Annotated in this window: 59 protein-coding genes and 1 pseudogene (2 of these 60 only partly in view); 29 read left to right on the top strand and 31 right to left on the bottom strand. The window is 66.6% G+C overall.

Annotated elements, in window-relative coordinates; genetic code table 11:
* The 3 genes from IU448_RS23450 to IU448_RS23440 form a co-directional block, all read left to right on the top strand.
* On the top strand, positions 1-438 hold the final stretch of the coding sequence (locus IU448_RS23450) for a helix-turn-helix transcriptional regulator (protein ID WP_195057806.1). Its footprint begins 507 nt before the window's first position; only the last 438 of its 945 coding nucleotides appear in the window; its start codon lies off the left edge, out of view; it ends in the stop codon at positions 436-438.
* A gap of 100 nt (positions 439-538) precedes the next feature.
* Entirely contained in the window at positions 539-754 is a 216-nt protein-coding gene (locus IU448_RS23445; protein WP_195057805.1) for a DUF4287 domain-containing protein, read from the top strand.
* A gap of 227 nt (positions 755-981) precedes the next feature.
* Complete coding sequence (locus tag IU448_RS23440) at positions 982-1,284, top strand: hypothetical protein (protein WP_195057804.1); 303 nt, start codon at positions 982-984, stop codon at positions 1,282-1,284.
* A 25-nt stretch (positions 1,285-1,309) separates the two neighbouring features.
* Here IU448_RS23440 and IU448_RS23435 read toward each other — a convergent pair whose 3' ends face one another.
* Both IU448_RS23435 and IU448_RS23430 read right to left on the bottom strand, forming a co-directional pair.
* Complete coding sequence (locus IU448_RS23435) at positions 1,310-1,507, bottom strand: helix-hairpin-helix domain-containing protein (protein ID WP_195057803.1); 198 nt, start codon at positions 1,505-1,507, stop codon at positions 1,310-1,312.
* A gap of 41 nt (positions 1,508-1,548) precedes the next feature.
* The gene (locus tag IU448_RS23430) at positions 1,549-2,103 is read right to left on the bottom strand and encodes a TetR/AcrR family transcriptional regulator (protein ID WP_195057802.1); all 555 of its coding nucleotides are present in this window, start codon (positions 2,101-2,103) and stop codon (positions 1,549-1,551) included.
* 100 nt (positions 2,104-2,203) lie between these two features.
* Between IU448_RS23430 and IU448_RS23425 the strand changes: the two genes are divergently transcribed.
* From IU448_RS23425 to IU448_RS23405, 5 genes are all read left to right on the top strand, one after another.
* Complete coding sequence (locus IU448_RS23425; protein WP_228813946.1) at positions 2,204-2,890, top strand: class I SAM-dependent methyltransferase; 687 nt, start codon at positions 2,204-2,206, stop codon at positions 2,888-2,890.
* 79 nt (positions 2,891-2,969) lie between these two features.
* Positions 2,970-3,554, top strand: coding sequence for a DUF4178 domain-containing protein (locus IU448_RS23420; RefSeq protein ID WP_324188688.1), 585 nt, complete (start codon positions 2,970-2,972; stop codon positions 3,552-3,554).
* A gap of 49 nt (positions 3,555-3,603) precedes the next feature.
* Complete coding sequence (locus IU448_RS23415) at positions 3,604-4,029, top strand: DUF4247 domain-containing protein (protein ID WP_280459103.1); 426 nt, start codon at positions 3,604-3,606, stop codon at positions 4,027-4,029.
* Positions 4,030-4,070: 41 nt separating this feature from the next.
* Entirely contained in the window at positions 4,071-4,496 is a 426-nt protein-coding gene (locus tag IU448_RS23410; RefSeq protein ID WP_195057801.1) for a DUF350 domain-containing protein, read from the top strand.
* 38 nt (positions 4,497-4,534) lie between these two features.
* Positions 4,535-6,112 carry a polyamine aminopropyltransferase gene (locus IU448_RS23405; RefSeq protein ID WP_195057960.1) on the top strand — a complete coding sequence of 526 codons (1,578 nt, stop codon included), beginning with the start codon at positions 4,535-4,537 and terminating at the stop codon, positions 6,110-6,112.
* Positions 6,113-6,264: 152 nt separating this feature from the next.
* Here the strand turns inward: IU448_RS23405 and IU448_RS23400 are convergent, their stop codons facing one another.
* The 8 genes from IU448_RS23400 to IU448_RS23365 form a co-directional block, all read right to left on the bottom strand.
* Positions 6,265-7,425, bottom strand: coding sequence for an FAD-dependent monooxygenase (locus IU448_RS23400; RefSeq protein WP_195057800.1), 1,161 nt, complete (start codon positions 7,423-7,425; stop codon positions 6,265-6,267).
* Between the two features lie 42 nt (positions 7,426-7,467).
* Entirely contained in the window at positions 7,468-9,369 is a 1,902-nt protein-coding gene (locus IU448_RS23395) for a serine/threonine-protein kinase (protein WP_195057799.1), read from the bottom strand.
* Positions 9,370-9,452: 83 nt separating this feature from the next.
* Complete coding sequence (locus IU448_RS23390; protein ID WP_195057798.1) at positions 9,453-9,713, bottom strand: hypothetical protein; 261 nt, start codon at positions 9,711-9,713, stop codon at positions 9,453-9,455.
* 9 nt (positions 9,714-9,722) lie between these two features.
* Positions 9,723-11,039 carry a S8 family peptidase gene (locus tag IU448_RS23385; protein WP_195057797.1) on the bottom strand — a complete coding sequence of 439 codons (1,317 nt, stop codon included), beginning with the start codon at positions 11,037-11,039 and terminating at the stop codon, positions 9,723-9,725.
* Between the two features lie 46 nt (positions 11,040-11,085).
* A complete protein-coding gene (locus IU448_RS23380; RefSeq protein ID WP_280459107.1) occupies positions 11,086-12,384 on the bottom strand; it encodes an AAA domain-containing protein in 1,299 nt (432 codons plus the stop codon).
* A gap of 76 nt (positions 12,385-12,460) precedes the next feature.
* Complete coding sequence (locus tag IU448_RS23375; protein WP_195057795.1) at positions 12,461-13,939, bottom strand: hypothetical protein; 1,479 nt, start codon at positions 13,937-13,939, stop codon at positions 12,461-12,463.
* Between the two features lie 310 nt (positions 13,940-14,249).
* The gene (locus IU448_RS23370) at positions 14,250-15,347 is read right to left on the bottom strand and encodes a hypothetical protein (RefSeq protein ID WP_195057794.1); all 1,098 of its coding nucleotides are present in this window, start codon (positions 15,345-15,347) and stop codon (positions 14,250-14,252) included.
* Between the two features lies 1 nt (position 15,348).
* Positions 15,349-16,131, bottom strand: coding sequence for a hypothetical protein (locus IU448_RS23365; protein WP_195057793.1), 783 nt, complete (start codon positions 16,129-16,131; stop codon positions 15,349-15,351).
* Between the two features lie 129 nt (positions 16,132-16,260).
* Here IU448_RS23365 and IU448_RS23360 point away from each other — a divergent pair, with 129 nt between their 5' ends.
* A complete protein-coding gene (locus tag IU448_RS23360; RefSeq protein WP_195057792.1) occupies positions 16,261-17,430 on the top strand; it encodes an acyl-CoA dehydrogenase family protein in 1,170 nt (389 codons plus the stop codon).
* A 10-nt stretch (positions 17,431-17,440) separates the two neighbouring features.
* On the opposite strand, the gene IU448_RS23355 is transcribed toward IU448_RS23360, so the two are convergent.
* Positions 17,441-17,797 (bottom strand): nuclear transport factor 2 family protein, encoded by a 357-nt coding sequence (locus IU448_RS23355; RefSeq protein ID WP_195057791.1) that lies wholly within the window; start codon positions 17,795-17,797, stop codon positions 17,441-17,443.
* Between the two features lie 47 nt (positions 17,798-17,844).
* On the opposite strand from IU448_RS23355, the gene IU448_RS23350 reads away from it, so the two are divergent.
* On the top strand, positions 17,845-18,252 hold the full coding sequence (locus IU448_RS23350; RefSeq protein ID WP_195057790.1) for a MerR family transcriptional regulator: 408 nt from the start codon (positions 17,845-17,847) through the stop codon (positions 18,250-18,252).
* Between the two features lie 294 nt (positions 18,253-18,546).
* Here the strand turns inward: IU448_RS23350 and IU448_RS23345 are convergent, their stop codons facing one another.
* The 3 genes from IU448_RS23345 to IU448_RS23335 form a co-directional block, all read right to left on the bottom strand.
* On the bottom strand, positions 18,547-19,761 hold the full coding sequence (locus tag IU448_RS23345) for a CaiB/BaiF CoA transferase family protein (RefSeq protein WP_195057789.1): 1,215 nt from the start codon (positions 19,759-19,761) through the stop codon (positions 18,547-18,549).
* A gap of 136 nt (positions 19,762-19,897) precedes the next feature.
* Entirely contained in the window at positions 19,898-21,073 is a 1,176-nt protein-coding gene (locus tag IU448_RS23340) for a serine aminopeptidase domain-containing protein (protein ID WP_195057788.1), read from the bottom strand.
* Between the two features lie 130 nt (positions 21,074-21,203).
* Complete coding sequence (locus tag IU448_RS23335) at positions 21,204-22,295, bottom strand: homogentisate 1,2-dioxygenase (protein WP_195057787.1); 1,092 nt, start codon at positions 22,293-22,295, stop codon at positions 21,204-21,206.
* Positions 22,296-22,432: 137 nt separating this feature from the next.
* Between IU448_RS23335 and IU448_RS23330 the strand changes: the two genes are divergently transcribed.
* The gene (locus tag IU448_RS23330) at positions 22,433-23,119 is read left to right on the top strand and encodes a TetR/AcrR family transcriptional regulator (protein ID WP_195057786.1); all 687 of its coding nucleotides are present in this window, start codon (positions 22,433-22,435) and stop codon (positions 23,117-23,119) included.
* A gap of 462 nt (positions 23,120-23,581) precedes the next feature.
* On the opposite strand, the gene IU448_RS23325 is transcribed toward IU448_RS23330, so the two are convergent.
* The 3 genes from IU448_RS23325 to IU448_RS23315 form a co-directional block, all read right to left on the bottom strand.
* The gene (locus tag IU448_RS23325; protein ID WP_195057785.1) at positions 23,582-24,010 is read right to left on the bottom strand and encodes a MerR family transcriptional regulator; all 429 of its coding nucleotides are present in this window, start codon (positions 24,008-24,010) and stop codon (positions 23,582-23,584) included.
* Between the two features lies 1 nt (position 24,011).
* Positions 24,012-25,517, bottom strand: coding sequence for a SulP family inorganic anion transporter (locus IU448_RS23320; protein WP_324188687.1), 1,506 nt, complete (start codon positions 25,515-25,517; stop codon positions 24,012-24,014).
* 479 nt (positions 25,518-25,996) lie between these two features.
* Positions 25,997-26,689, bottom strand: a complete 693-nt coding sequence (locus IU448_RS23315; RefSeq protein WP_324188686.1) for an NAD(P)H oxidoreductase — start codon at positions 26,687-26,689, stop codon at positions 25,997-25,999.
* Positions 26,690-26,810: 121 nt separating this feature from the next.
* On the opposite strand from IU448_RS23315, the gene IU448_RS23310 reads away from it, so the two are divergent.
* Both IU448_RS23310 and IU448_RS23305 read left to right on the top strand, forming a co-directional pair.
* Entirely contained in the window at positions 26,811-27,743 is a 933-nt protein-coding gene (locus IU448_RS23310; protein WP_195057784.1) for an AraC family transcriptional regulator, read from the top strand.
* A 55-nt stretch (positions 27,744-27,798) separates the two neighbouring features.
* A complete protein-coding gene (locus IU448_RS23305; protein WP_195057783.1) occupies positions 27,799-28,194 on the top strand; it encodes a VOC family protein in 396 nt (131 codons plus the stop codon).
* A 404-nt stretch (positions 28,195-28,598) separates the two neighbouring features.
* Here the strand turns inward: IU448_RS23305 and IU448_RS23300 are convergent, their stop codons facing one another.
* Together IU448_RS23300 and IU448_RS29445 are read right to left on the bottom strand one after the other, a co-directional pair.
* A complete protein-coding gene (locus IU448_RS23300) occupies positions 28,599-28,907 on the bottom strand; it encodes a hypothetical protein (RefSeq protein WP_195057782.1) in 309 nt (102 codons plus the stop codon).
* Positions 28,908-29,754: 847 nt separating this feature from the next.
* Positions 29,755-30,285, bottom strand: a complete 531-nt coding sequence (locus IU448_RS29445) for an OsmC family protein (protein ID WP_195057781.1) — start codon at positions 30,283-30,285, stop codon at positions 29,755-29,757.
* Positions 30,286-30,409: 124 nt separating this feature from the next.
* On the opposite strand from IU448_RS29445, the gene IU448_RS23290 reads away from it, so the two are divergent.
* The 3 genes from IU448_RS23290 (at position 30,410) to IU448_RS23280 (ending at position 33,069) form a co-directional block, all read left to right on the top strand.
* A complete protein-coding gene (locus tag IU448_RS23290; RefSeq protein ID WP_280459132.1) occupies positions 30,410-31,090 on the top strand; it encodes a GntR family transcriptional regulator in 681 nt (226 codons plus the stop codon).
* An 8-nt stretch (positions 31,091-31,098) separates the two neighbouring features.
* Positions 31,099-31,989 carry an SAM-dependent methyltransferase gene (locus IU448_RS23285; protein ID WP_228813944.1) on the top strand — a complete coding sequence of 297 codons (891 nt, stop codon included), beginning with the start codon at positions 31,099-31,101 and terminating at the stop codon, positions 31,987-31,989.
* A 132-nt stretch (positions 31,990-32,121) separates the two neighbouring features.
* On the top strand, positions 32,122-33,069 hold the full coding sequence (locus IU448_RS23280; RefSeq protein WP_195057779.1) for a DUF3048 domain-containing protein: 948 nt from the start codon (positions 32,122-32,124) through the stop codon (positions 33,067-33,069).
* A 186-nt stretch (positions 33,070-33,255) separates the two neighbouring features.
* Here IU448_RS23280 and IU448_RS23275 read toward each other — a convergent pair whose 3' ends face one another.
* From IU448_RS23275 to IU448_RS29610, 5 genes are all read right to left on the bottom strand, one after another.
* Positions 33,256-34,680 carry an MFS transporter gene (locus tag IU448_RS23275; RefSeq protein WP_195057778.1) on the bottom strand — a complete coding sequence of 475 codons (1,425 nt, stop codon included), beginning with the start codon at positions 34,678-34,680 and terminating at the stop codon, positions 33,256-33,258.
* Between the two features lie 546 nt (positions 34,681-35,226).
* Complete coding sequence (locus IU448_RS23270) at positions 35,227-35,652, bottom strand: DUF4352 domain-containing protein (RefSeq protein WP_280459150.1); 426 nt, start codon at positions 35,650-35,652, stop codon at positions 35,227-35,229.
* A 347-nt stretch (positions 35,653-35,999) separates the two neighbouring features.
* The gene (locus IU448_RS29620) at positions 36,000-36,584 is read right to left on the bottom strand and encodes a hypothetical protein (RefSeq protein ID WP_324188685.1); all 585 of its coding nucleotides are present in this window, start codon (positions 36,582-36,584) and stop codon (positions 36,000-36,002) included.
* Positions 36,581-36,778, bottom strand: coding sequence for a hypothetical protein (locus IU448_RS29615; protein WP_324188684.1), 198 nt, complete (start codon positions 36,776-36,778; stop codon positions 36,581-36,583). Before IU448_RS29615 ends, IU448_RS29620 begins: the two co-directional genes overlap by 4 nt.
* Before the next feature lie 178 nt (positions 36,779-36,956).
* The gene (locus IU448_RS29610) at positions 36,957-37,361 is read right to left on the bottom strand and encodes a hypothetical protein (protein ID WP_324188683.1); all 405 of its coding nucleotides are present in this window, start codon (positions 37,359-37,361) and stop codon (positions 36,957-36,959) included.
* Between the two features lie 488 nt (positions 37,362-37,849).
* On the opposite strand from IU448_RS29610, the gene IU448_RS23260 reads away from it, so the two are divergent.
* From IU448_RS23260 to IU448_RS23235, 6 genes are all read left to right on the top strand, one after another.
* Positions 37,850-38,389 (top strand): hypothetical protein, encoded by a 540-nt coding sequence (locus tag IU448_RS23260; protein ID WP_195057777.1) that lies wholly within the window; start codon positions 37,850-37,852, stop codon positions 38,387-38,389.
* A 514-nt stretch (positions 38,390-38,903) separates the two neighbouring features.
* The gene (locus tag IU448_RS29800; RefSeq protein WP_195057776.1) at positions 38,904-39,287 is read left to right on the top strand and encodes a DUF3048 domain-containing protein; all 384 of its coding nucleotides are present in this window, start codon (positions 38,904-38,906) and stop codon (positions 39,285-39,287) included.
* Positions 39,288-39,308: 21 nt separating this feature from the next.
* A complete protein-coding gene (locus tag IU448_RS23250; RefSeq protein ID WP_324188698.1) occupies positions 39,309-40,103 on the top strand; it encodes a Crp/Fnr family transcriptional regulator in 795 nt (264 codons plus the stop codon).
* Between the two features lie 49 nt (positions 40,104-40,152).
* Positions 40,153-40,893, top strand: coding sequence for a hypothetical protein (locus IU448_RS23245; RefSeq protein ID WP_195057774.1), 741 nt, complete (start codon positions 40,153-40,155; stop codon positions 40,891-40,893).
* 212 nt (positions 40,894-41,105) lie between these two features.
* Entirely contained in the window at positions 41,106-43,133 is a 2,028-nt protein-coding gene (locus tag IU448_RS23240; protein ID WP_195057773.1) for a hypothetical protein, read from the top strand.
* 47 nt (positions 43,134-43,180) lie between these two features.
* On the top strand, positions 43,181-44,230 hold the full coding sequence (locus IU448_RS23235) for a hypothetical protein (protein WP_195057772.1): 1,050 nt from the start codon (positions 43,181-43,183) through the stop codon (positions 44,228-44,230).
* A gap of 44 nt (positions 44,231-44,274) precedes the next feature.
* Here the strand turns inward: IU448_RS23235 and IU448_RS23230 are convergent, their stop codons facing one another.
* Positions 44,275-44,757 (bottom strand): hypothetical protein, encoded by a 483-nt coding sequence (locus IU448_RS23230; RefSeq protein WP_195057771.1) that lies wholly within the window; start codon positions 44,755-44,757, stop codon positions 44,275-44,277.
* A 336-nt stretch (positions 44,758-45,093) separates the two neighbouring features.
* Here IU448_RS23230 and IU448_RS23225 point away from each other — a divergent pair, with 336 nt between their 5' ends.
* The 6 genes from IU448_RS23225 (at position 45,094) to IU448_RS23200 (ending at position 54,111) form a co-directional block, all read left to right on the top strand.
* Positions 45,094-45,600, top strand: coding sequence for a YbaB/EbfC family nucleoid-associated protein (locus IU448_RS23225; protein ID WP_280459136.1), 507 nt, complete (start codon positions 45,094-45,096; stop codon positions 45,598-45,600).
* 28 nt (positions 45,601-45,628) lie between these two features.
* Positions 45,629-45,937, top strand: coding sequence for a WXG100 family type VII secretion target (locus tag IU448_RS23220; protein WP_195057770.1), 309 nt, complete (start codon positions 45,629-45,631; stop codon positions 45,935-45,937).
* Positions 45,937-51,747 carry a toxin glutamine deamidase domain-containing protein gene (locus IU448_RS23215; RefSeq protein ID WP_195057769.1) on the top strand — a complete coding sequence of 1,937 codons (5,811 nt, stop codon included), beginning with the start codon at positions 45,937-45,939 and terminating at the stop codon, positions 51,745-51,747. The genes IU448_RS23220 and IU448_RS23215 overlap by 1 nt, the downstream gene beginning before the upstream one ends.
* A 330-nt stretch (positions 51,748-52,077) precedes the next feature.
* Positions 52,078-52,671 (top strand): hypothetical protein, encoded by a 594-nt coding sequence (locus IU448_RS23210; RefSeq protein ID WP_195057768.1) that lies wholly within the window; start codon positions 52,078-52,080, stop codon positions 52,669-52,671.
* Between the two features lie 258 nt (positions 52,672-52,929).
* On the top strand, positions 52,930-53,316 hold the full coding sequence (locus IU448_RS23205) for a hypothetical protein (protein ID WP_195057767.1): 387 nt from the start codon (positions 52,930-52,932) through the stop codon (positions 53,314-53,316).
* A gap of 213 nt (positions 53,317-53,529) precedes the next feature.
* Positions 53,530-54,111, top strand: coding sequence for a hypothetical protein (locus IU448_RS23200; RefSeq protein WP_195057766.1), 582 nt, complete (start codon positions 53,530-53,532; stop codon positions 54,109-54,111).
* A 411-nt stretch (positions 54,112-54,522) separates the two neighbouring features.
* Here the strand turns inward: IU448_RS23200 and IU448_RS23195 are convergent, their stop codons facing one another.
* The 3 genes from IU448_RS23195 to IU448_RS23185 all read right to left on the bottom strand — a co-directional run bounded on the left by IU448_RS23195 (position 54,523) and on the right by IU448_RS23185 (position 56,346).
* Positions 54,523-55,110 (bottom strand): hypothetical protein, encoded by a 588-nt coding sequence (locus IU448_RS23195; protein ID WP_195057765.1) that lies wholly within the window; start codon positions 55,108-55,110, stop codon positions 54,523-54,525.
* Between the two features lie 597 nt (positions 55,111-55,707).
* Complete coding sequence (locus tag IU448_RS23190; RefSeq protein ID WP_195057764.1) at positions 55,708-56,103, bottom strand: hypothetical protein; 396 nt, start codon at positions 56,101-56,103, stop codon at positions 55,708-55,710.
* Positions 56,104-56,346 (bottom strand): amidase domain-containing protein, encoded by a 243-nt coding sequence (locus IU448_RS23185; protein ID WP_195057763.1) that lies wholly within the window; start codon positions 56,344-56,346, stop codon positions 56,104-56,106.
* 370 nt (positions 56,347-56,716) lie between these two features.
* On the opposite strand from IU448_RS23185, the gene IU448_RS23180 reads away from it, so the two are divergent.
* Entirely contained in the window at positions 56,717-56,932 is a 216-nt protein-coding gene (locus IU448_RS23180; protein WP_228813942.1) for an NIPSNAP family containing protein, read from the top strand.
* A 100-nt stretch (positions 56,933-57,032) separates the two neighbouring features.
* Here IU448_RS23180 and IU448_RS29795 read toward each other — a convergent pair.
* From IU448_RS29795 to IU448_RS23170, 3 genes and pseudogenes are all read right to left on the bottom strand, one after another.
* A pseudogene (locus IU448_RS29795) lies at positions 57,033-57,293 on the bottom strand (hypothetical protein); the annotation flags it as partial.
* Positions 57,238-57,534: a hypothetical protein gene (locus IU448_RS23175; RefSeq protein ID WP_195057762.1), complete on the bottom strand. Its 297-nt coding sequence runs from the start codon at positions 57,532-57,534 to the stop codon at positions 57,238-57,240. The gene IU448_RS23175 and the pseudogene IU448_RS29795, both read right to left, overlap by 56 nt.
* Positions 57,535-57,541: 7 nt before the next feature.
* Positions 57,542-57,671, bottom strand: partial view of a hypothetical protein gene (locus tag IU448_RS23170; RefSeq protein ID WP_195057761.1) — the 3' end only. 1,223 nt of this gene lie beyond the right edge of the window; the window shows 130 of its 1,353 coding nt (coding positions 1,224-1,353); the start codon falls outside the window, past its right edge — the gene reads right to left on this strand; it ends in the stop codon at positions 57,542-57,544.

The raw sequence follows: 57,671 nt of genomic DNA, 5'->3' as shown, positions 1-57,671 counted from the left end.
GTCGACCCCTACGGGCTACTGGCCAAGGGCGGCCGGTGGTATCTCGTGGCCGACCGATCGGCTCGGCCGCGCCTGTACTCGCTGGAACGGATCGCCGGCTGGCGCGCGCTGCGTACACCCAGGCGGCTGCGGGCCGGCGCGACCTTGCCGGCGGTGGCCGCGGAGCTTTCGGCGGGCTGGGAGAACGCGGGAGCCGTCCGGATCGAGGGCGAACTGACGGCCGTCCAGCTGGAACGCGCGAAACGGATCCTCGGCACTCGATTGACGGTCCTGTCGCCGGAAGCGGATGGCCGGGTGCGTATCGGTGTGGCCTGCCGGGTGGTCGAGGATGTCCGCCAGCTTCTGCAGTTCGCCGACGATTTCATCGTGACCGGACCGCCGGAGGCACGCGAACGGATCCGCGAGCTGACGGAGGCGATGCTGCGGCAGTACCGGTGAATATCCGTGTGTGTCGCAGGTCACAGGTTGTCGCCGACGAGTTTCCGGCCGGCACCCCGTCCAATGGCTGGAACGTTGTTGTGGAGCAAGGAGACCGAATATGGCGGCACAGGCGAAAGGCCCCGCGTCCTACTTCCCGTCCATCGAGGCGAAGTACGGCCGCACCATCGAGGAGTGGAAAGCCGCCTTGCGCGATTCCGGGTTGACGTCGCACAAAGAGCTCGTCGAATACCTGAAAACCGAGCACGGTTTCGGCCACGGGCACGCCAACGCGCTCACCCAGCATCACCTGCATCCTGAGAAATGGGCCGCCTGACGGATTGTCGACGGCCGGCCGGGCGAGTCGGCCGAAGCGCACGAGGGGTGCTGCGGAGCAACCGCATCCGCTCTCGGTCATCCGCCCGGCCGTGGTATCCGATTGCCGTATCGGGCCGTATCGGTGAATATCTACGCTGCGGAAATGCTGTGGTGTCCCCGAGTCCCGTCGTAGGCTTCGCCGCACACGATGGCGGTACACGGTCACGAGGGATTGGGGCGCACTCCATGGCGATTCGAGAACGACTGGGACTCGGCATGGCCGAGCCCACACCGGTCTACGGTGAACCGTTCGAGACGGCCGACGGCGCGATAGTCATCACGGTAGCCCGCCGCGGTGTGCTCGGCCCGGTACTGCGGCCCGCCGGGGTATTCGTCGTCCGCGACGGTGCGGCGACATGGGTTCCCGCCGTGGATTTCAACCGGATCGCATTCATGGGCGAGCTGATCGGCCTGCTCGCGGCCGTGATCACCGGCCTCGCGATCCTGCGCCGCCCACCCTGGCCCGACCTCGGCCGCCGCTGCGACTGACCCGGCCGCGCTGCAGGAAGCGATCTCAGCCGGGTTCGCCGCGCCGCGCCGCATCCAGCAACCGCACCGCCCGCGGTCCCACACCGTGCAGCGTGAGCAGTTCGTCCAGAAGTTTCGGCAGGTCGGCGAGCGTCCGATAGCCGGCGTCGAGCAGCGCACCGGTCGCCGGGCGGCCGATTTTCACCCCGTCGAAGACCGGGCCACGGTCCTGCGCGCTGCTCATCACGCGAAACTACACCGTGAGCATCGAATCCCGAAGCTTTGTCAGCGTTCCGGTATCAGAGGAGGTCGTGACCGCGCGCCGCGGCAGACCGCCTCGAAGAGGCGCCAGGCGAGTTCCGGCGCGACCGGGTTCGCGCGGTCGGTGACCGCGGTGAGCAGGCCGACAACTGCCCAGGACAGTGTGGTCACGGTGAGGTCGTCGGTGCGGGGGCCATCCTGTGCGTCGAGATGTTCGCGCAGGATGGCGGCCACACTGCTGCGATATCCGCGCAGCGCCGTCGCTGAGGCCCTGGGCCCGATCAACGGTTCATACACCTGTGGATAACGGGCGGCCAGGCCGATCATCACCCGAACCGGCGCCCAGCGGCCGCGGCCGGGGGAGCGGGCGATCTCCTGGCGCAGGTGTTCGCCGCAGCTCACCACGAGGAGATCGTCCTTGTCACGGTAGTGGGCGTAGAAGGTGGAGCGCCCGACGTCCGCTCGCCTGATCACATCGCTCACACCGATGCGGTCGTAGGCGCGTTCCATCATCAGTTCGATAAGGGCGCGGTGCAGGGCTTCGCGCGTTCGCCGGACGCGGCGGTCGGGGATGCTCATGGGTTTCCTCGTGGACAGTTCCGCCGGACCTGTCCGCAAACGTACAGATCGGGCATATCTGATTCTGGTCGACAACGGCAGCGGTGGCGACGATCGAACCATGACATCAGATCCGCGCACGCACAGCCCGATGTTCGTCGACGCGCCCGACACCGGCCTGGTCATCGAGGGTTTGCGGCGATACAACCTCTTCACCGCCGTATGGTTCCTGGGCCGGCATCGCCGGTTGCTCGCCGAGCTCGTGCAGGCCAGTGGCGCCGCGCCCGGAAACGCTGCCGTCGATATCGGCTGCGGACCCGGGAAACTCGTTCGCGCACTGGGCGCGGCGGTCGGGCCGCAGGGCACTGTGGCCGGTATCGACCCGTCGGCGGCCGCGGTCGACTACAACCGCCGCCGTGACGTGCATCCGAACCACCGATATATCCAGGCCCCCGCGCAGGCGCTGCCGCTGCCCGATGCCTCCGTCGACGTGGTGACATGCACATTTGTCATGCACCACATTCCCGGAGAACACCGCGAAGCCGCGGTCGCCGAGATGTGGCGAGTCCTGCGTCCGGGCGGCAGGCTGCTGCTCGTCGACGCCCGCCCCACCAGGTGGATGCGGTTTCTGTTCAGCCGCTCGGCTCGGCACCATGGCGCGGACCCCTTCGCGGAGATCGATATCCGGCGCTACACGCCGTCGCTACGCGCGGCCGGGTTCACCGATCTCCGATATATCGCGGGTCGTCATATGGCGGGGATCTCGACGGCGTCGAAACCGCATTCTCCGGACCGTCCACCGCGGTGAGCGGCGGGCCGGGGGTGTGAATGCTAGTCTCCGCTGAGACCGCCGGAGGGAGGCAGCCATCACCGCACTGTGGATCGTCGTGTTGATCGTGGTACTCGTCGTGGCGGGCATCGTCGCATATCTGCTCATCCGGCGCCGGAGTGCGCCGGCCGCGCCGTCCGGGCCGGTCGACCCGTTCGCCGACAAGGATTCCGATGCGCTACGCGGTGACCCGCGGGCGTTGAAAGCCGGCGATATCGTCGATATCTTCGGCGAAACCTTCACCGTGCGCGGTTCGCTGCGGTTGAAAGAGGGCGGCTACCAGTGGAGCGAGCATCTGCTGGACAACGCCGGGGGTGTCCGCAAATGGTTGTCGGTGGAGGAGGATCCCGAGCTCGAGCTGGTGTTGTGGACGGAGACGCCGGGTATTCCGGCACCCGGCGGTGACGAGCTCGAACACGACGGGAAGCGGTTCCGGCTGGAGGAGTCGGGTACCGCCCGCTACATCGGGGAGGCGACCACCGGGCTGACCCCGTCCGGGACGGTCGCCTATCACGACTATCTCGCCGCGGACGGAACCCGCCTGTCGTTCGAGGATTTCGGGGATTCGGGGAAGAAGGAAGCGGCAATCGGCCAGGTCGTCTACCGCAGCGCGATTATGATCTATCCGCAATCGCCGTCTTGAGTAGCTGCATTACCGGACGGGCCGGGTACCAGACGGGGGAAGGTTTTCTGTGAGTCGTAAATCCTGGGTGATCGCTGCTGTCTGCGCGGTCCTCGTCTGCGTGCTGTCCGGATGCGGGTCCGATGACGACGACAGCAGGGGAGCACGCTCCTACATCAGCTCCCACTACACCCGGGCCCCGAAACTCGACGAGAAGAACGACGGCCGGGCGTATACCGCGAACAAACAGCCGGGTGCGGTCGCCGACGAGATCACCCGGGCGGCGCGGCCACTGGACCGGCGTTCGAGTGGGCCGATGACCTTCCTGCAATACCGTGACGACATCATCGCGGTATCCCCGAATGGTTCCGGAACGAAGATCCTGGTCGACGACTACCGCAACGGTTACCGGCGCCACCACTCCTATGTCAGCGTCTTCGGCTGGCCCAGCACCAACAGCGGCTTCCGCGGCGGCGGTCCCGGCGACGGAAAATAGCCACCACCGCGCGTCCTACCGACCCCTTCCAGGAGGAAAGAATGCTCCAAGACCTGCCCGCGAACGCCGGGGCCGCGGCCGCCTACTCCGGCCTCGGTATCGTCCTGATGGTGCTCGGGTTCGTCCTGGTGGATGTCCTCACACCCGGTAACCTGCGCCATCAGATCTGGGTGGACCGCAACCGCAACGCCGCCCTGCTGGTCGCCGCGAATATGCTCGGCGTCGGCATCATCGTCGCCACCGCCATCTGGACCTCCGCCGGGGCGATCGGGCAGGCGCTGATCTCGAGTGCCGTCTACGGGGTCATCGGGCTGGTCGCGATGGGGCTGGCGTTCCTGCTACTGGACTTCGCCACGCCCGGCGAATTCCGGGGCGTGGTGAACGAACACGAACTGCATCCCGGGGTGTGGGTGAGCGCCGCGGTGCATCTCGCGGTCGCCGGCGTGGTCGCCGCCGCCCTTACGTAAAGGTGTCGGCGAGCACCCTGACAGCTGAACAGCCGCCGGTGGAGCCCGGCGGCACCCCGGCGACCGGATCCGCGGCGCAACAGCCGGGTGTTCCGGGGCGGTTCGCCCGGATAGCCCTGCTCCTCACTGTTTTCGTCTGCGCGGCCTGCGGTCTGGTATATGAACTGTCCCTGGTGACGCTGGGCAGTTATCTGATCGGCGATACCGCCACCCAGGCCTCGATCACGCTCAGCGTGATGGTGTGCGCGATGGGCGTGGGTGCGCTGGCCGCGAAACCGCTGCGGCATCTGGCCGCGCCGGCGTTCCTGGCGGTGGAGATCGCGCTGGCACTGGTCGGCGGATTGTCGGTGCTGGCCCTGTACGCCGCCTATGCCTGGCTCAACCTCTACACCGCGGCGCTGGTGCTGGCATCGTGCGTGATCGGCGCCCTGGTGGGCGCCGAAATCCCGTTGCTGATGGAACTGTTGCAGCGCATCCGGAAACAGGAGGCGGGCAGCGCGGTCGCCGATCTGTTCGCGGCCGACTATGTGGGCGCGCTGCTGGGTGGTCTGGCGTTCCCGTTCCTGCTGCTGCCGGTTTTCGGGCAGATCCGCGGCAGTCTCATCGTGGGTGTGGTGAACGCGCTGGCCGGGTTGGCGCTGGTGTTCATCTGGTTCCGCGCCGATCTGTCGCATCTGGTGAAGGCGACTTTCGGCATGGTCACGCTGCTCGTCGCGGGCGTTCTGATCGGCAGCTATATCTACGCCGACCGGTTCGAAGCCACCGCTCAGCAGGCACTGTTCGCGGCGCCGATCGTCTGGCAGCAGCAGACCGAGTACCAGAAGATCGTGCTCACCGAATCGATATCGCCGTTCGGTACCCGCGATACCCGGTTGTTCCTCAACGGCGATCTGCAGTTCTCGTCGGTGGACGAGTACCGCTACCACGAGGCGATGGTGCATCCCGCGCTCGCCGGGAACCGGGCGGACGTGCTGGTCGTCGGTGGCGGTGACGGGCTCGCCCTGCGCGAGATCCTGAAGTATCCGGATGTCCGCACGGTGACCCTGGTCGAACTGGATCCGGCCATGATCGACCTCGCCCGCACCGACCGCCGGCTCACCGAACTCAACCGGAACGCCTTCGCCGACCCGCGCGTCCGGACGGTCACCGCCGACGCGTTCACCTGGCTACGCACCGCCCGTTCCGACTACGACGCGGTGATCGTCGACCTGCCCGACCCCGATCAGACCTCCATCGCCAAGCTCTACTCCACCGAGTTCTACGCGATGGCCGCCCGGGTGCTGGCCCCGGAGGCCACCATGGTGGTGCAGGCGGGTTCACCGTTCTTCGCCCCGCACTCCTACTGGTGTATCGCGGCGACCGTTCGCACGTCGGGGTTGACCGTGCTGCCCTACCACGTGGACGTGCCGAGCTTCGGCGATTGGGGTTTCCTGCTCGCCACCCGCGACCCGGCACCGCAACTGCGCCTCGACCCACCGGCCCCGCTGCGGTCGATCGACGAAACCAGCCTGCAGGCGGCAACGGTTTTCGCGCCGGACCGCCGCGATACCGGCGAACAACCCTCCACGTTGATGCACCCGGTGATCCTGGACCTGGCGCGCAAGGAATGGGTGTAGCGCCCGGCCACCATCGGATCGGGCCCGCGATACCGCGGCCCCGTCGATCGAAGGGATCGAGCCGCGGCGTGCTCGGCGAACCGCCGTGACCGGGCAACTGCGGTCTGCCTCCGGGCTGCTGCGTTACCCGCTGTGAAGGCGAACGCGCGGATTCAGCTGGGCGGTCGCCAATCCAACACGGGCGCCAAGCCTCGCAGCGCCGTTCGCATCGGAGTCAACCGCACGACCACATCCCGTATCACCACCGCCGGTGGCCAGGACATCTGCAGCGCGGTACCCATCCGGCGCGACAACCGCTGCAACGGTTCGACCCGGGCCCGCCGGACCCGGTCGTATTCGGTGAGGGCGGACGGGATATCCCGGTTCCGGTCGAGCAGAGCCGCCACGGTGACCGCGTCCTCGATCGCCAGATTCGCGCCCTGGCCCAGGTTGGGCGTCATGGCGTGGGCGGCGTCCCCGAGGAGTGCGATACGCCCCCGGACGTAGGTGCCCAGCCGCGGAAGTTCGTAGATATCGTGCCGCAGTAGCGTCGCCGGATCGGCGGCGGCGAGCAGATCCGGGATGGGTTCGTGCCATCCGGCGAACCGGCGGCGGAGCTCGGCGAGTTCGCCGCCCGGACTGCCGGCGTCCGCGGGCAGGGTGGCGGAGCCGTAGAAGTACACCCGGCCGTCCCGCAGCGGGGCGATACCGAAACGCTCGCCCCGCCCGATGGTTTCGCCGCCGGAACAGACGGGTGTGCCGGGCCGGACGATCGAACGCCAGGCGGTGTAACCCGCGTAGGCCGGTGGTGCGGCATCGGGCCAGTGCAACCCCCGGACCGTACTGTTGATGCCGTCGGCCCCGAGCAGAACGTCGGCCTCGGAGCTGCCGCGACTGTGCCGGACCAGGACACCGCCGCTGGTGGCTTGCACCGACTCCACCGCCGCGCCCAGCCGGAGCGGTTCGTCCCCGAGCGCACCGCGCAGGATCTCGAAGAGATCGGTCCGGTGGATCATCACCAGATCGCCGTAGCGTTCCCGGACGCCGGAAACGTCGGTCCGGGCCAGCCATCGGCCGGACGGGTCGCGCATCCCCGCTTCGGTGGCCGACAGCGCCTGCTCCCGGACGGCCGGTCCGGCGCCGATCATATCCAGCCCGCGTAAACCGTTGGGCCACAGACTCAGCCCGGACCCGGCCGGCCCGACCGTACCGGCCCGTTCGAGGACCTCGACCTGCCAGCCGCGCTGCCGCAACGCGACGGCCGCGGTGAGCCCCGCGATTCCGGCGCCGACCACGACGGCCCGCCGCCGCTCTCCGCCCGATCCGCCGTTCATAGCCACCTCCCGTATCGGGCTCCATTGCCCGTCCGGGCTCGATTATGTCCCGGGCGTGGCGGTCCGGGGCTGGGCTGTGGTTTCCGTCGAGGGTGCGGTCGCGTCGTCGACGGGGTCGACGGCGGACGAAGTCGCGATGGTGTTGCCGGTGGCGTCGGCACCCCCGGTGGGGGCAGTGCTGCCGTCTTCCGACACTTCCTCACCTTCTTCTTCGGTCGTGGTCACCGTGGTTTCCGGCGTCGTCGTCTCCGCCGTGGTTGTTTCCGGCGTTGTCGTCACCGGCGTCGTCGTTTCGGTTTCCGTGGTTTTCGTGGGTTCGGTCGTCGTGGTGGTGGCCGGTGGTGGCGTCGTCGTCTCCGGCGGAGACGAGGTAGTGCTGGGTTGCGCATCCGGTTCGGGCCGCACCGGAGCCGGAACCGGTTCCACCGCCGGCGCGCCCGGCATCACCGAGGTGACCGGCACCGATTCCGTAACCGAAACCGGTGGCGCGGGACGGTGTGCTGGTTCCGGGATTTCCGAGTGGAGGGTGGTCGAGTCCGGGACTCGGATGACCGGGCTCGTCACCGGGAGCGTTGTTCCGGGTGTCTCGGTGACCAGCGTGCTGTCGTCACGGGTGAGGGCGAGCGCCGAGGTTCCGGCGACGGCGAGACCGAGCACGGACATCACGACAATCGCCCGCCACGGCGGACGGGGCGTCGGAGCCGGGTCCCCGGCCATAGCCGGAGGCCGGTCCCCGGACGCGGCCGAAAACGGAGACTGGTCAACTGGCACAGTAAAAGCCGGTTGCGAATCCTGGGCTGCGGCCGTAGCCGGAAGCGGGTCCCCGGGTGCGGCCGGATCCGGATGCTGGTCGGCGGGCACGGTCGAGACTGGTTGCGGATACCCGGTTGCGGCCGAGACCGGAAGCGGGTCCCCGGGTGCGACCGGAACTGGATGCTGGTCGGCGGGCACGGTCGAGACTGGTTGCGGGATCCCGGTTGCGGGGGTAACCGGAAGCGGGTCCACCGGCGCAGCCGAAGCAGTAAATGGGTCCCCGGCCGCCGGGCCACCCGGGTCCGGTGTGGCGGGGAGTGGAGTCGGAGCCGGCACCGCCGGCGTGAGCGGTTTGTGCCCGGCCGGCGACGGTGCGGTCGGTGGCTCCCACAGGGCGGCCCGGGCAGCGGCCGCCAGTTCACCCGCGGTTTCGTAGCGGTCGGCGGGATTCTTGGCCATACCTTTGGCGATGACGGCATCGAACGGTCGCGGCAGTCCCGCGGTCGACGGCAGCGGCGGTTGGTCGTTGAGGTGCGCGGCGATCTGGCGTTGCATGCTCTCGCCGCGGTAGGGCTTGGCGCCCACCAGGCATTCGTAGAGGACACAGGCCAGCGAGTACACATCCGAGCGGGCGCCCGACGCGTCGTCCGCGAGCCGTTCCGGGGCCATATAGGCGAAGGTGCCGATCACCGCGCCCGTGGTGGTGACGGTGGTGTCCTCCTCGCTACGCGCGATCCCGAAATCGATCAGATAGGCGAAACTTTGCGGCGTGACCAGGATATTGGACGGTTTCACATCCCGGTGCACGAGTCCTTCGGCGTGCGCCGCATCCAGTGCCGCAGCGACCTGGGCGATCACCTCGACCGATTCGCCGGCGTCCAATCGGCCCCGTTCCGCGAGCAGTTCGGCCAGATTGGGCGCCTGCACCAGCCGCATATCGAGGAACAGGCGGCCGTCGATCTCGCCGAAATCGTGGATCGGCACGATATGTGGTTCGGCCAGCCGGGCCGCCACCTGGGCTTCCCGCTGGAAACGTTTACGGTACAGGGCGTCGTGGGCGAACTCGCGCGCGAGGACTTTCACCGCCACCAGCCGGTCGGTTCCGGTGTCGTAGGCGCGGTGCACTTCCCCCATGGCCCCGGCGCCGAGCAGATCGAGCAGCCGGTAACGGCCGAACGGTGTTCCTTCCACGAGCAACGGATACCACATCCTGTGACCGTTCACAGCACCCCGTACGTGCCGGGAACGTCCGTGAAATCCGATGAAATAGCTGGTTATTCAATGTTTCCGGGTTCGTCCGGAGGGGCGTCGGCGGTGCCGGATCCGATCGGTGGATCGGCGAACACACGAGCCACGCCCGAGACTGTCAGCCGGGCCGCCGCCGCGTCGGCGACCCGCAGCGCGAAACGGCCGGCGTCGGGGTCGAGCGCGATGAGCCCGTATTCGCAGTCGACCTCGTCCTCGGCGAGGTCCAGGGCGCGCAGTGCGTCGGCCAGCACCCAATCCCGGGGCAGATCGATGGTCAGCAGCAGCACCAGACCAGATTACGCCCGGGTGGCCGCCTTCTGGAGTTCGGCCAGCAATGCCCGGGGTTCGGCGACGCCGTACCCGTGATCGTGATCGAATCCCGCGCCACCCCGGTCGGCCGCGGTGCGGTGCAGCAGCTCGCGTAGGCGGGCCGGTGGGATCCGCGTGGCCGGCCATTTCGTCCGGAACGCGGCGACCACACCGGCCAGCACCGGGCAGGACGCCGAGGTACCGGTGTCGGGCACCTCCGCGCCGAAGGCGGTGGAGCCGAGGAAATGGGTGTAGGAACAGATATCGGGTTTGCGGTCGGCCAGCCGGCCCGGGCCCTGCGACGAATACCCCACCCGCTGCCCGCCGGTATCGACACCCGCCACCGATAAGACGTTCGGATGCGAATTCGCCCCGGTGATGGGCCGCTCGGGGTAGGCGCAGCGTCCGTCCGGGCAGTCGCGTCCGCAGTTACCGGCGGCGAAGAGGATATCGGCGCCCGCCGCATCCAGTGATCCGACGATGACATTGAACGGGTGGCCGGGATTGTCGGAATAGTTGCCCGGGTCGCCGACCGGGAAATCCCACTGCGGTGAGAACGCACCCCAGCTGTTGCTGACCACCAGCGCCCGGCGCTCCGCGGGCTGCTGGGTGAGCACGGTGCGCAGATACGCGAAGGCGGCCAGGGCATCGGAGAGCAGACCGTCCATCTCACTGCCGCCGGTCCGGGAACTCTGCAGCAGCGGGATATCGAGGAAGGTCGCGCGCGGGGCCGCGATGAGCGCGTCGAAGGCGCACATGGTGCCGTGGCCCACCGCGAACTCGCCGGCCGTACCGGTTACTCCGGCCGGATTCCAGCTGCGGGCCGGATCGATCGTGATCTCGGCGCCGCTCGCCGCCCGCACTTTCGCCGCGTTGATCCCGGAATCGAGCACGGCCACCGCCACACCCTCGCCGGTGAGCCCGGCCGCGGTGAGTTCCACGCGACCCAGCAGTTCGGCGACCGTGTTCCAATCGCCCACCGCACCGTCGTCACCACAGGTGCGGACCGGTTCGATCACCGGGTCCGCGAAAACCCCGGTCACCCCGGCGGAACCGGCCAGCGCCTCGCGGGCGGCCCGGTCTCCGTCCGGGATTTCCCCGCGTACCAGGTACGAGCCGGTGCCCGGCTGCGCGGTATCGGCCACCGCCTGTGCCGCCGGTGGCAGGGTGACCGGGGAGAAACCGGAGTCGAGAACGAATCCGGGCAGTTCGCCGGTGAGCTCGGTGGCGGATATACCGGCGGCGGATCCGCTTGCCGTGGAGAGGATTTCAGGAGAGGGGCGAAGCTCGATCACGACTCGCATGCCCGCAATGGTGCCTCGCGACCGCGGACATGGCAATCGGGCCCGTTCAGCGTGCCGGGATGCGGTGGGCGGCCAACCGGTCGAGCACGGCCTGGTTGGCCTCCCAGCCGTCCGGGAATTTCACCGGTACTCCCAGGTAGACGGGTTCGGCGGACGGGTGCGCGTCCAGCAGTTCGTCGATCCCGCGGCGGCCGACGACGATACAGGCGTGCCGATGCCGTGACGCCAGCACACACAGCCGCCCGGCCTCCAGATGGAACGCACCCGCGTCGCGGCGGCCCGACAGCGGATGCAGAATGACCGTGACATCGTATTCGCGGCCCTGCAACCGGTTGGCTGTATCGACGGTGACCTCGGCGGCGATCGTCGGAGCCAGCGCATCCCGCACCGCCTGGGCCTGATCGCGGTGCGCGGTGCCGACGGCGATCCGGGTCGCATCGACTTCCCTGGTGCCCTGTTCGGAATGGGCGATACCGCCGCGTTCCAGCAACCGGCAGGTGAGGTCGGCGATGGCGGCGACCGCTTCGCCGTCCGTGCGCAGGGTGTGCCGGGCGGGCAGTTCGTAGTAGGCCCAGCCGTGGGCGGCGGCCTCGTCCAGTACCTCGTCCACCGGCCCACGCAGCCCGCGGGTGCCGAATTCCAGCCGCCGCTGCTCCGGCCGGGTCCCGGCCTCGAACGGGGCGAACGGATAGAACGCGGCGGATACCACCGACGCCGCCGAGGGCGGGAGCCGCCACGACACGGGCAGCGTATGCACCGGGATACCGTCGTTGTGGTTGAGCATCACCGCGACCGCGCTCATGGTCGGATCCCAGGACAGGCCCGCCCACCGGTCGGAATCGACGGTGGCGAAGGGGTCGAGCTGGCCGGGGTCACCCACGAACAGCCCGCGTTCGAAGCGGTTGGCTATGCGCAGCAACATATCCGAGCGCATTTGATACGCCTCGTCGACGATCGCATACGACCAGCGGCCTTCGTCCAGCGTGGCCCATTTCGCGGCCGTGCCGATCACGATGGCGCAGCGTTCCAGGTCGGCGGGGCGGGTGGCGACATCCACATTCTCGCGGTCGATCCGGGCGCTGGGCCGGTAGTCGCCGGCCGACAGGCGCCCGATCCGCAGTTCGGGGTCGGCGGTGGCGAGCCGGTCGATGAGGTCGTCGACCTGTTCGTTGGTCTGTGCGACGATCATCCGCTGCTCGTCGTCGGCGGCGGCCAGCTGCCGGGCGGCGCGTACCACCAGCGTGGACTTTCCGGCACCGGGCGGGGAATCCACCACCAGCGCCCGGTGCGCGGTGTTGTCGAGATCGGTGAGGATCGCGCCGATCACCGCGTCGGCTGTGCTCACGACCGCGCCTCGGCTGTGCTCGGTTTCGTCGTGCGTACTTGTGCGCCGCGCTGATGGTTCACTCGCTGTCGCTCGCTCACGACCACTCCTCCACATGTTCGGCCGACGGGTCGGGCGGGGGTCCGCCGTGCGTCCACGGTGTCTCCTCGCGCGGCGGGAGCTTGGCGGGCGGCCCGCCGAATCCGCTGGGGGAGAAGCGGGCGAAACCGATCGGGTCGCCCTCTTCGGGCACGCTGCCCACAGCCGGGTTCTTGCCCTGACCCATACCGCTCACCAGCTCCAGCTGGACCACATCGTCGGCGACCGCGACCACTTCGGCTTTCTGAGCGGGCCGGTCGATCCGGAACAACGTTTCGCCGACGCGGCCGCGGAACGGATCGGTGGTGTGCACCCAGACATAGGGCCGCGGGACCTCCCGCGATTTCGGTTTCGCCCGCCGCTCGGGTTCGGACTCGACGACAGTGCCCTGGAACGCCTCGCCGACGAGCCGGTATTCGATCAGTACCCGCGGATCGTCGAACGCCCGCTGGGCCTGGAAGGTGTCGAGGGCCTGTTCCTGTTTGAGCAGCCGCCGGGTCGCCGAGACGGCGGAGTCGCGCCGGGCCTGCGGGTAGCCCTCCGGAATATCGGAGACGAACCAGGAGAAAGCCGACCGGTCGTCGGTCCAGCGCCGGTCCACGCTGGCGCCTTCGGGCAGTTCGCGCAGCAGCTCCACCGCCCGCCACATCAGCCGCCAGGTCGGTTCCACCTGGCCCCGCAACGCCTGCTCGAGCCGTTCGGCGGCAATGACTTTCGCCCATTCGTGTTCGGCACTGTCGTAGGCGGCGATCAGCGGTGCCAGTTCCTCGTTGTCGAATCCGGGGTCGGTGGCGGGACCGGCGGGCGGCGCGGCGAGCGGATCCTCGGCGAGGGCGGCGGCCTGGGCGCCGGTGAGCCCGGCGGGCGGGTCGATCCAGCCGAGCAGGGCGGCCAGATTCGCATCCTCCAGCGCGGACTGCCCCGACGCCCAATGCGCGGTGAGCACCGAGGTCATCGCCAGGCAGACACTGGATCCCGGGAAATCCGAGCGATCACCGAACCAGGTGAGCCAGCGCCCCAGCAGCGGTAGCGATTCCGGGACGGCGTTCTCGCCCTCGGTGCGATGGAATCGCACCGAGCGGCCCAGCAACCGCAGGAACTGCACACCACCGAGATTGGGCACCAGCAGTTGCGGGGCATCGAGGTAGCGCAGATAGGTCTCGCCGGTCGATTTGACCGTCAGTTCCTCGGCGTTCTCGCAGAACGCCGAAATATACGGCAGGACGCGGTCGGCCAGCTGTTCGATGAAACGCAGGCGCAGGATCCGGTCGCGCGGCTGCGCCACGATCAGCACCGTCGAATCCTCCGGCGCCGTACCGAGCATCACCGCCAGCGGTGCGGCGGCCTCACCGGCCAGCCGCAGTGGCACGAGCACCAGCGGACGGTCCGCGAGGTGGTAGTGCCGCCGGGCCGCAATGGGTTCGGCGCGACCGGTCCGCGCCGCGGTCGCCTTGGCGAGCGCGCTCAGCACACTCATACCGCCGCCTCCGGGCCCGACCCACGCATGCTCGATTCGGTGGCGATGAACGGGACCGCTCTGTAGTGATGCCGCGCTACCACCTCCGGGCCCGACTCGGTCATACCATGCCCGGGGACGGTGAGCGGGGGGCCGGCGTGGTTACGCGACGCTGCCGGCGTCTCGCTCATGGGACGGGTGACGATGAGCCGGGGTGTCGCGTGGTGAGGTATCGCCGCCCTCGGTTGCTGCCCATTCAGGCCGGGGCCTATGGGGGTGAGCTGGGGGGCTGTGTGGTTATGCGGCACTGCCGCCGCTGGGCGTGCCCCCCTCATCCTGCGACCTCGAGTCGCAGGGCATGTGCCTGGCGCAGCATCTCGGCGATATCGGCATGCTCCGGGGCCGGCTCGAGGGTGCCCTCGGCGAGCGCCAGTACGGTGTCGAGATTGTCGATCCCGCCGAGGTCGTCGCAGACTCCGCGGCCCAGCGTATCCACCGACCCCTGCGCCCGGGCCTCGGCGCGGCAGGCGAACGCCAATTCGCAGCTGGACATGCATTCCGGTGCGTACCGGGACGGAATCGCCGAGACGGTGTCCGCCAGCCCCTCACCCGGTGTGAACGACGCACCGTCGGGCACCAGGTCCAGCAGGGAATCGATGGAGGTGAGCCGGGAGAGCTGCCGCCCGATCACCGCGAGCTGTTTACGGAGATCGAGTTTCGCCGCCACCGGACGGTTGGTGAAATCCCGCGCGGCCACCAGGATCGATTCGTGCGCCACGGCGTCCGGTGAATACCCCAGGTCGCGCAGGAGTTCCCGCATCGCCAGGACATATACCGCCGACTGCCGCGCCGCCGAGGCGACCTGCGTGGGATCGGCCTGGCCGTCGACGATGGCGAACGATTTGATCTCCACGACATAGAACTTCCCGCCGATCTGCAGCGCCACCACATCGGGTTCCAGGTATGCGGTGGCGCCCGCGATCTCGAGTCGCAGCATCGGGTGGTCGAACAGTGTGCCCTGGCCCGAACTCAACGCCTGCCCGAGTAGCTGTTTCGTGCGCTGATAGCGGATCGAGTTGGTGGCGTTGTCGCCCACGGTCGCGAGATCGTGGTAGCCCACCTCGGGAATGCTCAGCCCGAGTTCCTCCCGCAGCAACCGGAGCAGTTCGGCGCAGCCGTGTGCCTTCACCATGGCCTCGAACGAGTTACCGCGGGTGATCGCGAACGGCGATTGGCCGAACTGCGGCGGAAACCCGAGTTCGCGGGCGATCACGGTTTTGTCCACCGCCGCGGCATCCAGTAACGCCCGGCGCGCGCACCCCGGATTGGCGGTGAGTGCCGCGATGGTGCGGGCATTGTGGCGGCCGGCCGGGGCCGCGCCGCGCAGCTCGTCCAGGCGGGTGGTCAGGGATTTCTGCGCAAGAGTCATCTCAGGCCTCGTTCCTTCGCCGTCCGGCCACGGCCAGCCGTGTGCCGAACAATTGCGCCGCGGGATCCGCCAGTTGCCGCTGTGCCCGCTCCGCGGCGTCGGCCCGCTGCTGTATGTCGTCTTCTCTGTGCACCTCGAGTTCGCGTTCCGCGGCCGCCAGCACCACGTCCGGGTCGATCGCGGTCCCGTCGGTGGCGCCCGGGATGGATACCGCCAGCTGCCACAGCACCCGCTGTCGCGCGGCGGTATCGCCGTGCTCGGCCAGATGCCGGGCCAGGCGGGTCGCGGCGGTGAGCAGGTCCACCCGCGGACTCAGCGGCCCGACCATACGCTGCGCCGCCGGCCAGGTGCTCACCGCCAGCAGGCCGCGGGCCGGGGCCAGCAGATCGGTGGTGAGGGCCGCGCAGACGTAGTACGGGCGGGCGTACGGGGCCGCGCGGAACGACCGCTCCTCGTCCCGGCGCAGGCTGGTGAGCCGGGCCGCCACCAGTTCCCCCGAGAAGAAGGCTTCGTGTACGGCCAGTACGAGCTTCGGAGCGGCCGGTACCGAGAGCAGGGTGAGCGCGCGGTGCACGTGTTCGCGCACCGGCACCGCGCCCGATTGCTGCCGGGGTGGGCCGGCGGGGGCGGGGGTACCGAGAACTGCCGCGTCCCATTCCGCTTCGGCGGTACGTAATTCGGCGCGCAACCGACGCGCTGCCGTCCGATCCCCGGATCCGGCGGCGCGGCGCACCTGTGTGCGCAGCTCGGCTATGCGCTGTTCGAGCGCCTCGGCGGTGGGCATGGGGGAGAATCTAGGGCGCGATTCCAGGGAAGTCCAGTAAATGCCAGTATTTGCCGCGGTATGTCGCTCGCATTACCGGATTCCGGAAGCCGCCTCCTCCATACTTTTGGGTATGTTACCGTCGCGGCCATGGTTGCGGCCGCGCCGGAGAACACCCCCGGAATCACTCAGAACTTCGTCGATGCTCTGGCCGAAAGAGCGCGGGCCGCAGAACAATTGCGACGCCTGCCCGACCAGACTCTCGCCGATGCGGTCGCGTCCGGTTTCCTCGAATATCTCGTCCCGCACCGATTCGGCGGCCGCCAGGAGAAATTCCCCGCCATCCTCGATCCGATCCGCCGAATGGCGCACGGCTGCGTCTCCAGCGCGTGGACCCTGGGCTTCTACACCCTGCACAACTGGCTGCTCGCCCTGTTCCCGGAACAGGCGCAGGCGCAGGCATACGGCACCGGTCCGTTCCTGTGCCCGGCTCCGCTCGCCCCGACCGGCCGCGGTGTCCCCGCCGACGGCGGTATCACGCTGTCCGGCCGCTGGTCCTGGGCCACCGGCGTCATGGGTGCGAACTGGATCATGGTCGGCGCACTGTGCGGCCCCGACGACGGCCTCTATCCCGCGCTGGCCCTGCTGCCCGCCACCGATATCACGATCGACGACGTCTGGCACACCGAAGGTATGCGCGCCACCGGCTCCAACGATGTCGTGATCCGGAATGCGCACGTCGGCGACCATCGCCTGGTCCGCTCGTTCGATATCAACAGCGGATCGGCCCCCGGCGCGGCCCTGCACGACGCCACGACCTACCGCTGGCCGCTGGTCCCCGCGCTGGCGCTGGCCGCCTCGATGCCCGCCCTCGGCGCCGCCGAACGAGCCACCGATATCTACACCGACCGCCTCGAAGGCCGCATCCTCTACGAGGGCGGCGCCCGCCAACTGGACAAACCCCTGGCCCAGGCGCACCTCGGCCACGCGCGCGTGCGGCTACGTGCCCTTCGCGGCCTGCTCGACGATACGGTCGCCGAGATCGAATCCCTCCTCGATGCCGGTACGCCCGTCCAGGTTCCGGTCCGCGCCCAGGCCCGCCTCGCCGCCGCCTACATCGTCCGCGAATCCCGCACGATCATCGCCGATCTCGTGCACGCTTCCGGCGGCAGTGTCCACTTCACCGACCATCCGCTGCAGCGCCTGAAACGCGATGTGGATGTGCTGAGCGGCCACGTGATCTTCGACTACGACACCACCCGTGAACTCGCCGGCGCCACCGCCCTCGGCCTGAAAACTCCCCGCACCGCCCTGCTCTGAGCTGCAGGGGCTAGCAGAAGAAGCCGTAGATCTTGCTGATCCGGCCCTGCTCGAACACCACGACGTCGCGGCCCGTTCCCGCCGGTGGGCCGTCGGCGGGACCGAAACTCCAGGTGAAGTGCGCGATATCGTGGTGGCCGGACGATTCGCCGAGGACGAAAGAACAGTCGGTGAATTGCTGCTGCCAGCTCGCGATGTAGGTATCTATCGCCGACCTGCCCTGTGCCGAGGTGTTGGGGTCCACGTAGTGAGCGCCGGCGGTGAAGATCTCCGCACCGATCGCCTGTCTGATGCTCGGGTCCCGCTCGTTCCACACCGAGATGTAGGCCGCCAGTAAATCCATGCCGGAATGACTTCGAGAGTTCATGACAACATGGTGAACGTTCATACCGGTATGAAGGTCAAGGAGAAACGGTGCATATCGGTGAGCTGAGCCGCCGGACCGAGGTCAACACCCACCAGTTGCGGTACTACGAAGCACAGGGCTTGCTGGAGCCGGTCCGGAACGCGGCCGGATACCGGGTGTACGACGAGGCGGATATCGTCAGGGTGAAGCAGATCCGCCACCTTCTCGACGCCGGCCTGTCGACCGACGACATCGCCTACCTGCTGCCGTGCGCAACCGGAGAAGCCCCCGAACTCCTCGGCTGTCCCGAACTGCTGACGGCCATGCGCACCCGCCTGCATCGCCTGGACGACCGGATAGCCACACTGAACCGCTCCCGCGCGGCCCTGACGCACTACATCGACGAAGCCGCACGAATCGGCGGCGAGATCTACGGCCCGTTCGGTACCGCCGCCCGGGAGCCGGCCCCTGCCTGAGCAGGCCGACGGACCCACCACCGCCGGCCCCCGCTGTCCTTGCCCTATCGACTGCTCGGCCCGCCTCGTCCAGGTATCGCGTCCAGAGCCGGAAGGGGAGGGTGGCCGCGACGAACCTCGGGGAACCGGGGCGGTATCCACCCAGGACCGGCTCGCCGCACTCGACACGCTCGCGCCCGTCGCCCAGCGCGTCGGCCGCCTGGTGACCACCGTCCGGCGTGTAGACCCGGCGCCGCCGTGACCGCGGGACCCGGGCAGAGCGGTACCTCCGCCGACCTGTGCCGAGGTTGCGCGTCAGATGATCCCTCGAGTGCGCAGGACTTCCAGTTCTTCGGTGTTCTTGCCGAGCAGACCGGTGTACACGTCCTGGTTGTGCTGACCAGGCCGCGCGGACCCCGCGTTGCGGATGGTGCCCGGTGTCGCCGACAGAACGGGAATCACACCGGGACCCTTGATGTTCCGGTCGATCCGTTCGTCGTAGTGGTCGGCGATCATGCCGCGGGCGTTGAGTTGCGGGTCGGTGACCACTTCGGCGACCGTGTTGATCGGGCCGCTGATCACGCCGGCCTTGTTCAGCAGATCGATGATGTCCCGGGGCTGCCGCTGCGCCGCCCACTCGCCGATGATCTTGTCGAGTTCGTCCTGGTTGCGGCCCCGTGCGGTGTGTTCGACGAAACGTTGGTCGGTGGCGAGTTCCGGACGCCCCATGGCCGCGCACAGGCGGCGGAACACGGTGTCCTGGTTCGCCGCGATCACCACCCAGCTGCCGTCGGCGGTGCGGTAGATATTCGACGGGGCGATCCCTTCCAGCCGGGTGCCCGAGGGGCCGCGGACGACCCCGCCGACGTCGTAGTCGGGGATCGTGGATTCCTGGACGGCCAGGCAGGCTTCGGTGAGGGCGGCGTCGACGACCTGACCCTCGCCGGTGACCGTCCGCCGGTACAGCGCCGCCAGGGCGCCCTGCGCGGCGAACATGCCGGCGAGGCTGTCGCCGAGGGAGAGCGCCAGCCGCGGCGGCGGGCCGCCGGGGAAACCGTTCATATGGCGCAGCCCGCTGGTGGCCTCGGCGACCGAGGCGTATCCGGCCTTCTGTGCGTCCGGGCCGGTCTGCCCGTAACCGGACACCCGGACCAGGATGATGCCGCGATTACGTTCTCGCAGCACGTCGTAACCGAGACCCCACCGTTCCAGCGTGCCCGGCCGCAGGTTCTCCACGATGATGTCGGATTTCTCCGCCAGCTCGAGAAACAGATCGCGGCCGGCGTCTTCCCGCAGGTTCAGGGTGACGGCTTTCTTGTTCCGGGCGTGCACGGTCCAGAAGAAATGGTGACCGTCGAGTTCGGCCTGGCCCCAGGTGCGCAGCGGGTCGGGGGCGTCCGGTGGTTCGAGTTTGATCACCTCGGCGCCCATATCGCCGAGTAGCCGCCCGGCGAAGGGCCCGGAGATCAGGGTGCCGATCTCGAGTACGCGGATACCGTCGAGAGCGCCGGTTGTCGTCGCGGAGTCCATCACTGCATTATCTCCCGTTTCGGTGCGGCGTGTTCCGGCCGGGCGGAGGTGCGCGTAGTCCCAGCAGCGGACGGCCCGGGACGCGGGCGGCGGCGGGGGCCACTTCGCCCCCGCCCCGGTAGTCTGTGCTGAACGCTCATTCCGCCGGGCCGAGGCCCCGTGTCCGCAGCCAGCCGTCCACCAGCCCGATAGCTTTGGCCAGCGGTTCGCGTTGGCCCGGGCCCAGGTAATAGTGGTTCGCGCCGGGGATCTCGTGCAGTTCCTTGTCCGCGCAACCCAGGGCCTCGTAGATGCGGTGGGCGTGCGAGGGCGTGCAGACATTGTCGGCCGCGTTGTAGAGCACCAGCGTCGGCACGGCGATATCCGGGCCGCAGGCCACCGCGTCGCCGCGGGCGTCGTCGATACTCCACTGCGACAGCCAGCTGCGCAGGGTGGTGAACCGGGCGAGACCGAACGCGCCCATGTTCACCTCCTGTGGTTCGCCGAGGTAGGACTCGCCCGGCGTGCGGTCGTTGGGGTCCAGGGCCGGGTCGAGAACCGTGGGATCGGCCATCGTGCCGTGGACGACGAAACAGTGTTCGTCCTGCGGGCGGCCGGAAGCCTGGATGGCGGCCAGTTTCTCCTTGACCCAGGCCGTGATCCGGCGGTTGCGGTCGTGCTGGGCCTGCCGGAAACGGGCCACGAAATCCTGGCTGTAGGGCGGCTGGTTGGGGTTGCCGGGGTTGTAGAGGTCGAGTTCGGGGTCGCGCCGGGTGGGATCGGATTCGTCGAGAATCGACGGGTCGATGCATTCGGTGAGCGTGTGATGGCGGCTGATATGGGCGGCCATCAGCAGTATCGCGTCGGCGGGCGGCAGGTCCAATTCGGTGAGGTCCGGGCCGTCGCCGGACGGGCTCGCCGTCACCGTCGGGTGCTGGGCCTGCTGCTGGTAGTACACCGATAGCGATCCGCCGCCGCTCCAGCCCGCCAGCACCACCTTCCGGTAGCCGAGCCGCTGTTTCGCGTCCCGGATACATTCGCCGAGATCCTGCACCACCTTCTCCATGAGCAGCGCGGCATCGGCGCCCCGGTAGCGGCTGTTGCAGACGATGATATGGTGGCCGGCCTTGGCCAGCGCCGTGACGATCGGCAGATAGGTGCCGCTGGACACCGGGTGCATGAGCACCAGCACCGTTTCCGAAGCCAGATCGGCCGGTTTCACCAGAATCGAATCGAGGGTGACCATTTCGGTGAGACCGCCGTAGGCGTCCCGGGTGCCGGAGGTGTTCGCGTAGGCGATCACGTACGGGGTGCGTTCGACATGATGCGACATGAATTGCCTGCCTTCGTCTTTCGAAGCGAGATATCCCGCCCACCGTCGTGCCCGGTGGCGCGCCGGGACTCGGTGTGGTTCGGGCTCGGCCGGTTCCCGGCCACCGGCCGGCCGGGGCGAGTGGACCGGTTCAGTGCGCGCCGAGGTTGTTCGCCAAGATTTCGGGGGAGGGGATCAGGCGCCGGCGGGTATCGACGGCGATGGTGGTCCAGCCGATATGGCTGATCTCCGCCCGCTTACGCCGCGCGCGCTCCCGCATCTTCTCCGGGGCCCCGTGGTGTACCCCCTGCGGTGCATGCGAGATCAATCCCGGCGGCATCGGGACGCCGTACATGTCGCCGCCGTGGAAGAACGCGATCTCGTCGTAGTCGGCATTGCGGTGATACCAGGGGATCGTTTCCGTGCCCGGCGCCGATTCGGCCCGTTTCGGCAGGAAGTTCATCACGTACACGCCGGTGGCCTGCATGAACAGATGCACCGTGGCGGGCAGGTGCACCGTATCGGAGAGGACCACGTTGTAGTCGGCGATATTGAAGGTGAACGGAAAATTGTCGCCCTGCCAGCCCACCACGTCCAGCGGATGATGCGGATAGAACAGGGAGGTCGGGCCGCCCTCGTGGACCAGCCGAACCTCGTATTCGTCGCGGCCGTCGTCGTCCATGGGCGCGGGTTCCGGGATCGTCATCCGATTCGGATCGAACGGGAAATGCCGGCCCAGTGGCCCCGCCGGCGGGATCCGGAACTCCTCGGTCGCCTCGATCATGAGCAGCGTGGTTTCGCTTTCGGGAACCTGACGGAACGTGCACGCCTTCGGCACGTACACCCAGTCGCCTTCGCGGTAGCGCATCGGCCCGAATTCGGTTTCCAGCAGCCCGGAACCCTTGTGTACGAACGAGAGTAGATCGCCGTCGATGTACCGGGCGAAGAATGGCATCTCCTGGGAGCGCCGGCTCAGTGAGATCCGGCAGTCGGCATTGGAGAACAGCAGCAGCGGCGAACCCGCCGGATCCGTCGAGTCGGTGGGTTTCAGCGCGTCGGCGAGCACATCCACCGGAGCCAGCGGGCCGGTGGCGCGGTAGCTCACCGGGTCGTTGCGCCGATACAACTGTGCGGTGCGCCCGGTGAAACCACCGCGCCCCAGTTCATCGTCCTTGAGTCCGTCGAGATCGGCGTGCAGCCGGTCGGGAGTCGTGCCTTTCCGCAGGTGCACAAAGGATTCCATAGCAGTATCCAGTCCTCGTCGGGCGCTGCGGTGCAGGCGGGTGCGGGCCGGGCCGCGGCGATCCCTCGTCCCCGGAGCGCGAAGTGGCTGGGCTCACAGTCGCAGAAAAATTGATTGCAGTCAATATAATCGCGGCCATGGATATCGCACCGGTGTCGCGAGGGCCGCGCAAAGGGCGGGGCAGACCCCCGGCCGGGGAAACACCCGCCCCGGTGGACGAGATCCTGGCCGCCGCGCTGCGCGTTTTCGCCCGCGACGGGTTCGCCGGTGCTTCGGTCGCCGCGATCAACCGGGAACTCGGCGTGAGCCACAACCTGATCCACCAGCGCTTCGGGTCGAAGGAGGCGCTCTGGTACGCGGTCGCGGACTGGATCTTCGCGAACGCGGTCACACTGCTGAAGATCCGGCCCGAACGCACCGGCCCGACCCCGCTGGCGGAGTTCCACGCCGGGATCGTCCGCTTCCTCGAACTACAGGCCGACTACCCCGACGTAGTACGTCTGATCAGCACGGAAGCGGCAATCGAAAGCCCCCGCCTCACCTACCTGTACGACCGGCACATCCAGCCGATATCGGTACTGCTCGCCGAACCCCTGAAACCGCTGCTCCAGCGCAAGATTCTGCACCGCGACGATCTCCGCTCGCTGCATTTCCTCATCGCCCACGGCGCGACCGCCCCGTACGCCGCGCTCCCGCTGGCGACCCGCATGTCCCCGTCGGACCCGCTCGGGAAAACCGCGGTGCGCCGGCACGCGCGGCTGGTCGCCGACACCATCGTCGCGGGAATCGAAGCCCGGATAGCGGGTGCGGAGCAGTCGCCGTAATACTCCGCGGCGTCGCAGTAGCCGTACTGTCCGCGCGACCCGGCCGGCGCGGAATCTCGGGCCCGCATTCCGGTCGCCGACACCATCGCCGCCGGGGGATCGAAGCCCGGATTGCGCGTTCGGACAGTTCCCCGTGAACTACGCGCCGACGCTGTGGGACACGGCCCGGACGGTGCCCGATCGCGTACCGGTCGCGGGACTCCAGCGGTCCGGCGGATGCGGAGGCCGAGTCCGCGCGAGGCGCTGCGGGTCACGTCGCTGCGGGCGCGGGTGCACATGCTCGCCGACCACATTTGTACCGGCCGTTTCCACGACGTCCGCCCGAGCAACGACGGTGGCGCATTCCGGCCGGGGGCCGGCGTTCGTGTGGGTGGTGCGGTCCGTCCGCCTACCGGTCGGCGGTCCGTCCGCCTACCGGTCGCCACGGTGCCGTCGCGCCGCGCACCGTTCCGGCGGCGGATGTCAGTTGGGGAGGCGGTCGGGTGTTGCCGAATCGCCTGTCGGCCGCACCCGGTCGGTGAGCAGTTCGGTGAACTCCTCCGCGTAGGCCAGCTGTTTGCGCAACCGTTCGGCGCTCTCGCGCGCTTTCTCCCGGAAGCTCAGCAGCTCGTTCACAGCCCCGGCACGCCGGTCGTCGGTGGCCGCGGGATCGCCGAGGGTATCGAGACTTTCCAGCAGTTGTTTCATCTCCGCGAGTGTGAAGCCGAGCGGTTTCATCCGCCGGATCACCAGCAGCCGGTCCACATCGGCCTCGGTGTAGAGCCGGAACCCACCGCCGGACCGCGCCGACGGCCGTACCAACCCGACCTCGTCGTAGTGGCGGATGGTTTTGAGCGAGAGCTCGGTTCGTTCCGCGACCTGCCCGATCTGCAGGTAGTCCCCGCCGTTCATCTCAGTGGGCGCCGGCCAGATGGCCGGACAGCTGCTGGTGCCGGGCCACCGACGCCGCGTTCAAACCGAGAATCTCCACGCGTTTCCCCTTGGCCGCGTATTTGGTGGTGATGGCATCGAGGGCGGCGACGGTGGAGGCGTCCCAGATATGTGTATCGGACATATCGATCACGATATTGGGTGGGTCGCCGGCGTAGTCGAACTGATAGACGAGGTCGTTGCTGGAGGCGAAGAACAGTTCCCCGCGGACCTTGTAGACGCGGGTGTCGCCGTCGGTTCCGGCCGTGGTGTCCGGCGCGACCTCGGTGAAATGCGCGACCCGGTGCGCGAACGCCACCATCGCGGTGAGCACCCCGACGATCACTCCGTAGGCGAGGTTGTGGGTGGCAACGGTGACGCCGACGGTCACCAGCATGACGGTGGTTTCCGCGATCGGCATCCGGCGCAGCGTGGCCGGTGCGATCGAATGCCAGTCCATGGTGCCGACCGACACCATGATCATGACCGCGACCAGCGCCGCCATCGGAATCTGCGCGACCAGCCCGCCGAGTCCGACGACCAGGATCAGCAGGAACGCACCGGCGAGGAAGGTGGAGATGCGGGTGCGGGCGCCGGATGCCTTCACATTGATCATGGTCTGGCCGATCATGGCGCAACCGCCCATACCGCCGAAGAATCCGGTCACGATATTCGCGACGCCCTGTCCCCAGCCTTCGCGGGTCTTGTCCGAATGGGTGTCGGTGATGTCGTCGACGAGTTTGGCCGTGAGCAGTGATTCCAGCAGGCCCACCAGCGCCATCGCCAGCGCGTACGGGGCGATGATGCGCAGTGTTTCCAGCGTGAGCGGCACATCCGGCAGCAGCGGAATCGGCAGGCTCGACGGCAGTTCGCCTTCGTCGCCGACATTCGGCACGTGCAGCGCGAACACCAGCGTGACCGTGGTGAGCACGATGATCGCCACCAGCGGCGCCGGGACGGCGGTGGTGAGTTTCGGCAGTCCCACGATGATCGCCAGCCCCACCGCGATCATCGGATAGACCAGCCACGGCACCCCGATCAGATGCGGCAACTGGGCGAGCAAGATCAGGATCGCCAGCGCGTTCACGAACCCGACCATGACGCTGCGCGGTATGAACCGCATCAGCTTCGCCACTCCCGCGACGCTGAGCGCCACCTGGAACAGTCCCGCGAGGAGCACGGTCGCGATCAGGTAGTCGAGTCCGTGGTCCCGCACCACCGGCGCGACGACCAGCGCGACCGCACCCGTCGCCGCCGAGATCATGGCGGGCCGGCCGCCGGTGATCGCGATGGTGACCGCCATGGTGAACGAGGCGAACAATCCCACTCGGGGATCGACGCCCGCGATGATCGAGAACGAGATCGCCTCGGGAATCAGCGCCAGCGCTACGACGAGGCCGGCCAGTACCTCTGTCCGGATTCGTTTCGGGTTGCGCAGCGCCGCCGCCACCGAGATGGCGGGGGTGTCGGACCGCTGTGTCGTCGGCACTGTCGGTGACTCCGTTCATAGGACACGCGAGTGCGCGGGCGAATACGGTCGCCGCGCGGAATTCTGTAGGCGAAGCCGAGTGGGTGGACTGGTGCGGGCCGACTACCGGCCGCATGGCCGGGCATCGATGATCGGCAACCACTGCGGCGACCACGAATCTACCCTTACGGGAGGGTAGGTTTGCAAGCCCGGTGTCGGAAAAGTGGCCCACCCCTCATGTGCCGGAGGCGCGGGCGGCCGGGCAGCGGAATGCGAAACGCCGCCGAGCGCTGGGCTCGGCGGCGTTCGGCAAAAGGTCGGCGTCCCACAAGCGCCTCTCGGCGAGTGGTCGCTCGTAGCGACGAAGGGGTGCGGCCCGGGGCTGTTCGGACGCCGGCACCGGGGTTCAACCACGCCGATGCGTCCGCTATTTCCGCGGCGGATGTGACGCCGGCTACCAGCAGCGTACGATCCGGACGGCACCTCGGACGCCCGGGCCGTCAGACCGCTATCCGGGCAGTCGCCAGCAATTCGTCGACGAACCCGATGGCTCGGCGTTCCAGTGCCTCGTAATGGGCGGCGCGCGTGGCTCCGGTCAGGGCTTCGTCGAGTAGGAGATTGCCCTCGGCGTCGAGTCGCTGCGGCTTCTCCTCCGCGCCGGCCAGCAGTCCCACCGACGAATGCGTCAGGCCGCAGTAGTAGGCGATACCGTCGTCGAGTTGCGCGCTCAGCGCCTGCTGCATCAGGCCGACCACATCATCGTCGTCCGCCGCGCCGGCGAGCCCGAGCCACAGCATCCGCTTACCTGCCAGCCGGGGCTTGCTGCGACCATAGGCGAACCCGTAGTTCCACACGCGGTCGATCCAGCCTTTGAGGATCGCCGGAACCTGCATCCAGTACACCGGGAACACCGCGACGATCACATCGGCGGCGAGAATGCGGCGCATATGGCTTTCGACCTCGGGGGAGTAGGTCTTGTCCCGGTTGTTCCAGTCGGGGAGGTCGGCATCGGTCATTCGGGGATCGAAATTCTCGGCGTTCAGGTCGAGCAGATCGATCCGGTAACCCGCGGCGGTGAGCCGGCGGGTGGTGAGCCGGGAGATATGGGCGGTCAGCGAGTCGGGTCGGGGGTGGGCGACGACGACCAGTGCGGTGCGGGTGGTCGCGGTGTCCGCAAGCGCGGTAGATGACACGGAATCCTCCAGGGTGATCCGATTTCTCGGCTGTTCGGTCGGTTCTATTTCACCCGGAATCGGATGGACGATCTATGGACGAAGATCCACATTCGATAGGAGTTCGTCTACGCTCGGCGATGTGGACCCCTTGAGCACACTGCTGGGCGGAATCCGGGCCGAAGGCGCCGTACTCACCCACGCGGTGCTGGAAGCGCCGTGGACCATCCGGTTCGCCGACCGCGCACCGTTGACGATGATGACCGTACTGCGCGGCGGCGGCACGCTGCTACTGCCCGACGGCACCGAGCGCGGGATCTCCGCCGGGGACACCGCGGTGGTGCGTGGTAACGAACCCTTCCTGCTCGCCGACCGCGCCGGTTCGGTCACGCTCCCGCACACCGAATACGAGATCGCCTGCTTCCTCGAAGAACCGAAATGCGAAGCCGCCTTGGGCGAAGGGCGCTGGGGGAACGATGCGGCCGGCGAAACCGCGTTGATCGTCGGCGCCTACCGTGCCTCGGGCCGCCGCCACGAACGCCTCCTGCGAGCGTTACCCGCCGTCCTGGTGGTGACCGACGATGCCGAGACCTGCGCCTGGATGTCCTCCGTCGCCGCCGACGCCGCCGCCCGCCCCGCCGGCGCCCAGGCCATGATGGACCGCCTGCTCGACTGGGCACTGGTTTGCACGCTGCGCGACTGGTTCGACGGTCAGGACGCCGCCGCCCCGGGCTGGTATCGCGGCCCCGCCGACCCGGTGGTCGGCCCTGCCTTGGAGGCCATGCACAGCCGCCCCGCTGCGAGTTGGACGGTCGCGTCTCTGGCCGCGAAAGCCGGTGTGTCCCGGGCATTGTTCGCCAAACGTTTCACCGACGTCATGGGCCAGTCACCACTGGCCTACCTGACCGAATGCCGGATGGACGAAGCCGAAGAACTCCTGGCCGATCGCGATCTCACGGTCGCACAGGTGGCGAAGGCCGTCGGCTACGCGGACGCGTTCGGTTTCAGCGCCGCCTTCAAACGGCACCGCGGGTTGCGACCCAGCGATTTCCGCGGCAAGGTCGCGAGTTTCTGAGCACCGGCGACAAATCTCCAAGCCGCCGGTCATCGCGGCTGCCCATACTCGCTTCATGGTTATCGAGCAGATCACCCCGAAACTGGTCGTCGAGGGAGCCGATAAGGCCATCCGCTACTACAGCGAAGTTTTCGACGCCGTACTCCGCCGGCGCGACGAGGCCGGCGGGCGAGTCGTCTTCGCCGAACTCGGGCTGCCCTGCGGGGCACGGTTCGAACTGAAGGATGCCGACGAAGTCGACAAGGACCCCCTGCGGCTCGGCGGCCGCGGCCTGCTGCTCACGGTGGTGGCCGACGACCCCGACCGGCTCGCCGAACGGATGGCCGCGGCCGGCGGAGAGATCGTCTACGAGGTCGCGGACCGTCCGTACGGGGCGCGACAGGGCCGAGTGCGGGACCCGTTCGGTCACGAATGGATCGTCGGCACGCTGATCCCGGTCGACGCCGGATAGGTCTGATTCCGCGACGGGCATCCCCACCCGCGAACGTCATTCCGAATCTGTGGGCCGCTCTCCGGTTGTCATGGTGCCCGATGGATCGGTGGCTGTGATCGTCGGACCGGGGCGCGGCACCGGTTCCCGGGGGCCGAGCATGATCTCGTTGTCGACCATCAGAGGTCGACCACCGGTCGAACCACGCGCGTATTGCGCGGGCCGTGCCCGGCGGAGTGCGGGTATAACCGGCCGGAACAGACCGAACCCCGGAAGCCGACTGGCGTTCCGGGGTTCGGCAGCTCGGAAACAATGGTCCTGAGCCTACGCAGATTTGGGGTGGAGCAGTACGTCCCTCACTGAAGTGGCCGCGCCGGCGACCCGGGGCCGAAATCGTCCATCGAGGGGTTGTACGTCGGTGTTGTTTACTCGGTGGTGCCCGGGGTGCTGGAGGATCCGGTGGCCAGCAGCTCCAGCAGCGGGCCCAGCGAATCCGCCGACCCGGTCGCCGGCGCCTCGCCATCGATGTCGGCCGGAGCCTCGGCCGAACCGGACAGCAGCGGCAGCAGTGCGTCCGCGGAACCGGTGACCGCGCCGGGATCGGTGCCGCCGTCGGTGACCGGGGTCGCCGGGGTCAGCTGCACCGGTGCCGCGGCTGCCGTACCGGCCGCACCGAGGCCGGCGGCGGCGATGGAGACGGCTGCGGCGAGGGTGCGAATACTGCTGTGTTTCACACTGTTCCTTTCAGAGGTGTCCCACGTGGGACGTTGTACTTACGCATTCTTATGCCTGAGAGAGTGCGAAGTGTTACATCAACTTCTCGCAAGTTCTTCGTTCGGGGAGTGCGGGCCGACCACGCGCCGCAGGTCGAAGTGACAGTCTCGGAGCCGAAGTCACGAATTTGTCCGCAACCGAAAGGGCGCCGACCAGAGGCGATACCCATGAGTTATGGCTATAACAGGTGCTGGCCGGCTCGATGGTGGTATCGAGTGCGGCCGCCGAGACAGCGCCGATCGGGCCACCCGCATGCGGATCCCCGGGAGCGCCGCATCGCCAGGAACATCCCGCTGCGCTTGTCGAGCGCCGCTGACTCAACCCGGGATGTGGTGCGGTGCGCAGACCGCATTCGGCGAAAATTCGCGGGTGGTCCGCGGCCGCAGGAACCCGGCAACGCGGGCGGGCCGGCCTGATGGGAGGAGAACTGTGAGCATCCTGTCCGGCGATCTGCGCACGCTGAGCTACGAGACGACGCTGTACTTCTGCCCCTCATGACGATGGAGATCAGCCGGCGTCAGCAGTCCGGTAGCCCGGCGGCGATCTGTCCCGGCCGATTCACCCGCCGGTCAGCGACCTGATATCGATGCCGGCCGCGCCGATGCCCCGAGGCCATACCCCGCCGGTGGCCGCGTTCACAGCCGCCGGTAGTCCGTGCAGATCCTCCCGAATAAAGGAAGATTCGGGATACGAGCGTCAAGAGTTCGAATCACCCGGCACGATCCCGCGCTGACGCAGTACGGGGTATGCGGCGGTGATACCGATTTCTGTGGGGCGGCTGTTCACCGGCGCCGGCCGGGGATGGCGTCAGACCTGTTCGATGCTGCCCTGCACGGGAGTTGCGTTCTTGACGTTGTCGAACATCGGTGAGGTCGCTTCGGCGGCGGCCCGGATCTCTTCGAGAACGTCGGCGGGAGCGTCGGTGTCGACGTGTACCACATAGTTCACGCCGCTGAACCCCGGCCGGACTTGCTGGTCCAGTGCGAGATAGCCCCGCAGATCGAAATCGCCGGTGACCTCGATCCGCAGATCCCGATACTGCACACCGCGCTGCACTGCCTGAGTCACCCAGCCGATGGTGAGGCAGGTGCCGATGGCGGCGAGTACAAGTTCCATCGGGTCGATGGCCTTGTCGGTGCCGCCCAGGGGGGCCGGCTCGTCGGTTTCGAGGGTGAACGAACGGGCGGTGGTGCGGGCTTGCGCGCCTTCGGTCCAGGTCGTCACCGTGCGGAACGCGCCGGCGCCGGCGCTTGCGTCTTCGGCGACCGCGGCCTTGGTGGCCTCGTAGGCCGAGATGTCGAGCGAATGAGCCTTCGTCATGGTCACCCCTGTTTTCACGCTGAACAATGATTTGTCCGGACGATTGCCGTATCGTACGGACTATTGGCTTTCCAAGTATGTCTGATCGGAGCCCGTCACGCTGCCCGAGCCGGGGAATCGGGTGCGTACGAGAGGAGTTGCGGTGCCGAAGGATTCGGGACGTGGACCGAGTTTGTGGTCCACGGTGCTCACCGACCTGCGCGCACGTCTGGCGGCCGGCGAGTTCGCCGATCGCTTCCCGAGCGACCGGGAACTCATGGCGCACTACGGGGTCAGCAGACATACGGTTCGAGAAGCGGTGCGGCACTTGGAGGGAATCGAGCGCCGTCCACGAGTGGGCGGACGGGTGACCACCCCGCCCACGGTGCTGCGCCGGTTGCTCGACACCCTCACCGCGCTCGGCGTGCGGACCTCCACCAGCACGCCCACGACGAGTGAGCACCACTCGGCGGAGATCGCCGAGCGGCTCGACCGCCTCCCGCAGACACCGCTGACCGTCCACGCGGGCGTACTGATCGCCGACGGACTACCGCTGATCTATTTGGAGAACTGGTCCGACACAGCGGATTCGGTACAGACCGAACTCGTCGGCATACTGCTCGACGGATCCGGCCAGGAATCCGGCCGACTCGACGTTGTCAGCCAGACCACGGTGCCCACCGTTGCAGAGCACTCGGTCTGCGCAGCGCTCGGCATACCGACGGGCAGCGCCACTTTCTGTATCGAGGCTCGCCTCGAATCCACCGAGGGCGCGCCGATCTGGCAACGCGCGTTCGTCCGACCCGACCGCTACCCCTGCATCCTGCAGTTCACAACCACGTGAGCGAGCCCATGTCAATGCCGATGCCTGCCCTGCCGTCCCAGTCACAGAAATACATCCGCCGCCCGGTCGGTGTGGACACCACCCGACCGAGTATCGCCCGCGTCTACGACTACAGCCTCGGCGGCAAGGACAACTACGACGTCGACCGGACGGCCTGGGCGCATATCGAACACGCCGCGCCACGGTACCGCGAGGTCGGCCGGATGAACCGGCGCTGGCTGCAGCGCGTGGTCCGGTATCTCGCCGGCTCGGCCGGGATCGATCAGTTCCTCGATATCGGTGCCGGGCTACCCACAGCGCTCAACACTCACCAGATCGCGCAGCACGAAAACCGCCATGCCCGAGTGGTGTACGTGGACAACGATCCGCTCTGTGCCGTGCACGGCAGCGCACTACTCGCACAGAACGACAACACTCGCTACCTCCGCGGCGACCTCCTCGAATCCGGCACTTTGCTCGAGAACCGCGATGTGATCCGGTACCTCGACCCGGACCGGCCGATCGGCATCCTCGTCTGCGGGGTACTGCAACACCTCGACGACGATATCTGCCCGGCCGAGGTGATGGGCGAGTACATCACCCGCCTACCGGCAGGCTCGTTCCTGGCCGTGACGAGCTTCTGGGACCCCGCCGACGAAGATCGCGAACTCCACGCCCTGGCCAACCGGCTGGAGCACGCCTTCGCCGCAAGCGGCCTGGGGCCGGGCCGGCACCGCACCCGCGAACAACAACTGCAGACCTTCCACGGACTCGAACTCCTCGCCCCGGGCCTGACCGAACTCGACGACTGGTGGCCGCCCGGACCACCCGTCGGGCCACGGGCACCCGAACAACGACTCGTGCTCGGGGCCGTCGGGTACAAACGACCATCCAGGCCAACCCTCGTTCATTCCCGCTGACGCGTACGGTCCTGCGGCCGGAAGCCGTGGCAGCCGCTGCCGGGGCAGAGTGGTGAACCTCCGTTCGGCCGGCTCGACGCTCCTGCCTCGGTGTAGTGCGGCGTAGAATCGGCTGCGTTAGAGGTTGCCCTTATGCGACAGCGATGGTGGATGTGGCTGGCCGCGTTCCTGACGACAATGGGGATGTGTGCAGTTTCCGCGTGCAGCGGTAGCGGCACCCGGCCAGAGCGCGGTCCGCCCGGCCCCGGCACCTCGTCGACGGTAGGGGCGCCCGTGCTGGTCGCGAAGATCGACAACAGTCCGCAGGCACGGCCACCGGTGGGACTCGGAGCCGCCGATGTGGTCTACGTGGAGCCGGTCGAGGGTGGTTTGAGCCGGTTGGCCGCTGTGTTCTCGACCGATAAACCCCCGGTGATCGGGCCTGTCCGAAGTGCGCGGGAAACGGATCTGACGTTATTGGCGCAGTTCGGCGACCCGACCTTGGCGTCCTCCGGTGCCGCACCCGAGCTGGTTGCCTCCGTCGATCGCGCCTCGCTGCAGAACGCCTCGGCCGAGCGGCAACCCGGCGCGTACTTCCGCGATTACAGTCGCGTCGCTCCGCACAATATGTTCGTCTACTCGGATCAGTTGCCCGTAGGCGGCGGCTGGCCGCAGGCTTCACAACTGCGCTTCGGTCCTACGCCCGCCGGTGGCGAGCCCACACAGCATCAGGAAGCGCGGTATCCGGCCACGACGATCGGTTTCGACTGGTCACCCGGGCAGAACCAGTGGCTGGTGTCCATGGACGGTGCCCCCTACACCGCCACGGACATCGGACGGGTCGTCGCCGGCACGGTCGTATTGCAGAGCGTGCAGGTGCACGACTCGGCGGTCAGCGATATCGCGGGCAGTGTGTCGCCGCTGGTCGAGACGACAGGTAGCGGTCAGGCGCTCGTACTCCGGGACGGTCTGGCGTTCCCGGCCGAGTGGTCCCGGCCTTCCCTTCAAGCAGGCACGACCTATACGACCCCGGCCGGTGCAGCCATCCCCTTCGCTCCGGGACAGGTCTGGACGGTTCTGGTACCAGCGCAGCTCTGGTAACCGCCGGCGCCACATCAGCAGGCGTGTGGTGCATCTTTGTCCCGACAGAACCCCGGAGCCGACCGTTATGCCCGGTTACCCCAGCCGCCGCGATCGCACTCCCGCACGGGCGGGCCGTACACCGGCCCGCCGCATTCCACCGGATTCAGGCCGGGCACGTCTGTTGCGACGGCCGGCCATCGCAGGTCAGGCGTATGCCGCCGAAGCCGCCGTACCTTCCTCATCGGACCGGGTACCGCCCGCCGTCTGCGCTTGTGGCTCGGGCCTGCCGATGAACAGGCAGATCGCCGCCACGATCAGTGCGCATCCGATGAACCAGCCGACCGCCAGGTTGAACGAGGACAACGCGGGCGCGGTGGTCCCCCGAACTGTCGACAACGACAACATCACCGATACGATGGCCACCCCGATCGCCGAGAACGCCTGCCGGGCGGTACTGAGGACACCTGTCGTGACGCTGGTGACGTTGTCCGGAACCGATTCGATCACGATCTTCGGATAGCCGGTATAGGCGAATGCCGTGGCAACGGCCCCGACAGCGAAGGCGCCGATCATGAGGGCCAGCGACTTGTGGCCCACGAAGATCATCAAGTTCGATACGACGAACAGACCGGCCCCGATGAGGAAGACCGTCCGTCCGCCCCACCGGCCCGCGAGCGCTCCCGCAACCGGCGAGGCCGCGAAACCGACGAGCGCCGCGACTCCCGCCACCAGCCCCGTCACCGTCGCGGTCATCCCGAGGCCCACCGGTAGCGAGGCCGGGGTCTGCAGAATCATCGGAGTCACGATCTGCACAGCTCCTACCGGCCCGAGGGCCAATACCGACAATGCGATCAAATTGAGCGACATTCTGCGGTTCGCCAGAACGCGCAGATCCACCAGTGGTTCGCGCTGCCTCAACTCCCAGAAGGTCCACACGGTCAGGATGACCAGGCCGCCGACGATAAGGCCGACCACTCGAAGACTGGACCACCCCCACGCCGGGCCCTGGGTGATGCCGTACAGGAGCGCGATCAGACCCGGTGTCATCAGGACCGCGCCCACATAGTCGAAGCGGGGTAGATCGGATGAGGCCCGGGACTTCGGTAGCGCGAATACGACCACCGCGGAAGCCACGACAGCCAGCACCGCGGCGAAGATGAAGATCATATGCCAGTCGGCGACGTCGAGTAGCACACCGGCGATCAGCGAACCGCCCGAACCGGCCAGCAGCGCCGCACCCCCGATGAATCCCACGGCAATCGAAACGTTCTGGGCCGGAAGGACTTCCCGGGCGAGACCGTAGCAGAGCGGCAGAATCGCACCGGCCGCCCCCTGGACACCGCGCCCGAGGATGATCGCCGCCATCGAGTCACCGAACACGCTGATCAGCGAGCCGAGGACCGACACCAGCATCGCGAGGACAAGAACCTTCTTGCGGCCGTACATATCACCGAGGCGTCCGCCCACCAGAGCGGTCGTGGCCGCGACGAGCATATAGGCCGTAACCGACCATCCGGTCGTGGAGGCCGGTGCCCCGAAGATCTCGCCGAGCCTGGGCAATGCGATGAAGATCATGCCGGCTTCGAACGCACTGACCGATTCGGCGAGAACCAACGCCGTGATGATCAACGCCGGTGATCGGAAAACCGGTGTATCACCGGGCCTCCCAAAAGTGGTCCGGGATGAAGGGTCGGACATCGGTTGTCCTCCTGAGACGAGACGGCCGGACCTGTGGTTGTTCATCGCAGGGAACTCTGACCCACGCTTGTGGGACAAGACAGCACGGTGATCATCACGGGTTCGGGATTCGGCGGCAGAACCCAGCGGACCTACGGCACCGCGGAATAACTGCACCGGCACCGGACACCGCGACACGACGCGAACCGAAGGCAGGCTTCGTGATGCAGGTCACCGACAGCCGGCACAACGGACGATAAGGTCCGTGCCGGAAGACCGACCGTCGCGTTTCCGTTCAGCGGGAAATCCCGCCCACCGCTCGGTGGAACGCGCTGCCGAGGTGAGCCACCATCCCGGCATTCCGATCACATGGCAGCGGGTCGAGCGCGGATCATGACCCATGATGCCGGGCGAAGTTGACCGAGCTGGAGTTCGACCGCGCTGCGGACATCGACCGGATCGCGGAGGCATCTGGGGCGTCCCGGCCGGCTCGACACGTCAGTGCACCGCGACGCAGACGCCGCCGGAGAACATCGAATCGTGGAATTCCAGGGCTGCCGCCTGGGTGCCGACGGGGACGTCGAAGGCCAGGGTCACCGAGAATTTGTTGCCGGGGTTGATATCGGTGTAGACGTCGTCGTTCAGGTAGATCTCGGCTTCGGTGTCGTTGGTGAATTCGCGGCCTTGGGCGTCGATGAGTTTCTGGTTGTCACCGAAGTAGGACTGCGGCCGGTCGCTGGTGTTGGTGACGTCGATGTGGACGAGGATGAACTCTCCCTGTGCGGTTTTGCTCAGGTAGTCGCCGCCGACCGATTTCGCCGGCGGTTCGACCGCGGTGACGACGAACGCGAATTTGCCGTCGCGTACTTCGGATCCGGCGGGTGCGGGGGCATCGCCGTCATCGGGTACGGAACCGGCGGTGATGCTGCTGGTGGGGTTGTCGGCGTCGTCGGCGCTGGTGGCGACGAGGCCGGCGCAGCCGCCGCAGAGCAGGATGAAGAAGCCGAGGACGCCGAGGACGATCCAGAGCGCGGTGCGGTTCTTGCGCGGGGGCTGCGGGTCGGCGGAATCGAGTGCGGGCAGGCAGATCCCGTCGACTGGACGACGGGACTACTTATGCCGCGGAAATTTTGGACGGCACGACCGGCCTGGCCGGGCCGTTTCGTGCGCGCGGTAGAACACTAAACGAGACGTGAAAACATTGTCAATAGAGAACTGGGGCGGGGGTGGAGGTTTCGCTATCTGCTGAACCGTCCCAGCAGTTCGGACGGTTAGTCCAGGTACCGCTGCCGGATCGCCCGGCCACGCTGGTTATCGCGTTCGGCGGACGAGGCGGACAAGGTCTTCGCCGCCAGCTCGGCCAAGGAAATGGCGTCGGTGGATCGGCCGGCCAGCCGGATGAACCAGTGATGGTTCTTCAGCAGATCCAGCTGTTCTGTCGCGTCGAGCCGGCGCAGTTCGGCGGCCAGTTCCGCGAATGTCGGATGCTCGTCGCCGGTGCGCTCGAACAAGGTCGCCAGTACCGCTGCGGTGAGAAACGCGTTGTTGGGGGAGTGGCTGCTGAAAACGTCGAGATCATTGACGGCCTGTTCCGCTGCGGGGGCGATCGGCACGTAGCGACGGTCCAGGACGGGGTCGCGATCGGCCAGCCAGTCCGGCAGCTCGAGCCGGGCTTCCCCGACGAGCGATTCCTTTCCGAATACCTCGCCGAACACGGTGTGCGCGAACTCGAGCATGGCCGTGGGTTCGCGGCCACCGCCGAGGGTCGCCGAAGTGGCCACCGGCGTGATACGCCCCAGCGGCCGGGCCCGGTCCTCGCCGGTGACCGGGGACGATTCGGTCCAATACGATTTCACGGCCGATCCGAGCCGGCGCAGCAGCATCGCGACATCGGTGCCCTGGGCGCCGTCGTAGTGTGGAACTCGTCGAGCACCACGTACTGCAGCGATTCCGCCGACTGCCTCCACATCGCGGCACGGTCGGGCCGCAGCAGCAGATGATCGAGCATCTTGTAATTGGTGAGCAGGATATCCGGCGGCGAATCGTGCACCAGCCGGCGAATCGGTGATCAACCCATCCGCCGAAACCAGGGTGCGCCCACCGGAACTCTGTTCGCCGGTGTACAGGCCGGCGGTGACACCCGACAGCTCCGGATGCGCTGATCAGCCGCGCGAGCCGCTGCTCCTGATCGTTGGCCAGCGCGTTCATCGGGTAGATGATCAGCGCCTTCATCCCGGCCACGCGCCCTGCCTCTTGGCCCGCACGACATGATCGAGAATCGGGATGAGGAACGACTCCGTCTTACCGGACCCGGTACCCGTGGTCACCAGCGTCGGCTGCGGGCGCGCCTGGAACTTGGTCGACAACCGCTCGAACGCTTTGGCCTGATGCCCGTACGGCACGAACTCGTCCGGCAGCCAATCCAGGCGCATCCCCCAGTTACCGCGGGCCGGCGCGAAGGGGAGCCGTAACCGGACGTAGGGGCCCTTGAACATGCCGTCCCGGGCGTCGCCGACGAAATCGGAGAGCGCGGCCTGGGTATCCGGATCGGTGAGCGCGAAGGTGGTCGCGAGGTAATCGGTCAACCCTTCACGCAGCCGGTTGGGCTGTACGGTCGGTAGGAGAGCCCCCACAAATGCTCCTGAACTCGCGGTCGACGCGGAGGGTCGGGCGGATAGTCAGCCCGCTGACCAGTCGTTTCGCCGTCGGGCATCGCATCGGATGTTAGCCCAGGTACCGATCGCGTGACCCGCGATCGCTGCCTCCCGGCCGAACTGCATACCGGTCGCAACATCCCACAGCCCCGCGTCGATATACGCCGCATACACGTTGCGAGGAGGCAACCTGATGGTCGTTACTCTGCGCCGAATAGTTACATGTCCTCGTCGTCGCGGCCGGGGAACTGTCCCGTTGAGGATCGCCGCGGGCATTGGTAGCCTCTCGCGGAGATGGAGTGAATTCGGAGGGGGACCGGGCCAGTGGCGACAGTCCACATCGCTCAGGCGATCAGGCGCAGAAAATGGCCTAACACATCACTTTTCGCATACTGCATAGTCCGAGACGCCAGGGGGCAATCCCTACCGGGGCCAGGCGGTTCCGCTCAGCGGGTGACAACGAGTCTGTGAGCACGATGAAAACTCTGCGCCTTCAGTCCGCTTTGTTGACTGCGGCGGTCGTCACGGTATGGGTGACGGGGTGCAGTGAGTCCGGGGGCACCGAATCCGAAGGCCCGCAGAACTGGCGTGATATCGATCTGTGCGCGCTCGTGGAGCCGAGCGAAGTGGCGCAACTGGACAACACCAGGGAGGGGGAGGAAGCTGTGCCATCCGAGCGGTCCGACGATACCGTCGGCAACGGGTGCAGTTGGGGCGACAGCTGGCGGGATTTCCTGTCGATCTCCATGAAGGACCGCGCTGTTCCTGATCATGAATCGCCCACCCATGTGCGCTACGTGGAGATCGACGATCGACGGGCCTCCGTCACCAACGAACGAGGCGGTAACTGCAGCGTGTGGCTGAAGTATCGGGACGCGGAGATGGTGATCACCATCGAGCCCGATGCGAGCAAGACGGATGTGGACCTCGACGACCGTTCCCAGGTCAGCTGCGATGTGCAGATGCCACTGCTCAGTTCCATCGTCAGCCGAGTCGATCTTCCCTGATAAGCAGCCCGACACTGTTGCCGTGGTGGCCATGCACGTGGAGGGCTCTGTTCGTCGCAGGCGGCCGGCGAGTCAGTGTCGTCCTGCGTGCCGACGGCTACGTCACCGCTGCAGGCAAAGACGAAGCCGAGGACGGCCACGATGACCGCGATGAGCCCGATCGTATTCTTCTGTTTGTTCGGTGCTGCCGGTGGGCCCGAGTACGGGCCGGTGGGCGATGCCGGAGGCATCGGTGGAGGTTGAAGGGGAGGGCTGGTCATGGTTGCGCACCTCGAGTTGTGTCCGCAGCTCTGCGGCGGGTTCGGTCAGCACGATTCATGCCCACTCCTGCCCTGGCCATATGCGGCGTAGGCTGGGTGCGCCAGAGGTTGCCCTATGCAGCAGCGATGGTGGGTGTGGATTGCGGCGTTCCTGACAACTCTGGGAATGTGCGCCGTTTCCGCCTGCAGTAGCAGCACCCGGCCGGAGCGCGCTCCACCCGGCCCGGACTCATCCTCCCCGGTACGGGTTACCCGTGCTGGTCGCGAAGGTGGACAACAGTCCGGATGCACGGCCACCGGCCGGGCTCGCAGCCGCCGATATGGTCTGTGTTGAGCCGGTCGAGGGTGGTTTGAGCCGGTTGGCCGCCGTGTTCTCGGCTGATAAACCCCCGCTGACCGGTCCTGTCCGAAGTACGCGGGAAACGGATCTGACGCTGTTGACCAGTTCGCCGACCCGACGTGGCCTCTTCTGGTGCTGCACCCGAGCTGGTCGCCGCCGTCGATCGCTCGCCGCTGCAGAACACCTCGGCCGAGCGGCGGCCTGCGGCGTACCTCCGCGACTTGTGGTCCGGCGGCTGCTGCGGCACCGGCGCATGTGCACACATGAGTTCCGCTATCGCAGCCCGTATTTCGAGTGAACCGTATCGAATTCGCTTCGGCTGCAACGTTCCCTGTACTCCGCTGAGGTCAATCCACTACCCTGTCGCGAGGTCATCACCGTCGAGCACGGTGGCTCGCAAGGGGGAACAACACTGAAATTCGACGCTCTACCTCATTTCGACAGTAAGCAACTGCTGAAAGCGGGTACGCGGCAGCATTGGCCGAGGGGAGCGGTGCTGCTCCATGAAGGCGACCTGTCCGATAACGTCCTGGTGGTCGAACAGGGCTGGGTCAAGGTGAGCTCTTCCGCACCCAGCGGAAAACAGGTTGTCCTGGGTATTCGCGGTCCCGGGGATTTACTCGGTGAGCTCGGCGCCGTCGACGGGAGACCGCGGTCGGCGACGATCACCGCCATCTCGCCAGTTGTTGCTGCGACCGTGCAGGGAACCGCTTTCCGTGCGTTGCTGGTCGACGACGGTGCGCTGGCATTCGAACTGTTGCGTACTGTGGTCGCCCGGTTACGGGAGGCCGACGTACACCGTTTGGACTACGGCGCGTACACCGTCACCCAACGGCTGGCCCGGCTACTGCTCGAATACGGCCGGCGGTACGGGCGTACCGATACGGACCGGGTGGTGATCGTTCTACCACTGACCCAGACCGAATTGGCCGATGCGGCGAACGCTTCCCGAGAAGCCGTTGCCAAGGCATTCAGAAAACTGCGCACGATCGGCGCCATCAGGACCGCTCGTCGGTGTGTGGAACTGCTGCGGCCCGATCTGCTCGCCGAAGTGGCAGAAGGTGTGCGTCCGAATGTGTATTCGGACGCAGACGCGCGTGTTCCGAACCGGTAGACCTGGGGAACTGCCAGTTCCGCGGGTGCCGTACAAATCAGGAGGAAACATGTCCGAACCCACGCATCGCTCTATTCTCGTCGTGGATATCGAGAATTCGGAGTCGTTGACCAACGTGCAGGTGGAGGCGGTGCGCGCAGCGCTCTACCGCATCATCGATCGCGCGGTACAAGGCGCCGAAAGTCTGGTAGCGCAGGAGGATCGCGGAGACGGAGCGATGCTCGTACTCGAGATCCCGGTGCTGGATGTCCTGGACCGGGTCGTCGGTGGGATGCTGACCGGCGTTCGCGAACACAACGGTACGGCGGGCCCGCTGAACTGGCTGCGGGTGCGTATCGCGGTGCACGAGGGATACGTCGGCAGGGATGCCAACGGATGGTCGAGTGATGCGGTGACCGCGACGTTTCGAATGAACTCTGCGCAGCCCGTCAAGTACGCGCTGGAGCGGGCTCCGCGTGCGGACGCCGTGGTGGTGGCATCGGATTCGATTTTCAACGGCCTGATCCGGCACGGGTACCGGGACACCGTGACACCGGATGAATATGCGAGCTTCACAATGTCATCGAAGAGTGGTGACCGCCGGATCTGGGTTCGCGTACCGGGATACCCAGAACCCCCGCTGCCACCCACCGAGCCGTCGGAACCGACGCCTACCGAACACCGCGCCGACGGAGCGGACACCGCACGGCCGGACTGGGAGGCGGCCACCATTCGCGCCGAGAACTTCATCGGTGGCAATGCTGTTGTCGGCACGCAGGTGGGTCGCGACAACATCCACCTCGGTTCATGAACGGCGCCGACCCCGAGGCGTCCCGGTCTGATCGGAATGACAGCGATGCCGCCGCGGCTGCACCCGGCGACTCCACCGAGTCACCCGGCCGGGCAAGCGATGCGGGTGGGAATCGTGGGCAGGCCGGCGTGGCGAGCCCGGCCGAACCGGCGGAGCCGTCCGATACCACGGAGGATGAGCGGCTCGAGGAAACCCGGGTAGCCGCCACGAGCATGTCAGACGCGGTCGCCGCCCTGCGCGGCGTTCCGGGTGGTGCGAGGCATGTGACGATCCATGCCACGAACTTCATCGGCGGTGATGCCACCATCGGCACCCAGGTGGGCCGGGACAACATCGGAAACGCCACCGGTCGGCGACCCGTGGCGCGGGGCGAGGTCGCCACTGAGCGTATCGCACTAATCGAGCGGGTCTTCGTGGAACCTACGCGGTTCGCGAATATTCGCCGTATCCTCACCACGCAGTCATTACTGCTGCTGCGTGCACCCCGAGGGTGGGGCCGTACAACTGCCGCGTTGCGTGCACTGGACGAGTGCTGCTCGGCACGTATCTACACTCTCGAGCCGGATGTGGAACTACGCTCACCGAACATCGACTTCAGCCCCGATACCGGGTATCTGATGGAATGGTTCGGTCCCGATCAGGCCGGTCGGCTGCACCGGTTCCATCTCGACCAGTTGAGTGCCGCACTGCGCGATCAGGGCTGCCGGATGGTCGTTCTTCTGGATGCCGCCACCGAGCTTGCACCCGATCTGGGGGAATTCCTTGTCGACGGGGATGCTCCGGCAGACGTAACAGAAGTGGTCCGCAGCCATGTGCGGTACCACCTGAACCGCGATCCGACGGACATATTGGACCATCCGGAGCTACGCCGGCTCATCGATAGATACACGAAGGAATGGCCGGCCGCGCGCACACTCGCGCAGCTGGGCAAAGAGCTGGCCGATACCTCGGCCGAAGGTGGCGATATCAGCGAGGTCATCCGTCGCCATCACGCGGCGATCAAGACGGAGTTGCGGCGGTGGTTCGATGAGCAGCTCAGCTCAGAGGCTCGGGCGTTCACCATTGCACTTGCCGTCTTCAACGGGATGCCTGTCTACATGGTGTCCGATGCGGCTCGCATGCTGGCCCGGGTGATCGCCGGCGCGGAGGAGCCCGACCGGACACCCGCGTGGCCGGTATTCGGCTCACGGAACAGCGAACTTGTCGACGCCGCGCGAGCGAGAACGCGGCGATCGACCGAGGAGACTGTCTATGGTGAAATCCCGGTCGATATCGTCGAATTCACTGACGCGAACCTTGCCCCCGAAATACTCGCTCTGGTGTGGCGGGAGTATCACAGCGCCCACGAGCTGGTGCGCGAGTGGCTGTACGCACTGGGCTGCAGCCCCGATCTCCGGGTAGGTGCCCGTGCCGGAGTGGCGGCAGGCTTGCTGTCGATATTCGAATTCGACCATGCGCGTACCAAGCTGATCGAGCCCTGGGCACGCAGCGGTTCCCGATACGGCCGTGCCGCGGCAATGGCCGCGTTGCATTTTCCGTTCTTGTATTCCGATCTGGCTCCGTTGGTATCCCGCATGCTTGCTACTTGGTTGCAGCGCGACCAGCCCTTGGCGCTGCGAGTTACCGCTGCCCGGGCACTGGGCAGCGAGATCGGGCAGGCCATGCCGGATACCGCTGTGCGACGGCTACGCCGTGCGGCGAGGAGCAACCGAGTGTCCCTCCGTGTTGCGGTTTCGTTCTCGATGGCGCAGCTGTTCTGGTCGGATGGCCTCGCCGATCGCATCCTGATGGAACTGTTGCGCTGGACCGAGAGCACGGCCAAACCGCAACTGCGTGACACCGGGTTACGGTGTGTGCTGGATCTGTGCCGGTACCGCTCGGTACCAACCGAACAGAGCGTGTACGACTGGCCGGTGACGCTGTGCCTGACCGGCGCAAACCGGGCCGCAATTGTCACGCTCTTCAGCAGACTCCTCCGGAATCCCGACCACCCGCCCGATACCTATGCCGAAATCCGTGCGTGGGTGGCCGACGCCGAGGAAGACCCGGCGATGCGAGAACCGCTCGCACGCCTCCTGTCAGATCTCGGGGACGCCCTACAGGACGCCGACATCTTCCCGTATTACCTGCGGGAATGGGCCACTGAGCCCAGGGGGCCTCGGCGGGCGGCCCAGGAGATTCTCGCGATCATCGAATCACCGGGACGTTCCGGCTCGAAACAGCTCGAATTGAAGGGATAATCACAATGAATGCGAGCCCTCCGGATGCATTGGTCCGCTACTTGCCAATGTCCGGCGAAGACTGGCGGCGGTTCCGTCCGCAGTCCGACGGGTACTGGCTCACCGTCTCTCTCGACCGTAATGGCGGGCTGGTGCCGATCGAACGAAAACCGCTCGGAATCTTCGGAGCGCGTCCTGCCGGGATCTTCTGGGTGAATGTCGCGGTCCACCACGCGTCGTTCGAGGTCGAGGTACCCAGCGCCGAGAACGCGCTCAGCTTCCTTGTCCAAACACATCTGTCCTGGCGGATCACCGATCCGATCGCGGCCATCCGAGACAATGTGCGCGCCGCCGAATTCGTGTACCGGCCGATTGTCGAGCAGAATCTCCGGGCGTTGTGCTGTCAATTCGAAATCGACAGATTCCTCGACGCCGAAGTGCAGATCAATTCCTTCTTTGCGGTGGGCACCATCGAATTGGGCCACGGACTGACACTGCTGGGCTGCCGGGTGCAACTACGACCTGATGCGGAGACTCTGGGCCACCTCCGCAATCGGACGCTGGATGAGCGGACCGCGGAGCGGCGTCGGGCGGAGCATCAGCACCTGCTCCGCGATATCGAACTCGAGTACTCGGAAAACGATGCCGGGCAAAGACTGAAGCTACAGTCGGCCAAGTTCGAGCACGAGGTCGCCGAGGTGAAGGGCCAGAACTACATTGTGCGCGAACAGCACCGGATGGAGCACTACCTGCGGGTGCTTCGGGAGGGTGATCTCGGCATGTTCGCGCTCCAGCTGGCCTCCCGGCGAGATGATGTCGGACAGGTGATCCAGCAGCTGGTCGTCCAGCACAATCTCAATAGACAGACCGCGCAGGAGATCATCACCGCGTTGCTCGACAAAGGCATGCTGAACAAGCGGGACGGCGATCAGCTGCTGGCAAAGGTCAATGCGCTGATCGAGAGCGCGACAACGACGAAGACCGTGGGCAGTGCCGCCCCGCTGCCGGACATCGAGCTGACCGCGTCGTCGATCATCACCGATCTCGCAACGCTCGACACCGCGGATTCGGAATCCGACGATCCGGAGGACGACGAGGACGAGGACGGAGACGACTGACGTTGTACCTCGTTGGATAGCGTGAGCCGTCCGCCACCGACGGCTCACACATTGATACCGGACAAGGAGGAGGCGATGAACCAGACCACGAACACGATCAGGCTCACCGAACTCCATCGCAGCGCCACTGCGAACCGCCGGTACTTTCTGCGTGCCACGTCGGCGAGAATCGCGGCCTCCCGCCATGCATGATCGGCGAGCGCCGCGGTACTCGGCCGCCGGTCGGTCGCGGCGGGAAAGCTCGGGAAGCTGAACCAGTTCCCCGGGCCGGCGCCGCGCAGATCCGGTTTCAGAGTGGCCGCCATGTACACCATGCACACCAGCAGAGATATCCCGAGGGCGATGCCGAGCACGGAGGAGAGCACGGCGGTGTGCGTGCGTCCGCCGGCGATCAGGCCCGTGAGCGCGAACCCGTTCGCGGTCAGCAGCAACCCGACTTTTGTATCGGTTGCGGCGATTATCCGGTTGACCTCGGAGATCGTACGAAGCGCCGTGGACAGATCCTGGGCCGCGCCGGGGCGCCGCATACGGAGTTTCCTTTGAGCCGATTTGGCTATCCCAAATGTCATGGATCCAGGCAAGCAGTGCAGCACAGGGGGTTCCACGTACAAGTACACATTCCGTGCCGTGACGGTCTGATGTGATCCCAGTGGTCGGTCCAGGGATTGTAAGATCCGGCGGCGGCAACTAGTGTCCGCCGCCGGATTCACGCGGCGGTAGGAGCGGGCGGTGCGTGCGAACTGCGCCGTCCCGATTTGCCTCGACTCCGATGTGATGATGGAATCCGGAGGGACAGGGTGGGACCGTTCGCGGATCGGTGCGCCGGAACAAGTACTGAGGCGACGACCGGTAAGGGGGGCCGAGTGAGCGAGCGCGAGGAGAAGCGGGCACGGAACGATCGGATGCGGGCCGAGATGGATGCCTTACTGGAGTCGTTCGAACAGCAGCGCGCACAGCTGGGAGAACTCCAGGCCCGGCTGGCGGCCACGACGGTGAGTGTGTGGTCGGCCGACAATATGGTCCGGATCGATAGCAATGTGGCCGGGATCCCGGTCGATGTGCACATCGATGCGGGGGCGTTCAAACGGACCACACCGGACAAGCTCGCCCGTTCCGTACTCGAGGCGGTGCACGCCGCGGCCCGGCAAGCCGGCGACGCCACGCAGCAGGCCATGGCGCCGCTCGAGGCGGAGGTCGGCGCGATGCCCGATCTCTCCGAGCTCATCCCCGGCGCACCCAGCATCCGGGACATGGTGTCGAGCTTCTCCGAACCTCCGCCGGCCACACCCCCACCGGCCACGCGGGAACTGACCGACGAAGAGGAAGACGAGTACTTCCGCAACCGTTCCTACCTGGATCCCGGCCGGTGACCGACGAGCGCACCGGGGAGGACATGCCGTGAGTGTCCTGGGCGTCGATCCGGACGGCCTCCGTAATACCGGACCGCGATTCGGTGCGGTGGCCGACGATATCACCAGCGCGGCAGAACAATTGCGTCGCGTGCTCGACACCGAGGGGCAGTGCTGGGGCACCGACCAGGTAGGTCAGGCGTTCGCCAAGCGCTACACACCCGACCCGGGACTGAAGGCCATACAGGACGTACGGGACGCGTTCACCAGGTATGGAGAAGATGTGGTGACCCTGGCCGACAATGTGGAGGCCCAGGATCAGATCATCTCCGGAAATCTGGGCTCGGCTGCGTCCTGATGGGTATCGAGATCCCGGACGAACTGCAATGGGTCGCCAAATGGGTTGTGGGGGCGGGGGATTGGCCGGAAGCCGACGAGACGGCCATACGGCGGATCGCCGATGCGTGGAACGGTATGGCGACGGCGCTCGAGGAGAGCTCCGGTGACGCGAACCACACCATGCAGGCCGCGCTGACCGCACTCCACTCGGGCGAATCGCATACCGCGCTCAGCGCGCACTGGGACTTGGTCGGCGGCAAGGACGACGCCGCGCTACCGAAGCTGATCGAGCATTGCCGATGGCTGGCCGACCAGGCCGATGACGGGGCGCTCGATATCGAGCACACCAAGCTGGCGATCATCACTGCCATGGTCCTGCTCGCCGCCGAACTGGTGGTGGCGGGGGTGACCGCATGGACCGGTGTAGGTGCGGTGGCCGGGGCCGCGGCACGGGTCGCCACTCAGGCCGGGATTCGCATAGCGATCCAGATGTTGATCAAGAGGCTGGCCACCGTGGTCGGAAAGGGCGCGCTTTTCGGAGTCCTCGAAGGCGGCGCCGGTGAACTGATCCCGCACCTGATCCAGTTCGCCTCGGGAGAACGGACGGGACTGGACGGCGAGGACTGGGCGGGGCTCAGGGGCAGCGCGATCGCCGGTGCGGTGGGTGGCGCCGTGGGCGGTGGTCTGGGATCCGGCGGGCTTGCCGCACCGTTGACCAACCAGGTGGGCTCCACCGTCGGGAAGACCGTCACCGAACTCGGTGTCGAGAGCGCGGCCGGGGTCGCCGGGAATGTCGCGGGGACCGTGGCCGTCGGTGGCGAATTGACTTTGGAGACCTTCACTTCCGGAGCCGCTGGTGGCGCCGCCGAGCGCGGGGCCTCCGCGGCGGGGGAAGCCGCGGGCACACATTCCGGCCAAGGCGCCCCCTCCGTCCCCGAGACCGGGAGCCCGGCCGATCCCGATCCGGGCAGCCCTGCATCAACCCCCTCGGAGTCCGGCGCTCCCGCGCAGCCGGACAACGGCGCACCAGGCGAGCAGACCGCGACACAGCCCGCCGCCACCGGGGCCGATCCGGACACCGGCTCCACTTCGAGTATCGAAGCCCCGAATTCCGCGCCGCAGAACGACTCCGCATCCACCACCTCGGCCAGTCCGGCATCGACTCCCGAAAGCACCCCCACTCCGACCGATTCCGGATCGGCACCCGAAAGTGCCGGGCCGGCACCAACTCCGGACAGCCAGGCCGCCCCGGGGGATACCTCCACCCCGTCCCCGCCCGACAGCCCGGCTTCGACCACGGACAGCACCTCACCGGGCAGTAGCCCCAACTCGTCACCCGACACGCCGGGCACTGCCCCCGACGTGCCCGGCACTGCCCCCGATAGACCCGACACCCCGACCTCCGACAGCCCCCCATCGGGCAGCAGCCCCGACCTCTCCTCTGATCCTCCCGGCACCACACCCGACACATCGGACACCCCGCAGACGGTCCTGCCCGACGGAACAGTGCCGGGTAGCAGCCTCAACCTGGCACCGGACCCACCCAGCCCCACGCCGGCCACCTCGGATGTCCCCTCCGCACCGACAACGGGCGACACCTCAACCCCGCACACCTCCGGCACTCCGACGAGCACCGACACCCCCGCCGTCACCAGCGCAGCGGCGACCACCACAACAACGGGCACCCCCGCCACCCCGACACTGTCCTCCACCACACCTCTCTCCGGCGCCCCCACTTCGCAGTCCACCGAGGGCAGCCATCGGCCGAACACCGCTGCGCCCACAGCCGAGGCCGCACCGGCGGGAGCGCCACGGACCACCACCGATCCGGTCCGCGGAATCCCCCCGGGCCGCGTACCCGAAGCACCGAGTGCCGGCCCCCCGCGCCCGGCCCGCGGCGACCTCGAACGTCCCGGCCAACCCGCCGACCGTCCCGCACACCGCCTCGAACCACCGCGAGAAGCGGCGGGCCTGAATCCCTTTCGCCGGTCGCGACCGGCCCCCGCGCCCGATGCCGGTCGATCGAGACCGTACGGGGACCGGGATGGTCCGAGGCCCGGTCACCGCTCCTGGGATGACCCGCCACCGCACCGACCTCCGGATGCCGGCACACCCGCACGCTCCGCCGAGCCCGCTGAATCTGTCCCGCTGCGGCCAACGGACGACTCCCTCACCCCGGTGACTCGTAACGAGACCTCGCCGCTGGAATCCCATCCGCCGGATCGTCGGGCCCTCACCTCGCACGAACTCGCCGCCGATCGCGCGAACATGATCAAAGCGATGCACAACTACATGCAGGAGACCAATCTCACCTTCGATGAAGTTCAACGGGCCGTGCGAGCCGGTGATCTCCTGATCGACCCGAACTGGAAAATTTTCCCCAGACTCCAGATCCAGGAAGTCGATGCGCTGCCGCCGCCGGACAACTTCGACGAAGCTTATTTGAACGCGGTTCTCGAGCATCACTACTCGCACAACCGCCGGGTCTCGCCCTACGACAGTATGGCCGACCCTACGTTCGAACCGGGCTGCCCGGGCAATGAGCTACCCGCTCATATCACCCGTGACATGCCGGCGGACGCACTGGCCGACGCTGTGGATCCGGTTGCCGACAACCTCTTTCTGAATCAAGAAGGCGACGACGCGGTCGTGTGGCGGGATCGCTCCGCCGGCGACGCCTTTCTGCGCCAGGAGAACGCGCTGTTCCGGATGGAAAGCAGAGGGCCGGCCGAAATCGGCGGCCTCGGGGGGTTCCACTGCCGCAGGCCGGGCGACCCCAACCTCGGGGCGCACACCGGCCAGGCCACCAACGGCGGTGGATGTGTCTCGTTCTCCAACAGTCCGGAACATGTGCTCCAGCGTGAAGACTCGCTGAGCGTCGATATGCACGGAGTCGAACAACTGCCCAACGGGTTGTATCGGCAGACGCGCTACATGTACGAGGCATACCATCCCTTCGGTGTCGACGTGGAGTCCTCGCATCGCGACACGGGCAATCCCAGTGGGCATCGGGAAGCGGAAGTTCTTGCACCGGGCGGACTTTCCTCCGACGTGATCTATCGCGTATGGACACGCGAAATCGTGTTCGACCCCGATAACTGGAACCAGATCGTCAGCGCGCGGGTACTACCACCCATCTACAACCCCAATTTCCGATACAGCGATCACCCGAATTTCACCTCACCGGACAATTCCTCCGCACCGCGGGCGAACCCCGCCCCCGCACCACAGCCGGCTACGACCCCGGACCCCGATCCGGGCCGGGCACCGGAAAACGAACCACCCTCGAACCCTTACCGAGCGCCCGACAGCAACAACGAACAACCTCGCCGCCGCTTCGCCACCGACCCGCGCCCCGGCGACCCCATCTGGGACCCAGCCGACATAGCAAACCTCCTCGGCAGGGACTCCGCGGAGAGCAACCCTGCGCTCCCGCCGCAATCCCGAGCGACGCCCGAGCCGGCGCAGCGGGACTCCGCCGGCCGCACCGACACCGATCCTCGAGCTCACGGATTCCCCCAAGGGCAGCCGGCTCCGGCACTGCACCAGGCACCCGCCACGAATACGGGCATACCGGGATCCCCCGCTACACGGACAGATAACGCTACGAACTCCGGCCCGGTCCGGGCACCGGAAAGCGTGCCGCCCGCCCCTGTTCCACACGCCCCGGAAAACGGTTCAGCACAGCCACCGGCGCCGCGCGGCGACACCAGGACTCACCCCGATCATCACGCCCCGCCGAATGCTCCCGCGCCCCGGTCGACGGAGGCGAGTCCAGGGCTTCGCACAACGACTCCGGGAACCCCGGCTGTACAACCAGGCAACGGCGGGGTCGCGAGTCCTCGTGGGAATGCCCCGGTCGCGGCCCCCCACCGCCCGCCGGAAGGTATCGCGCCCCACCCCGGCCACCGTGCGCCGGAGGGTAATTCACCGGCCCGGGCCGACCGACCGCAGACGGCCGGCCCGGCCCGTCCGCAAGACGGTCGAAGCCCCGTCGGCGATGGCCGACGCACCGACACGCCGGCGGCCCCCGCCCCCCGCCCACAGAATCCACCGAACCCCACGCGTGTTTTCCGCGAAGATTGCCGTCGGCTCCCGCCGGTCCAGGGGCGCGTAACACCGGTCGCGCCGGCGGCACGTCCACGGTCCGGGCCCGCGTACAGCGTCCGGCATGTCGATATCGCCGGGAATCCGCCCTGGCGGATCACCGTCGCCACGATCGCGGTCCATGTGAGCGCGCCCCCGGATGTGCCCCGCGCGGATGTGCATCGGGTGATGGAGTCCGTACAGACAACCGTCGACAGCACCTTCAACCGCGGCTACGAACTCCCGGGCGGCGAACGGATCCTGCTCGATATCGTCTACACCAGCGATCCGGCGGCCGCGAATATCCGGGTTTCCGTCGATCCCTGGCAGAACGGGCCGAGCATCTGGAATCCGCATCACGCGGATCCCGGCACTCTCGCCGGCTTCGTGCGCGACCAGTTGGGAATCGGCCCGAGCCGACCAGGGGATCCCGGCCTGAACACCGCGGACCTCCGCGTGATCGGCAACGATATCGCCACCGCGAATACCCGCGCCCCCTTCGCCGACCCTTCCCAGGGCCGAGTCTTCGCGGATGGATACCTCCGGCCTGTCGAACGCCCGGAATACCAGGCGGCCGTCGAGGACGCCCTGCGCAACGGGGACCACTTCCAGATGTTCGCCGACCCACGAACAAATCCCTACTTCTCGCGGATCAACGACGGCGGTACCAGCGTTCCCGGCCGCAACAACAATTGCGTCGAAAGCTGCATGGCTTTCCTCTCGTCGTTCTTCGGCCGGCCCCTGGTTGCCGCGCCGTGCTGGCGAGCCGAGCAACCCGATGCGCACGGGCGGGTGACGGCCGGCGAGGCGAACAGCCTGCGGCGCGCGGCAGCCTGGCTCGGTCAGGACCTGCGGTCCGGATTCGACCTCGGCAGCACCATCAACGAGCAATTCCGCGGACTGCACGATCAAGTCGCCCGCATGGGGCCGGGTGCCGCGGCGTTCGTCGTCAACCAATGGCATGCCCGTGAGCCCGCCACCAGAGAATTCCAGTACAGCCCCGACGGCCGGCCTGTCATCGACGGCAACCACGCCATCGCCATCGTCTACCCGCTCGGCGCCGACGGCCCGGTATGGGTGGACCCCCAGGGCAACCGCCTGGCCGAAGGCCCGCCGCAGGACCTGATCGCCGACTCGGCCGGCCTATGGTTCAACCTGATTCCCTCCCCGATAGGCGCACCCTATGCCGGCACCGTTCCAGACCGGAGCACAGGTGGAAGCCCACCTGGACCAGGCCCGGCCCGACCAGGGGTACTTCCCGGGGACCCCAGACCACCGATATCCGCAGAAGGAGGACGGAGCAGCGATCCCCCGCCGCCAGGGCAGGATCCTGGGCCGGCATCTGAACGACAGCACGCGCTCGAACATGTCCTGGCGGATCTGGAGCGCGACGGCGTCGAGGTCCGATCCGATGAGGAAGCCAACGCCTACCTCGACTTCTGCGCCCGGATGCAGGGCATCGCACCCGATCAGGTGCATGCGGTAAGCCTCGGCGAGGACCTGATCATGGTCCGGCGCGAGCACGCCTCGAACGTACGGGTTCTACGTGAAGAATGGATACACACCCGCCAGGCCGCCGCCGGTCAGGTCTCTACCGGGGCCGATGGGGGATCGGTCCTGGACAACGAAATCCGAGCACGGGAAATAATCTTGGAGAACCGGAGTACATGGTGCATCACGACCGAGGAGGTCGCTGAGATAGAAGAGGAGATAAGAATTATGCGTGAGAGAGGGCGATACTGATATGAGCACGGGGGAAGGGCCGCCAGAGGTCCCCGACTTCATCCGCAAAAAGCATCCCGAGATGCCTGCCGTCGTGCTGGCAATCCACCAGCACGACGCGAGCGAAGAAGTAAGTGCGACATGTTACAAATGCAAAGCAGTGCTGCGGGTGACCGACCTTCGTGAATTCGGCATACTCGAGGTTGAATGCGGTAACGGGTGCACACGCTACCGCCAGCGTACGCCCCCTGCGGATCCGTCAACGAAACCGACGTGAAAAATTTGAAGTCCGGAATGCGCTCTTGGTATCCGGTCCCAAAATCGAGTTCGTATCAGCGATAGGAGCACCCGATGCCGGCACAGTTCCAGACCGAGGACCAGGTGAAAACCCATCTGGCACAGATCCTCGAACCCGACCGGGAGTACCGGATCTACCAGATCGATCACGGGTGGGTGTGCTCCCCGATACCGACCCAGCACGAAACCTCGACCCAACAGGACGTCGGGATGCCGAAACTGGTGGTCGACGCGGAGAACGGAGCGATCTACGAGTACCCGAGCTGGTCGCTCGGAATGATCACCAGCAGCTTCCACACCTCCAAGGAGCAGGGCAGCCGACCCCAGGCCGTACAGATCTACCCCAGGCAACCCCCGCCCCCCGCATGGACCCCGGAACCACCCCGAACTCATCATCGCGCCCCCCAGGTGCATATCCAGAAAGAATGGGAGGAGGCCCTGTCAGTCGGGTACACGGTGACCTTCGACAACCCGTTCCTGGCCGGCAAGCTGTTCATGCTGGGGATCAACAAGCAGACCCGCCACGTCCAGCCAATGGGGGATTTCCAGCCCGGCGACCGGACACCGGAACAGGTGGCGGCGTGGATCACGCAGTACCGCCTCACCAACCGGGGGGCATGGCCCGACCGGGGGAGTTTCGACCAGTAGACCCGACACCCCCACCACCGCGGGCGCCGGCCGCGCGACCGAGCTCGGCTTTCTCGACAACCGCCGAGACGCCGAGCGTCAGCACGGTGAGGTCTCCTTCGACAGCTATCTCCCAACGGGGAGCCGGTGGTGCACCGCCCTGAACTCACTGACGAACCGGGTAGCGAACGGAGCCGATTCGAGGATCCCGACACCATGAATTGAACCGGTCCGCCACATTGCCAAGCCATTGCCGGAGACGAAACAAGGAAATCGACAGTGACACTGAAGCCGGTCGGACTGTACCGCGAGATGTACAAGCCCGGACGCCACCAGAAACTACCCTCGATATTCGACGCATTGACCAGCGGTGCCATAGGTGATCGTGAACGCATTGCGCAGTACATAGAATCCTCTCCAGGAGTCCTCGATGTCCTCGACGTAGTGACAGATGTGCTGAACAACACCGACAGAATCGCAAGCGCATCGTCTCTCATTTCCGATGGCGAGTGGATCTGGCGAGTCGATTCGGTTCATTACTTCGGTAAATACAATCTCGATGTTCCGGAAGAATTTCTCGAACATGTTCGCATAAGAAAATACGTCCCACCCAGCGACGTCACACTCTCACCGGAATTCGAGTCCGAGATGCTCGAGTACTTCTAGCGTCAAACAATACCTCGGACCTGGAAGGACTTACGCGCCGCCGAGTGTTCCACTACGTCAACCCGTAATGACCACAGTACAACCCATTGATCCGGAGGGGTTTTCATGACCGACGTTCGCATATTCAATCGGCTCGGAAGGCCCGCACTTCCACCGATATCGGAGAACGATCGAGCAACCGCACGCAGGAGTCCCGGGAAGTGGTTCTACTACGTGGATCCCGCGGTCAGTCGCGACGGACCGATCTTTCCGGAGAATGTGATGTCCGGACGGAAAGCCGATGACGCGGGAAACGTGAGCGAAGAATACTGGATGAACGACGGATTCATTCCCGCTCCGAGTACAGCGGGAATAAATTTCGCCAACGAATTCGAATTGATATTCTGGCGAACCATGAAGGGGTACTGCCGTGCCGGCGACTTCGTTCGCGGACTTTCCGGAGCGGAATTATTGGCAGTCGCGCTCGAAGATATGCCTGATAAGGCGCCTCTGAAATACGAGGGTGAAGAAAGAGTGCTCGAGGTATACACCTCGGCAAAGTTCCTACCCGCGGACACCAACCCCTTTCTTCGAATATCGCTGACCGGAATGTACATTCTGGAATACATCTGCCCCATTGAGAACACCGTCATCCATTTCAACCCCGGGGGCGCACCGAGCATGGGTTTGTGGGGCTCCATGATCCTCTCGCTGTGGAACGAACTCAAAGAAGTCGAAGCGCAGATCAAGGCGGACGAGGAACGGGGCATCGCATTCGATGTACCACCCGAACCCGGTCGCCCGAGGAGTATGTGAGTCCTCGGAATCACCGTGTTCGACCGCGGTATTGCGTGCTTGGTCGCCAGGACCTCCCGAAACTGCCCGGTCTCGTCGCGCATCGCGGAATCGGGCTCGACAGAAATCCGATTCGATCGGCAAACTGGTCCCGAGTATCCGCAACGGACGAATCCAAGGTGAGCCGAAACACGCTGTGGCGGAATCGGACCACTGCGTAAGCGATGGCGACGACGGGCCACGCAGTTGTCCCGTTCGGCCGGCAACCCCGGAGAGTGTCCGGGGCGATGCCAACGCCGGAGCAGGAGGCAGCGCGATGAGGTTCGACTCCCGGGCGGTGAGACGCTATGCGGCGAAATCGATGGTTGTCGCTGTCTGCACGTCCTCATCCTTGCGCGAGGTCGATACTCGTGGCGCGTGTCGGGTCGCTGGTCAACCGGCAGTGGTGGATATCCGCCGCAGGTGTCGTTTGGCTGTGCGGTCGCCGGCGTCGGCCATCCTGTGGACTTCAGCAATCCGGCCGAGCCGGATCAACTGCGTAATTCGTTCGGAGTGCGCGGAGGAACCGTGGTCGGGATCGCTTTCTGTGGCTTCCAGTTCAGCGAGCCCCCTTTCGTTCTCGCCGCGACGGAAGTGCAGTTGCGCCAGCCATAGGCGGGCGCCGGGGAACTCGACCGCTTGCGCGCGCAGGCGGTCGATGCTGTTGGTATGGACCAGATACTCCATGAGTGTCGTGAATGCGCGGTCGTCACCGCGGCGTGCCAGGAGTCGCAGGTCGTCGACGCGGTCTGAGTCCACCAGCATCTCGATCAACCGGATGAAAGCGCAGCGGTCGCCGTCGCCGAAGGCGAGTTCGCGTAACCGCCTCTCATCGGCGGCTGATTCGAGCCGGTCCATTGCCTGCGTGCAGGCCGATGTGGCCTCGGGTGTGCCGTGGACGTCGTATCGGTGGGCGGCACCGTAGTACGACCATCCTGCCCATAGGTCGGCTGTATCGGTGCGGTAGCGGCGCTGCATCATCGTCTTTCAACCTACCGACGCAGCGCATTGGCGGTCTACGATGGCGTCGCCTTTCACGCGAGGTTCGCCGTCGCCGGTCCCTTTGCGGATCATCGACTCGAACGGTTCGGTAAGGCGGGGTCGGGCGCTTACACGGCCTCTCGTCCGGAGAATGCGGTGAAGACCCGTACGGACGGCGGTCGTACCCGTGATAAGCGCCATTCCTGCGGCGATCGAGACAGCGAAAGAGTTCACGCGTGCGGTCGTCCCGAGGAGTGCTACCGGGACATCGCGTCCACCGCTCTGCCGACGCGATCGAGACTCGTAGCGTACCGTTCGTCGACGGACATCCGGCTCGTGACGACCTCCACGATTTTCTGGCCGATACTGTCGAGCTCTGCCAGGCTAGACAGTATGTCCGCCTTGCGCATTTGTGCGAAATCAAGCACAGCAGCTCCGGTCTGCCAGCCGTCGTTGGCCTGCTTCGCGGGCTCGATCTCGTCGAATTATTGTTCGAAACGGACACGCGAATCGTTGCTATCGGTGGAGATAGCCGTCCCGGCCTGGCGGGCCGATTCGGGATCGATGCAGATTTCGCCCATGGTGAATCCCGTTCTGTCAGGAACGGCCGGTACACGGATGGTATTCGGCCGAGATCGGTTCCTCGGAACCCGGATCGACCAGCGCGGACCCGATAAGCAGCGCGTAACCGACGGTGACTACGAATGCGAGGCCGGCCATGATAATGGCCGGTACTTTGATGGCAATCGATTCGAACCGGAGGACCGACACAACGAACACGATCGCCGCGGCTCCCGCGACAAGTAATAGGAGTGTGGCGGACCAGTTGAAAACCATTGCCGCCATCGGCACGTCGATATCCCGTGCGCAATGCGAAGCGAGCAGAGCTTCCTTTCGCTCGTCCAGTTTTCCGTCTGCTGCAACGAGCAGAGGTACAGCAGCGATGAAGCCCGCAACAACGACTGCGGCAGATGGCAGGGCGAGGCGTTTCAACTACCAGGTCTCCTTCGGGCGGATGACGCGAACGTTCTGGGTGCCGCCATCCTGGTTGGAGAATCCCATCCGGTTGGTCAAGCTCAAGTCCTTGCCGTTGGTGGTGTGCTGGGAATACAAGACATCCCCGTTGGGCACCACTGCGGTGACCACCGCAGTGTGGTGGGCTTCACCGGCGTTGTAGTCGCCGACCTCCTGCGTGTGTTCCCAATAGAGCACGTCGCCCGGTCTCACGCCGCCCAAACCGACATCCTCCGCGCCGTTCTCCAGAAAGAGGTTCTTCTGCTTTCCGCATTGAACCACGTGTCGGTGTAGCTCAGGCCTTGCAGGGAGCCCGGACCCGGAGGATCGAAGTCGATTCCAGCCGTTCGGCTCCAGTCAGCACGGCGAGTGGCGGGCCGATCGCGATGGCGAATCCGAGCGTGATCACGGTTGTATTACCCCGCCGGGCTCTGGACCTCTTAGCCTTACACAAGGAGAATGACGACCTCTGGTCGCAACGAACTGCACTGGTGGCGGAGGAACGGATATACCTCGTACGACACAACTGCGGACCTACACGATCCGGGACGGGCTGCTCGAGGAGTGAGCGGGAAAGTGGCGGGATCTGGTGGTGCCGTTGCGGCTCGAGCTCGGTTTCGAGATCGGGGCTGCTTGGCTCGACCGCGAACGCAGCCAGTTCATCTGGCTGATCTCCTACGAGGGTGAGGATACCTTCGAGGAAGCGAACGAACGCTACTGGGCCTCGCCGAAGCGGGAGGCGCTCGGGCTCGATCCGGCGCAGTACCTTGTCGGCCGGGAGGACAGGGTGGTCGATCCGGTTCAGTGAGCCGGAAGCAGGTGCGCCGAACGTTCTTGGGCGTCAGTGCTCGATATGCTCGGTCCCGGAGTTCGTTCAGGTCGACGTCGACCGGCCGGATGCGCGCCGTGCCGTCGAAGGATGCGGTGATCACGTGGTCTGCGGAGGGCATCCACTCGACATCGGTGATCCGGTCCCGGTGGAAGCCGATGACTCCGATCTTGCGGTAGGTCTGGGCATCCCAAAGACGGACAGTGCGGTCGCATGGAGCGATGGTTGCGTTATACGTCACTTTGGATGTATTTCGCCTATGCTGCAGCGCTGTTCGAGGGTTATCAGTCGCCGCTGAACCAGAGGTAGCCGTGCTCGCGTATCGCAAGCTCCGCGGCATGGCGCAGCGATGAAATAGTCGCTCTTTCGTCTTCGTTCTTCGGTTCGAAATAGTTCAACTCCTCCAGCAATAATTGCAGCTGATACGAGTTGAACATGGTATCCGCATATTTATGGATCCCCTGCATCATCGGTCTCATGGGGTCCCGGAGAACCATTTCGGGAAGTGTCGAACCGGCTGGGCCGGTTACCGTTTCGATCGGCTGGTGTACCTGGTTTTGCACGATAATGTCTATTCCCATTTCACTCCTACTTTACCGGGAACATATTGACAACCGTTCCCCATCGGTCGGTGATTACTTTGTATCGGGTTGTCGGCTGTCCACCGGATTCCGGTGACAGATTTCCGACGGGGCGGCCGGCGTCTACAACTCTTTCA

It is taken from the genome of Nocardia flavorosea, assembly GCF_015477805.1.
In the GTDB taxonomy this organism is placed as follows: Bacteria; Actinomycetota; Actinomycetes; order Mycobacteriales; family Mycobacteriaceae; genus Nocardia; species Nocardia flavorosea_A.
This window is presented reverse-complemented; position numbering and strand designations above follow the sequence as displayed.

Bases quoted from the DNA above. Each gene is read 5' to 3' on its own strand.
- IU448_RS23240 (WP_195057773.1), top strand. From the start codon at position 41,106: ATGTCAGACGCGGTCGCCGCCCTGCGCGGCGTTCCGGGTGGTGCGAGG.
- IU448_RS23230 (WP_195057771.1), bottom strand. From the start codon at position 44,757: ATGCGGCGCCCCGGCGCGGCCCAGGATCTGTCCACGGCGCTTCGTACG.
- IU448_RS23400 (WP_195057800.1), bottom strand. From the start codon at position 7,425: ATGAACGGCGGATCGGGCGGAGAGCGGCGGCGGGCCGTCGTGGTCGGC.
- IU448_RS23365 (WP_195057793.1), bottom strand. From the start codon at position 16,131: ATGCCCACCGCCGAGGCGCTCGAACAGCGCATAGCCGAGCTGCGCACA.
- IU448_RS23430 (WP_195057802.1), bottom strand. From the start codon at position 2,103: ATGAGCATCCCCGACCGCCGCGTCCGGCGAACGCGCGAAGCCCTGCAC.
- IU448_RS23340 (WP_195057788.1), bottom strand. From the start codon at position 21,073: ATGTCGCATCATGTCGAACGCACCCCGTACGTGATCGCCTACGCGAAC.
- IU448_RS23195 (WP_195057765.1), bottom strand. From the start codon at position 55,110: ATGATGCAGCGCCGCTACCGCACCGATACAGCCGACCTATGGGCAGGA.
- IU448_RS23345 (WP_195057789.1), bottom strand. From the start codon at position 19,761: ATGGACTCCGCGACGACAACCGGCGCTCTCGACGGTATCCGCGTACTC.
- IU448_RS23370 (WP_195057794.1), bottom strand. From the start codon at position 15,347: ATGACTCTTGCGCAGAAATCCCTGACCACCCGCCTGGACGAGCTGCGC.
- IU448_RS23355 (WP_195057791.1), bottom strand. From the start codon at position 17,797: ATGAACTCTCGAAGTCATTCCGGCATGGATTTACTGGCGGCCTACATC.
- IU448_RS23385 (WP_195057797.1), bottom strand. From the start codon at position 11,039: ATGCGAGTCGTGATCGAGCTTCGCCCCTCTCCTGAAATCCTCTCCACG.
- IU448_RS23235 (WP_195057772.1), top strand. From the start codon at position 43,181: ATGTCCGGCGAAGACTGGCGGCGGTTCCGTCCGCAGTCCGACGGGTAC.
- IU448_RS23425 (WP_228813946.1), top strand. From the start codon at position 2,204: ATGACATCAGATCCGCGCACGCACAGCCCGATGTTCGTCGACGCGCCC.
- IU448_RS23245 (WP_195057774.1), top strand. From the start codon at position 40,153: ATGTCCGAACCCACGCATCGCTCTATTCTCGTCGTGGATATCGAGAAT.
- IU448_RS23175 (WP_195057762.1), bottom strand. From the start codon at position 57,534: ATGGGAATAGACATTATCGTGCAAAACCAGGTACACCAGCCGATCGAA.
- IU448_RS23410 (WP_195057801.1), top strand. From the start codon at position 4,071: ATGCTCCAAGACCTGCCCGCGAACGCCGGGGCCGCGGCCGCCTACTCC.
- IU448_RS23445 (WP_195057805.1), top strand. From the start codon at position 539: ATGGCGGCACAGGCGAAAGGCCCCGCGTCCTACTTCCCGTCCATCGAG.
- IU448_RS23330 (WP_195057786.1), top strand. From the start codon at position 22,433: ATGGATATCGCACCGGTGTCGCGAGGGCCGCGCAAAGGGCGGGGCAGA.
- IU448_RS23325 (WP_195057785.1), bottom strand. From the start codon at position 24,010: ATGAACGGCGGGGACTACCTGCAGATCGGGCAGGTCGCGGAACGAACC.
- IU448_RS23215 (WP_195057769.1), top strand. From the start codon at position 45,937: ATGGGTATCGAGATCCCGGACGAACTGCAATGGGTCGCCAAATGGGTT.
- IU448_RS23435 (WP_195057803.1), bottom strand. From the start codon at position 1,507: ATGAGCAGCGCGCAGGACCGTGGCCCGGTCTTCGACGGGGTGAAAATC.
- IU448_RS23285 (WP_228813944.1), top strand. From the start codon at position 31,099: ATGTCAATGCCGATGCCTGCCCTGCCGTCCCAGTCACAGAAATACATC.
- IU448_RS23335 (WP_195057787.1), bottom strand. From the start codon at position 22,295: ATGGAATCCTTTGTGCACCTGCGGAAAGGCACGACTCCCGACCGGCTG.
- IU448_RS23305 (WP_195057783.1), top strand. From the start codon at position 27,799: ATGGTTATCGAGCAGATCACCCCGAAACTGGTCGTCGAGGGAGCCGAT.
- IU448_RS23375 (WP_195057795.1), bottom strand. From the start codon at position 13,939: ATGAGTGTGCTGAGCGCGCTCGCCAAGGCGACCGCGGCGCGGACCGGT.
- IU448_RS23280 (WP_195057779.1), top strand. From the start codon at position 32,122: ATGCGACAGCGATGGTGGATGTGGCTGGCCGCGTTCCTGACGACAATG.
- IU448_RS23360 (WP_195057792.1), top strand. From the start codon at position 16,261: ATGGTTGCGGCCGCGCCGGAGAACACCCCCGGAATCACTCAGAACTTC.
- IU448_RS23440 (WP_195057804.1), top strand. From the start codon at position 982: ATGGCGATTCGAGAACGACTGGGACTCGGCATGGCCGAGCCCACACCG.
- IU448_RS23210 (WP_195057768.1), top strand. From the start codon at position 52,078: ATGCCGGCACAGTTCCAGACCGAGGACCAGGTGAAAACCCATCTGGCA.